Source organism: Arenibacterium halophilum, from assembly GCF_005938225.1.
GTDB lineage: Bacteria > Pseudomonadota > Alphaproteobacteria > Rhodobacterales > Rhodobacteraceae > Arenibacterium > Arenibacterium halophilum.
The window spans coordinates 57,672-111,858 of record NZ_VCPC01000008.1; the positions used below are offsets into that span (position 1 = coordinate 57,672).

Genomic DNA, 54,187 nt, shown 5'->3' on the forward strand with positions numbered 1-54,187 from the left:
AGCAAAAGGCGGCTTGGAGTGTTTGCGGTGCCGGGAGTGAAAGCCCTATGGCCCGAAGCCCAAGAATGAGGACGCTGATTTCCCACCGATATGACAACAAATCAGGCGTTTCCTGGCCGCCATAGCGAAATTTGTAAAAAATTCTTGACGCTGGTATTTCAGTATACCAGAATTCTGGAAATAGCTCAGACCTGCGAGACTCCAGTATGACACCCGATTCCAACACGGACAGCGCGGCCTCTCCCCTCGGTCAGACGGGTGCGCGCCTTGGCGACCGGCTCGGGTTGATGGGCGCTATCGTGGCGCTGGTCGCGATCGGATTCTCGCTGTTTCAACTCTGGTCGAACGGGCTGGCCCTGATGCCCAGCTTCAAACAGAACGCATGGCACGTCGCCTTTGCTCTGGTGCTTGGCTTTCTGGTCAGCCCCATCGGAAAAGGCTGGTGGCGCGTCATCGATCTGGCCTGCGCCGCGGCCTCGCTGGGGGCCATCATCTTCATCGTTCTGCGCTATGACGTGATGGCCGCGCGTTTCGGCATCTTCCTTGGGCCCGAGGTGATTGCGGCAAGCGTGATTGTCGTGATGGTACTGGAACTGGCACGGCGGCTGCTGGGCCTTACGCTGGCGCTGCTGTGCGGGGCCTTCATCCTTTACGGCTTTTATGGCTACATGCTGCCGGGTGCGTTCGGGCATCAGGGCTTCCCGGTTCAACGCATTGCCAGCTACCTCGTTATGACGACGGATGGCGTGTTCGGCACGGCCGTCGGCGTCTCGGCCACGTTGATCAGTGTCTTCGTGATCTTCGGCGCCTTCCTCACCGTCACCGGTTGCGGCCAATGGTTCATCGACATCGCGAACCTGATCGCCGGGCGCACTGTGGGCGGTTCGGCCAAGGTCGCCGTGCTGGCCAGTTCGCTGATGGGGTCGGTTTCGGGCAGTGCTGCCGGCAATGTCGCCACCACTGGCGCCTTTACCATTCCGCTGATGAAAAAGGCCGGCTTTACACCGGTTCAGGCCGGCGCGATCGAGGCTGTCGCCTCGACCGGGGGGACGATCCTGCCGCCGTTGATGGGGGCAGGGGCCTTCGTGATGGCCGAGTTGCTGGGCATCCAATATTCCAGTGTTGCGCTGGCGGCGATTATGCCTGCGATCCTCTACTATCTCGCCGTCTTCTGTCAGGTCGACATCATGGCGCGGCGCGATGGCCGCGTGGGCTTTGTCGCCGACCGCCGCGAGATGGCGCGCCAGATCGTGCTATCGGGCTGGCGGTCGATCCCGCTGCTGGTGCTGATCTGGATGATCCTGGTCGAACGCTATTCGCCCGCCTATGCCGCCTTCTGGTCGATCGGGGCCGCCGTGGTGCTGGGGCTGGTCATGTCGCGGGGGCGCGCGCGTCTGCTGCTAGTGCCCGAGGCGCTGCGCACGGCGGCGCAGGCCATGCTGCCCATCGCGATTGCCTGCGCGGCGGCGGGGATCATCGTAGGCGTGCTGATGCTCACCGGACTGGGCCTGCGCCTGTCGTCGCTGATGATCGACCTTGCGGGTGGCAACCTTGCGCTGCTGCTGGTGCTGACGATGATCTCGTCGATCATATTGGGCATGGGCGTTCCCGCGACGGCCGCATACATCATCCTTGCGGTTCTGGCCGTGCCCGCGCTGGTGAAGCTGGGCGTTGCGCCGCTGTCGGCGCATATGTTCGTCTTTTACTTCGGGACGATTTCCAACATCACGCCGCCGGTCGCCGTTGCTGCCTTCGTTGCTGCGGGTCTGTCGGGCGGCACCCCCGCGCGCGTCGCGGTCGAGGCGTTCCGCATCGGCTCGGCCGCTTTCCTGATCCCGTTCATGTTCGTCTACGGGCCCGAGCTGTTGCTTGTGGACGCCAATGCGCTCTCGGTGATTCGCGTGCTTGTCACGGCCTCGCTTGGGATCATCGCGCTGGTTGTTGCGATCCAGGGATGGCTGTTCGTGCGGCTGGGGCCCGGCCTGCGGGTGATCGCTGCGGCGATCTCGATCCTGCTGGTCGTGCAAAGCCTCTGGAGCGATGTGCTGGGGCTCGCCGCCATCGCCGTCTTCTTCACCATTTGCCGCCTCCGTCTCCTCCGGAGTCCGGCCGGGTCCACCGCGACATGATCGCGGAGCCCATCCCCCCCAACCAACTCTAACCAACAGGGACTAAAAGAATGAATATGCTGAAACGCCCGCTGCGGGCTCTTGGACTGGCGGGAACCGTCGCTGCAACCGTACTCATGGCGCAGGGCGCCGGCGCCCAGCAACGGATGAGCGTTGCAGGCGGAAGCACCGGCGGCGTCTTCTTTCCGCTGGCGACCGGTATGGCCGAAATGCTTAGCCAGACCATCGAAGGCTATGATTTCACCGGCGGCGCGACCGGCGGTTCGGGCGAGAATGTCCGCCTGCTGGGCACCAACTCGGCCCAGTTCGGGCTGATCATGGCCGATGCCGCCTATAACGGCCACTACGGCAAAGAGGCGTTCGAGGCCGAAGGCGGCTATGACAAGGTCGTCGGGATCATGATGACCTACAATCAGGCGATGCACCTGATCGTGCCTGCGGACAGTGCCATCGAAACCATGGCTGATCTTGAGGGCAAGCGCGTTTCGCCCGGCCCCGCAGGCAGCGGCACCGCGCTGATGGCCGGGACGATCCTTGATGCCTACGGTCTGGCCGGCAAGTTGACGTTGGATCCGCTGAGCCACAGCCAGCAGATGACCGCGCTTGGCGACGGGCAACTGGATGCGGCGTTTCTGCTGCTGCCCACCGGCGCGGCGGCGGTTACCTCGCACGCCGCGGCGCATCCGATCCGCTTCATCGCCATGGATGACGCCGAGGCCATCACCAAGCTGACCGAGGCCTATCCGTTCTATTTCCCGACCGAGATCGCGGCAGGTGCCTATGAAGGCCAGCCCGACGCCGTCGCCACCGTCGGCGTCGCCGTGACCCTGGCCGCCAGCGCGGATGTTCCCGAAGAGATCGCCTATGAAGCGACCAAGCTGTTCAACGAGCACCCCGACCAGCTGGCAACCTATCACGCCATTGCCAAATCGATCAGCGCCGACACCGCGCTGACCGGCATGCCGATCCCGCTGCATCCCGGTGCCCAGCGGTACTACGAGGAAGTCGGCAACCCCGGCCTGAAAAAGTAACTGCCCGCGGCCGGGCAGACCCGTCCGGCCGCATCCTGCTCTTCCTGAAGGTTTGACAATGAATACTCTGCGCATCGCGGTCGATATCGGCGGCACATTCACGGACGGAGTCGCGACCGACCCGGATACAAGCACGATCTGGGTGGCCAAGTCGCTGACAACGCCGCAGGATCCGGGCGAAGCCGTGTCGACGGTGGTGTCCAGCCTGCTGGCGCAAGCCAAGGCAGCCGCGCGTGACGGGGTGGTCGATGTGGCCGAGGTGGTGCATGGCACGACGCTGGTCACCAATGCGCTGATCGAACGCAAGGGCGCGACCACGGCGGGCATCTTCACCGCCGGTACCCGCGACATTTTGGATATCCGGCGCGAGCTGCGCTATGACCTGTACGATCTGCATTTTGAGCAGCCACAGCCCCTGGTGCCGGGCGACCGGCGCTTTGAAATCGGCGAACGCATGGCCGCGGACGGCAGCGTGGTATCTCCGCTGGATGCGGACGAGATTGACGCTCTGCTGGAGGCCATCGACGCAAGCGGGGCGCAAGCTGTCGCGATCGGCTTGCTGAACGCCTATGTCAACGACGATCACGAACGTGAGCTGGCCCGCGTGTTGGCCAAGCGGCGCCCCGGGCTGAAGATTTCGACCTCGGCCGCCGTGGCGCCCGAGCAGCGCGAATACGAACGCTTTACCACTGTCACCGCCAACGCCTATGTGCAGCCGCTTGTCGACACCTACCTGACCGAGCTGGATCAGCGTCTGCGCGATCAGCAGATCGACGGACCGCTGCGGATCATGCTGTCCAGCGGCGGGTTCACCACCAGCGCGCTGGCGGCGCAACAGCCCATCGCACTGCTGGAATCCGGACCCGCCGGCGGAGTGCTGAGCGCGCTGAACGCGGCGCTGTCACAGAACCTGACCGATATCGTGGCCTTCGACATGGGCGGCACCACGGCCAAGGCCTGCGTCGTCACGGGTGGCGAGCCGGGCATCGCCCGTAGCTTCGAAGCCGGGCGAGTGCACCGGTTCAAGCGCGGCAGCGGCCTGCCGTTGCTGATCACCTCGATCGACCTGATCGAGATCGGCGCCGGGGGTGGCAGCCTTGCCGGGATCAGCGATCTGGGCACCCTGGTCGTGGGCCCTGAAAGCGCCAGTTCCGTGCCCGGACCCGCCTGCTATGGGCTGGGCGGCACCGAGGCGGCGGTGACCGATGCCGATTTCTGGCTGGGCTACCTGGACGGCAGCAGCTTTCTTGGCGGCACGATGCCGCTGGACCGCGACTCTGCCGAACGCGCCATTGGTGCGCTGGCCGACCAGTTGGGCATGACGGTGCTGGAAGCAGCCTATGGCATTCACGACGTGGTCAATGAAAACATGGCCAGCGCCACCCGCATTCATATCGCGGAAAAAGGCCACGATCCGCGCGACTTCACGCTGGTGGCGACGGGCGGGGCCGGGCCGGTCCATGCCGTTGCCATCGCGCGCAAACTGGGGATGCCGCGCGTACTGTGTGCCCCGGCGGCCGGGGCGGGTTCCTGCCTTGGTTTCCTTGCCGCGCCTGCCCGGATCGACCGCGCGCTGGTGCAGACCGCGCCTCTGGCGCAGGTCGATTGGTCCCATATCCGGGCAGAGTTGAACGGCATCCGGGCCGAAGCCCATGACGCGCTGATCGCTGCGGGGGCCAGTGCGGACGAGCTGTTCTACGAAGTCGATGTCGAGATGCAATACGCCGGGCAGGGCAATGCCGTTCTGGTGCGCGTGCCGCTGGATGATATCGCGCCCGGCTTTGCCCCGGAACTGGGCCGCCTGTTCGAAGAGAACTATGCCCGCCTCTATGGCCGCACCGTACCGCACGGGCAGCCGCTGACGGTGGCCTGGCGGATGATCGGCCGCGCGCCGATCAAGACCCAGAGATTCATCCGCGAGGTGACCGGCACCGCCCCCGCCGAGCCAAAGACGCGGCGGCTGTATGATCCGGCGGTCGGCAGCTTTGCCGAGGCCGCCGTCTATCGCCGCGACAGCCTGACCGCCGGAACCGTCCTGACCGGGCCGCTGGTGATCGAAGAGGCGGAATCGACCTTTGTCGTGCCCGTCGCCGCCACTGTCCGAATTCTTGATGACCTCAGCATTCTTGCGGAGCTTTCCTGATGTTGACCCGAACCGAAATGAACGCCGCCACTGTCGAGATCCTCTGGACCCGTCTGGTCAGCCTTGTAGACGAGGCCGCAACCACGCTGGTGCGCACCTCCTTCTCGCATGTGGTGCGCGATGCACATGACTATGCGGTTGTGCTTCTGGACCGTCAGGCCCAGCTGGTTGCGCAATCGACGCAAAGCATCCCGTCCTTCATCTGTACGCTGCCCGCGACCGCACGGCATATCATCGACAGGTTTCCGGCAGACACGATGCAGCCTGGCGATGTCTATGTGACAAACGACCCGTGGATGGGCACGGGCCACCTGCCCGACATCAACATCATCCGCCCGATCTTTCACGGCGGCGACCTGATCGGCTTTTCCGCCAGCGTCGCGCATTCGCCGGATATCGGCGGGCGCATCCGGTCTCCGGGCATCCGCGAGCTGTACGAGGAAGGGCTGCGCCTGCCGCCGCTGCGCCTGATGCAGGCCGGCGAACGGGACGAGGCGATCTTTGCCATCCTCGAGGCCAACGTGCGGATTTCGGAACAGGTGCTGGGCGATCTATATGCACAGATCGCCGCGAACGAGATGCTGGGCCAACGGCTTGCCGAGTTGATCGACGACACCGGCCTGCGCTTCAACGATTTTGCGGCTGACATCCAGGACCGGACCGAACAGGCGATGGATGCCGCCATTCGCGCCGTGCCCGAGGGGCGCTATTCCTATACGGTCGAGGTGGACGGCTTTGGCGACCCGGTGGTGATCGCCTGCACGCTGACCATCGCGGACGGGCGGATCGAGGTGGATTACACCGGCAGTTCGCCCCAGATGGACCGGGCGATCAACGTGGTGCCAACCTACACCCGCGCCTATACCTGTTATGCGCTGAAATGCATCCTGTCGCCCAACGTGCCCAACAACGAAGGCAGCTTTCGCTCGATTCATGTGGGTGCGCCCGAAGGCAGCATTCTGAACCCGCGCTTTCCTGCCCCCGTCGGGGCACGCGCCATGACAGGCCACCTGTTGCCACCCGCGATCATGGGCGCACTGGCTGATGTGATCCCCGACCGGGTGCAGGCGGCTCCGGGCTCGCCGCTGTGGTCATGCCATTTGACCGGACGCGACAAGGGCAAGGACTATGCGTTCTTCTTCTTCCTGAACGGCGGGCAGGGGGCCACGTCGGCCAAGGATGGTTATCCTGCGGTCAGCTTTCCCAGCAATCTGGGCAACACGCCGATCGAAGTTCTGGAGGCAAACGCCCCCGTCCGCGTGACACAGCGCGCCCTGCGTCGCGGCAGCGGCGGGGACGGCGCGTTCCGGGGCGGCGACGGGCAGATCACCGAGATCGAGATACTCGCCGACAGCCCGGTCACCGTGTCCTTCATGGCGAACCGGCTGGAGATTCCTGCGCAGGGCCTGAACGGCGGCGGGGCAGGGCAGCCGGGCGCCGTGCTGCTGAATGGCGCCCCCTACGACCCGCGTGAGATCAGCCTGATCCAGCCCGGCGACACCCTGACCCTGATGACACCCGGCGGCGGCGGCTTTGGCGCCGTTGCATCCTGACAGACCGGAGACCGGACATGACCCTTATCAACACCATCGACCAGCGGTTTGCCTCTCTGGCCACCGACAACGCCCCCGGGCAGGAAACCCGGCAGGGGAATGATACCTCGCTGATGCGCGGTGAAAGGATGTCAGGCAGGCCCGTGGATTTCTCGCATGGGGATGTCGATGCCTTCCGCCCGCCCGAGGCCGCCGCCACGCTGTTCGCAGAGGCGCTCAACGCTGGTGGCAGCCAGGCGTATACCGAATACCGCGGGAGCCGGGCGATCCGCGACCGGCTGGCCCGGCGGTTGGCCGGTTTCACCGGGCGCAGTTTCGACGCCGACAGCCTGATCCTGACTCCGGGCACGCAGGGCGCGCTGTTCCTGGCGGTGGCCGCGCTTGTCGGCCCCGGCGACAGGATTGCGATCGCCGATCCGGATTACTTCGCCAATCGCAAGATCCCCGCGTTCCTTGGGGCCGAGGCGGTCCCCGTGCGGCTGTACTATGAAAGCACCGAGGAATCGGGGCTGGATCTGGAGGCGCTGGAAGATGCGTTCCGCGAGGGCGTGCGGGTCTTCCTGTTCTCCAATCCGAACAACCCGCTAGGCGTGATCTACTCGCCGCTTGAAATCGAGGCCATCGCCGCGCTGGCCGGGCGCTATGGCGTGACGGTGATTTGCGACCAGCTGTATTCGCGGCTGCTGTATTCCGGCGAAACCTATACCCACCTCTGTGCCCAGCCCCGGGCACCGGAAAACATGGTGACGATCATGGGCCCGTCCAAGACGGAATCGCTGAGCGGGTATCGCCTTGGCGTGGCCTTTGGCACGCCCGCGATCATCGAACGGATGGAACAGCTTCAGGCGATCGTTTCGTTGCGGGCGGGCGGCTATGCGCAGCGTGTGCTGGACTGCTGGATGGACGAACCCGACGGCTGGATGGCACAGCGGATTGCCGACCACCAAGCCATTCGCGACGATCTGGTCGGCGTACTGCGCGAAGTCGACGGTGTTTCGGTACGCCAGCCGCAGGCGGGCAGTTACCTGTTTCCCGATCTGCCGCCGCTGGATGTGTCGTTGCACGATTTCGTCCGACTGCTGCGTGAACAGGCCGGGGTGATCGTCACGCCGGGCAGCGAATTCACGCGCCGTCCCACGCTGGGGATAAGGTTCAACTTTTCGCAGGATCACGCCGCCGCCCTTGCCGCCATGCAGCGCGTTGCCGACATGATCGCACGCTACCGGAGCGGCGCATGACACAGGGCGCGCCGAAACCTCAGGGCGATTATGTGGCGGCCTCTCGCCATGGCGATCTGCTGGTCACCGCCGGTGTCACCCCGCGCCGCGACGGGGTGATGCAGCACGCGGGCCACTACGCGGCAGGCGACGCGCCCGACCGGTTCCGCGCGGGCGCCGAGCTTGCCGCGGCCAACCTGATCGCGCTGCTGGATAGTGCGGTGACGGAGGGCGAAGAGATCGCAGGATTGCTGTCGCTGACCGTCTACGTCGCCGCCGCGCCGGGGTTTACCGATCATGCCCGGGTGGCCGATTTCGCCTCGGCGATCCTGCGCGAACGCTATGGCGCGGGGGGACGCTGTGCCCGCGCGGCGGTGGGCGTGGCCAGCCTGCCCGGCGGCGCAAGTGTCGAGATGAGCGCACAGGCCGTGGTTGGAAAATCGACCAAAAGCACCGTATCAGGCTCGCTTGCCGCACATGGTATTCCAGTATACAAAAGTCCGGTTGTCTAATGGAGAGGAGTACCACATGAGCGATCTGACCTCCGGCGCCGGACCCGGCACCGTATCCGACTGGGCGTTCGACCAGCTGTTCCGCGGCATCCTGAGCGGTGACATTTCCGACCGGATGAGCCTGACCGAAGCGACGCTGAGCGACCATATCGGCGTCAGCCGTACACCCCTGCGCGATGCGTTGCAGCGCCTTGAACTGGCCGGGATCATCTCGCGTCAACGCAACCGCAGCATTCGCATCAACCCGCCCTCGCTCGAGGAAATGGAGCGCCTGTCGATGCTGCGCGAAGTGCTTGAAGGGCTGCTGGTACGGCAGGCTGCGCTGCGCTTCGGGCGCGGACTGGTCGATATCGCGGGGCTGGAAGAGATCGTCGAGCAGATGATCGCTGCCGACTCGATGAAGGGAGTCGCGCTGCAACTGCGGCTTGGGCAGGAATTCCACGCCGAGATTGCCCGCCTTGCCAACGATCCTATGGCAAAACGGATGCTGGATCAGGTGATGCTGAGTTTTGAACGCTATCGCCACCTTGTCGACGGTCTGGACCAGCGCGCCCCGGACATCGCCCACGAACACGAGGCTGTTGTCCGCGCCTTGCGCTTGGACACGCCCGAAGCCGCCGAAACCCTGATGCGCGAACACCTGGCAAACGCCCGCGCCATCTATGCCGACCGCCTCACTCAGGCGGAAATTCTAAATCCACCTCCCGACAAGTAAAGGACAGGGACACACATGAAAGATCTTCTGCTGATGAAAGGCGCCCGCCGCCTTGTAACCGTCTGCGGCAACCTCAAGGCTGGCGAGGAAGTGGTCATCGTGACCGATTTCGCCACCATGGACGTGGCCGAAGCCGTGGCCAAGGCCGCGCTGGAAATTTCCGACAACGTGAACGTGCTGGTCATGCCGGTGCGAACAATTGACGGGCAGGAACCACCCGCCCCGATCGCCGCCGCCATGAAAAAGGCCGACCTGATCTTTACCCCGGTGAAGCATTCGATCACGCATACCTTTGCCGTCCGTGACGCGCTTGGCGAAGGGGCCCGCGCGATCATGCTGACACAGTACAACACCACCATGCTGGAACGCGGCGGCGTATTCGGCGATTTCGCCGGGATCGAGCCGCTGTGCCGCAAGGTGGGCGAGCTGCTGGGGGCCGCCGACAAGGTGCGCCTGACCACGCCCAACGGCACCGACCTGACGCTCAGCGTCAAGGATCGCCCCTCGAACCCGCATTGCGGCATCGTGCGCCAGCCCGGCGATTTCACCACGGTTCCGAATATCGAAACCTCGTCCTCGCCGGTGCTGGGTTCGGCCGAAGGCGTGATCGTCGCGGATGCCAGCGTTCCCTACTACGGCATCGGCGTTCTGGAAGAGCCGATCCGCTTTACCGTCAAGAATGGCCGCGTGTCCAAGATCGAAGGTGGCCGTCAGGCCCGCGAGTTGGACAAGCTGCTGGCCAAACAGGGCGCGCCCGAAGTGTACAACATCGCCCAGATCTCGTTCGGGCTGAACCCCGATTGCCCGATGGAAGGCGTGATGCTGCATGACGAAGGCGTGTATGGCACCTCGCATATCGGGATCGGCACCAGCGTGCTGTTGGGCGGTGAGGTCAAGACATTGACCCATTTCGACGCGCTGATGTGGCAGCCGACGCTGGAACTGGACGGCAAGGTCGTGCTGCGCGACGGTGACTGGCTGCTTCCCGAAGCCAGCGTGATCGACGGCACCAGAGCCGCGGCCTGATGGCCCGGCGGGCGGCGGGATCACCTGCCGCTCGCTCACCTACCAGAGGTTTCAGATGACAGGTCAGATCGTCCCGCCCGGCACCCGTCGTTTCGGTGCCGACGGCGCCAGCCATTTCTTCGGCTATTACAACAAATCCCCCTGGGACCCGTCCGGCCGCTGGCTTCTGGCGCATCGCAGCCCGCTGCACGGCGGCGCGCTGACCGGGGAAGAGGTGGCCGAGATCGGCCTGTTCGACACCGAAGGCGATGGTGCATTCCAGCCGCTGGCGCAGACGCAAGCCTGGAATTGGCAGATGGGCGCGCAGCTGCAATGGCTGGGCAGTGCAGGTCGGCGCATCATCTTCAACACGCGCGATGACACGGGCCGCGATCCGGTGTTTGGCACGCCTTTTCACGCCCGGGTTCTGGACATCGACACCGGCGCGACGCGGGATCTGCCTCTGCCGGTCTATGTTGTCGCACCGGACGGCGCGGCAGGCTATTGCGTCAACTACGCGCGGCTTGCCCATACCCACCCCACGATCGGCTACTTCGATGGGGCATCGGTTTCCGCGCCCTCGGACTGCCCCGAGACTGACGGCATCTTCCGCATGGATAACGCCACCGGAGAGATTGCGTCCGTGGTCAGCTTTGCCGCGCTCGCCCGGCTGGACCCGCGCGACTCGATGCAGGGCGCGGTGCATTGGGCGTCGCATCTAGAGGTATCGCCAGATGGCGGGCGTCTGCTGTTCCTGCACCGCTGGACCCGCCGGGTCGAGGATGAAACTTGTTTCCTGCACCGCCTGCTGACCTGCAATCCCGACGGAACCGCCCTGCGGCTACTGGAATGCAGCGATCACCCGCTGCCGCAGCTGGACGACACATTCGACCCCGAGGCAGTCGGGCTGTTCGACTATGAAAAGTCTGAATACCAGATTTCGCACCCCCTCTGGATCGACAGCGAACGGCTGATCGTCTGGGGCCCGCATGACGGGGTGATCGGTTATCACATCTACAACGATCGCAGTGGCGAGGTGCGCCGGATCGGTGATGGTTCGCTCAACGAAAATGGGCATATGAGCTTTGACCCTTCTGGCAAATGGCTGCTGTCGGACACCTATCCCGATGCTGAAACCGGCTTGCGCGACCTGTTTCTATGGGATGACACTGACGGCAAACGCCTCTTGGCCCGGCTGCTGACCGATCCGGCGCTGGTCAAGACCGACCGCTGCGATCTGCACCCGCGATGGAACCAGGATGGCACTCAAGTGTGCGTCGATTCCGTGCACGAGGGGTGGCGCGCGATGTACGTGCTGATCGCGCCATAGCGGAACGGACCGACACGCCATTGAAATAGTTTGGGCTACCCCCCCCGAAATTCGGACACTTACATAAGCTGCGATTTGCAGATCCGCAGATCTTCGACGCGAAAGAGATCATAGAAGTCGAAACGGAAGCAGTACGCGCCTGAGTTCAAGGCCAAGGTCGCGTTGGCAGCCCTGAAGGGTGAAGAGACAGGAGCCGAACTGGCCAGATGGTTCGGGGTGCATCTAGGACCGGCAGGTGTTTGCATGCTAAAACCGAGAGGCGACGATGATCACCAATGGAAGTGAGCCCTGCTCGAAGGCGCCTCCGGTGTGTTCGAACGCGGGGGGCGCAAGAAACCCGAGATTGACGAGGAGCAGGTGAAGGAGTTCCATGCCAAGATCGGGGAGCTGGCGGTGGCCAACTCTTTTTTGGAACGAAAGCTGAAGCCATGGGGCGGGAAGTGAGGCGCGGCATGATCGAGCCTGACCACCCGGATCTGTCGATCGGCCAGCAGTGCAAGTTGCTGTCGATCGCGCTTTCGTCTTTCTACTACACGCCCAAGGGCGAGTCTGAGCAGAACCTCGCTCTGATGTGGCAGATCGATGAGCAGTTCCTGGAGACGCCGTTCTTCGGAGTTCGATAGATGACCTGGCACCTGCGCAACGACGGCCACCTGGTGAACGAGAAGCGCATCCGGCGGCTGATGCGCCTGATGGGGCTCATGCCGATTTACCAGAAGCCCAACACGAGCAGGCCGGCAAAGGGCCATAGGACCTATCCCTACCTGCTTAGAGGTCCGCGGGTGGAACGCCCGAACCAGGTCTGGTGTTCGGACATCACCTATCTGCCCATGCGCCGAAGGTTCCTCTATCTGGTGACGATCATGGACTGGCATACCCGCAAGGTTCTGTCCTGGCGCATCTCGAACACGCTGGAGGCCGACTTCTGTGTCGAGGCGCTGACCGAGGCCATCCACAAGTTCGGCCCGCCCGAGATAATGAATACGGATCAGGGGTCCCAGTTCACATCCTTCGCCTGGACGGATCGGCTGCGCCGATCAGCGGTGCGGATATCGATGGATAGGAAAGGCCGGTTCCTCCCCGCTCATGGTTTGCAAGCAAACCTCTGCCGGGCAGTGGACAACATCTTCATCGAGAGGCTGTGGCGCACCCTGAAATACGAGTGCGTCTATCTGCATGCCTGGGAGACCGGATCGGAGACGAAAGCGGCCATCCGGAAATGGATAAGCTTCTACAAACACCAGCGCCCGCATTCAGCCTTGGGCGGCCAGCCTCTGGCACTGGTCTATTGGCAGAGAAATGATATCAACCAACCCGATCAGCAGGTGCAACGAGTAGCTTAATTTACGCAAGATCCTGTTCAAGAGATGGGGAGTAGCTCACTGTCGGTTAAGAAGTCCGGTACTAGTGCCGCGTTCGCACATTGGCTGGAGAGCAATCTCGAGGACATCATCAGGAAATCCTATGCCGAATTTACAGATGTAAAATCGGAGGATGGCAATTGAGGACGAGCAGAAAGGAGGAAAGGTAAACAAAAGAAAACCCCCGAAACCGAAGCTTCGAGGGCTGCTGCGCAGAGCGCAATTCTTAGATTAGACACCTAGAATCTAGCAGTCAGCGAATCGCCACGCAAGAGAAAACGCCTTCGGGCGAACGGGATTTCTTTGTCTGCTGATAAACAATGGAACAAGTCGTCGATGCCCCATCAGGGGAGAGTGAGGTGCGTGCGCCTCAACACAAGAAAGGCGTGTCCAGCGCCAGGCAACCTTCGGGTTGGCGCAAGCCGACCCCGGGTCTTGGGGTGGCAGAGCAGCTTGCCCGGGACGGTGAACGGTTGGGGATATCCAAAACACGCGCCTTCGTGGCCGTAAAACGCGTGGGCGCGCATATTGGCCTCAAGCCTGGAGACATGATGCTGCTTGATACGCTTGGCGCATTCACCCAAACTCAGGACTGGGAGGAGGGAGCCCGGCCGATCGTCTGGGCCTCCAACGCTTATCTGATGGAGCAAACAGGTTTCTCGCTCTCAGCGCTGAAACGTCATACGCGGCGTTTGGCCGAGCTCGGTGTGATCAGCTTTCGTGACAGCCCCAATGGCAAACGCTGGGGGCGCAGGGACACAGAAGGGCGCATCATCGAGGCCTACGGTTTCGACTTGTCGCCACTTTCGGCGCGTGCAGAGGCATTTGAGGCGCTCTATGTCGATCTACACGCCGAGCGCACGCTCTGCCAGCGCCTGAAACGCCAAATCACGATTGCGCGCAGGGCAATCCGGGCACGCATCGAGGCGGCCTTCAACGGTGCCCTGCGCGGACCCTGGGTGCAATTCGCCGGACTGTTTGACGCGCTTCTGGGCAGGCTGCCGGGACGCAACGATGGCTCGGACCAGCTTGCACAGCTGCTCAGCGGGTTCGACGATTTGAGAGAAAAAGTCGATGCGGCGTACTTCGAGGCGACCAAGATGGACGGGGCTGTGGAAAAAGAGCGTGAAATCAAAGCTATGCCTGAAAAATTTGCAGACAAAATGACCCCCAGGGAGGTCACTATCGACCCCCACATACTATCTACAAATCAACTTAAATCAGTAATCCGTAAGTCCTCAAAAAATGGGGAACATGCCGCCGGCGCAGTGAATGCCCGGCCCGAAGACCAGATTGAGCCAGAGTTGGAGGCGTGGGTGGCGAAAGCGCATAAAGCACAAGCGGCCCTTGATCTGTCGACTGTGCTGCAAGCCTGTCCGGAATTTGCGTCTTGGGCCAGGAATGTGTCCGGGTTCTTGAAAGACTGGCGTGATCTACATCGGGCCGCCGGGCAACTCAGGCCGATGATCGGGGTGTCGGAACATGCCTGGAACGTGGCGCAGGACCGCTTGGGAAAACAGGTTGCGACAGCAGCGCTAGCGCTTGTTTTCGAGAAACATTGCGCAGGCGAAGTTTCCTCTCCCGGCGGCTTTTTGCGCGGTATGGTCGAGAAAGCCGGGGCAGGGGAGTTACACCTCGAACGCAGCTTCTATGGCCGGCTCAGCGGGCAGGGGGCCAAGATGGGCCTAACCTGAATGCAGCGCTCTCCAAGTGATCTTTGCAAGCCACTTGTTAAAGAAATGAGCTGTCTCGCAATGTGCTTTGCCGTGTCCGATAAAATTTCCGGAGGCTCCGTTTCAGGTCGTCTGGGTGACCTTCTTCAAAAGGTCCGGGCTGTCAGGGTTAAGGCCCAGAATCAGCGCGGCCTGACAGATTTCGGGGTAGAGCCCGATCAGCATGTCGGCGGCCAGAATGGCCCCGCAAGCGGGCGCATCGCTGCGCAGCGAAAGGCCCGAACGCAGGCGCAGAACCGGGCTGCCTGCCGCTGCGAACCGGGCTTGCGCCGTGTCCAGCCCCGCTTGCAGTTGCGGGTTTCCATCGTCCAGGATCAGCGTCAGCAGACGCGCGCCGCCCAGTTGCAGCGGGCCGTGTAGCACCTCTGTCGCGGAATAGGCCTCGGCGTGGATGGCGCAGCATTCCTTGATCTTAAGCGCGACCTCTTGCGCGGCGCCGAACATCTGCTGGCGCCCGATGACATAGATGTGCCGCGCATTGGCAATGCGGTGGGCCAGCGGCACATCGGTTTCGATATGGCCGAAGTCTCCGGCGCTGGTTTGCGCGGCAAAGCTGGCCTGCGCGCGGGCATAGTCGGGGTTCAGCGCCGCAATCAGCGAGACCCCGGCGCCGATGGCACCGGCGACCGATTTCGTTGCGGGCACGGCGAGTTCCGGCCCGGCCAGGATCGGAATGCGGTGGTGCGCGGCGGTTTCGATGTCAGAGCCATCCACGTTGGTGATTGCAACAACGCGCGCGCCGGTTTGCGCCGCGCCCTTTGTGGCCGCGACCAGATCGGCGCTGGCGCCGGATTGCGAGATCGCCAGCACCAGCGCGCCGGGCAGTGCCACGCCCGCGCCGATGGAAAACACCGAGGGCGGCAAGGTGGTGGCAGGCACGCCAAGCTGCGCCATCGCCGCATAGTTCACCACCGTGGCCGCCGCATCAGACGACCCGCGCGCGATCGAATAAATCGCGGTTGGTGCCCTTGACGGGCCAAGAACGTCTGCCTGCGACAGGGTGTTCGACAGGTGACGCAGGATCACGGCGGGGGCCTCGGCGGCCTCGGCGCGCATCAGCGATCCGGGGGCAGGGTGGTCGGGGGGCATGGCAGGCTCCGGTCTTGGAAAAGTCAGCTGTTGGACAGGGACAGGCAACCGGCAATCGCCGCCTGGTCCGAGGTGACAAGATGCACGGGCAGGCGGTTCATCACCGGGCGCATCCGGCCCTTGGCGGCAAAGGCGCGTTGAAAGGGGCCATCGGCGGGTTCGAGAAGCGGGCGCAGCGCGCGGGTCGGACCGCCCGACAGCCAGACGCCGCCGGTGGCCTGAAACAGCAGCGCGAGATCGCCCGCCAGTTGCCCCAGAAGCCGGGCAAAGGTTTCACAGGTGGCGCGGGCGGCAATATCGCTATCGGCCAGCCCCTGCGCGATGACCCGTTCTCCGTCGATCTGGTCGGCCCTGGCCCCGGTGATCAGCGCGTGAATTTCGCGCAGGCCCGAGCCCGAGAGCAGTCGTTCCACCGAACAGCGCGTGTATTTCGCCGTCATCGCCGCTTGCAGGCGCTGGTCCAGCTCGGTCAGCGGGGCGAAGGTGGTGTGCCCGGCCTCGCACACCACAACCGAGCCATTGGCCAGCCGCGCGGAACAGTTGAACCCGGTGCCCGCACCCAGAATGATGCGGGTGCCCTGTGGCGCGGGCGTGCCGGGTTTCACCGCCACGCTGTCCAGCGCCTCGGGCCGGGCCAGCGCGTGGCCCAGGGCCTCGAAATCGTTGACGATGCGCAAATCGGACAACCCCAGCGCGGCCACGATCTCGGCCCGGTCGATCACCCAGTCGCGGTTGGTCAGCACGATGCGCTCGCCCTCGGCCGGGGCGGCGATGGCGAGTGTGAGCCGGTCCACCTTGCGCCCGTCCAGATAGCCGCGCGCCAGCGCGATGAAATCCGCCGCCGACCCGTTGGGCAGCGAGCGCATGTCGTCGATCCGGTCAGAGCCGGGGGCGACAAGGCCAAAGCGGCAGTTGGTGCCGCCAAGGTCGCCCACCAGCAGGGTGCCGGTCACGTCAGGCCCCGCGCGCCACGACGGGCACGTAATCGTCCAGATCGGCGCAGGGGAAGGTGACCGTCGCCTGCGTTTCCGCCGAGAGGTACAGCGCCATCAGAATCTCGACCACGGCCAGACCGTCGTGGAAATTTTCATCCGGCATCTGGCCCTTGCGGAAGCGTTCGACCATGTGGCGGTTTTCGTCGGTATAACCATAGACCCCGGCCTCGTCCTCGAGCACCGGCATAAGGCCCTGTTCCGAGTTCTGCTTTTCCACCAGATCCTCGCCCTCGGCCCCCGAGACGCGGCGCGACATGAACACCTTCAGCCCCGACGACAGCGAGTCGAATTCCATCGAGTATTCCGGCCCCAGCATTTCCAGCTTGATGCGCAGACCGGCGCCGACATAGGCCCAGGAGGTCGTCGCCTCGATCACCATCTCGTTGCCGTCCTCGTCTTCCAGCAGCACCTGACCATAGGCGAAATCCTCGGTCGGGCGGTTGCGGAAATCGACCTCGGCGCCATAACGCTCGGCCAGTTCATCGGCATAGGTGGGGCGCGACCATTTCAGGGTCGAAGTCTTGCCGGTGGCCGATTTCACCTTCAGGCTTTCGCGCGGCTTGTCGGGGTCGGTCAGCAGGTGGCGGGCCACTTCGACCGAATGGCACATCATGTCCGACAGCGCGCCGCCGCCCTGTTTGTCACCCTGCCAGAACCATGCGGCGTGGGGGCCGCTGTGTTCTTCGGCGGCGCGGGCCAGATAGGGGCGGCCGGTGGCACGGGCGGCGCGGCGCCAGATGATTTCCTTGCCGCGGATGACCGGGGTGCAGAACACCTGGTTTTCCAGGTAGCCGTGCAGCAGCCCCGAATCCTCGACCAGCTCGACCATGCGGCGTGCCTCGCGCAGGGTGCGGGCCAGCGGCTTTTCGCAGGCCACCGCCCGGATGCTCGACCGCCCGGCCTTGACCTCGGCGTGGATGGTTTCCATCACGCCCAGCCGGGTGTGATTGGGCGACAGGATCCACAGCGCGTCGATCTGATCGCTTTGCACCAGTTCTTCCAGCGAGGCGAAGCCGGGGCAGGGGCCAAGGTCCAGCTCGTTCGACAGCGCGGTGATGCGGTCGCGGTTTTCGGCACTGCGCGAATAGACGCCCTGCACCGTGACATTGCGCACGCCGATCAGCGACCGCAGGTGAAATTCCGCGATGAAACCGGTGCCGATGATGCCGATGCGCAGCGAATCCTTGGGGGCAAATGTCATGGTTGGGTGCCTTCGTTCCTTGGGCGCGCCACTGTGGCCCGCTCTATCAATGTGGTGGGAAGCAGGGTTTCCTGCGGATCGTCGGTGCCGCCCAGCTGGGACAGCAGCATTTCCATCGCGTGGCGCCCGATGTCCTGCCGGGGCTGGCTGATGGTGGTCAGCGGCGGAAACACCGCGCGGCTGAGGTGAATGTCATCCATCCCGATCACCGATAGGTCATCGGGAATGCGCAAGCCCTGATGCTGCGCCTCGTGCAGCACGCCAAAGGCCATTTCATCGTTGGCGGCAAAGATCGCCGTGGGCGGCGTATCCAGCGCCAGCAGCGCGCGGGTGGCCTCGCGCCCCGAGTCGACGCCGAAATCGCCGGGTTGCAGATAGCCGGGCGGCAGGGTCAGCCCGTGCGCCGCCATCGCCGCGACGAACCCGGCCTTGCGCCGCGCGCTCATGCCTTCGCCTTCGGGGCCGGCGATATGGGCGATGCGGCGGTGCCCCTGCGCCACCAGATGATCCACCGCCTTCTGCGCGGCGGCGGCGTTGTCGATCACCACCTGGCTGAACCCGCCATCCTCGATCATTTCCAGCGCCACGACGACCGAGCCGTTCGGGCCTTTCCAGCCGTCGGGGATGCTGCCTGTCATCAGGATCATCCCGTCGGCATTGCCGTCGCGCAGCATCTCGAAATACTCGGCCTCGCGCGACGGGTTGTTTTCGGTATTGCCCATCAGGACGGTGTAATTCGCGTCGTGCGCGGCGGCCTCGGCGCCCTTGAACACCTCGAGGTAGAAGGGGTTTCCGATGTCGCGCACCGCCATGATGATCGACATGGATTTCTGCGTGCGCAGGGATCGCGCCTGCACGTTGGGGCGGTAATTCATCTCGGCCGCCTTGGCCTGCACCAGGGACCGTGTGGGTTCGGCCACCCGCCCCGGCGTGGAAATCGCGCGCGAGACGGTGGCGGTGGACAGGCCAAGCGCCTCGGCGATGTCCTTGATGCGAACAGCGCGGGCCATCAGCCACGCAACCCGCTGCTGCGGCCGTAGAACAGAAGCAGTACGATCAGCGCGCTGCCGAATATGATCTGGCGCCCGGATTCGTCGATGCTCAGCGTGGTCAGCAGGCCCTGAAGCACCACCAGAAGCAGCGCGCCGATCATGGTTCCGGTATAGCCGCCGCGCCCGCCCGACAGGGGCGTACCGCCCAGCACAACCGCGATGATCGAGGCGAGCATGTACTGCCCGCCGACATTGGCAAAGCTGGACCCGGAGTAGCCAAGGATGCACAGCCCCGCGATGGCGGAAAACACGCCCGACAGCACGTAAAGCAGCGTCCGCGTCACCCGCGTGGGCACCCCGGCCAGCCGCGCCGCGCCTTCGTTCGCCCCGATGGAAAAGATGCGCTGGCCGAACACGGTGCGGTTCAGCAGCCCGGCCATCGCCAGCCCGATAAGCAGCCACAGCCACAGGATGCCGGGCAGGCCCAGCCATTGCGGTTGCGACACGAAATCCGACAGCATAGGCGCAGCCCGCCCCGAGGGGATGCCATTGCGCGCCACCACCAGCAGGCCTTGCACCACGCCCAACATACCCAGCGTCATTACCAGCGGCGGAATGCGCAGCAGGGTCACGCCCAGCCCGTTCAGCAGCCCGATAAGGCTACCCACGGCGATACAGGCCAGGATTGCGGGGAACAGCCCGGCGTCGCTGCCGCTCATCACGTTGCCCGCGACGAGGGCCGCCAGCGAAATCACCCCGCCCACAGACAGGTCGATCCCTTCACGCCCGCCAAGGATCACAAGGTTCTGCCCGGCGGCCACGATGCCCAGCAGCGCCGCGACGATGGACAGCCGCAGGATTTGTTCGGGCGAGGCAAAGCCGGGCGACACCATCTCGCCCGCGATCATCAGCAGGACAACCAGCCCGGCGGCGATCAGGATCGGTTTCAGCGCGCCGCTCATGCCCGGGCCCTTCCGCTGAACAGGATGCCGACCATCAGCGCGGCCAGCACGGTCAGGCCCTGCACAAGGTTCTGCCATTCGGACGGCGTGCCAAGGAAAAACACGAGGCTGCCCACCAGCCCGATCACCAGCGCCCCCAGGACCGAGCCGAACAGCGTGCCGACCCCGCCCGACAGAGCCGCGCCGCCCAGCACCGCCGCCGCGACAGAATTCAGCGTGATCAGCCCGCCGACGTTCGGATCGCCACTTGCCGTATCGCCGGTGATGCATAGCCCCGCGAAGGCGGCAAAGACGCCGCACATGATATAGCCGCGCACCCGGATCGAGGTGACGGGCAGCCCGGTCTGGAAGGCGGCCAGCTGGTCGTCGCCCACGGTCAGCAGCCGTTGGATGAACCGCGACCGCGCCAGCAGGAAAATCAGCACCAGCAGTGCCGCCAGGACGAAATAGGCAAAGGGAATGCCCATGATCCGGCCACCGAAGGTGCGCCAGAACAGGCGTGGGGCAGGGGTGCCCGCCACGGGCATCACCCAAAGCGCAAGGCCCAGGAACAGGACCGAGGTTGCAAAGGTCGCCACGATCGCCTGCAATCGCAGGATCACCACCAGCACCCCGTTCAGCGCGCCACAGGCCGCGCCAACCCCCACCGCCAGAAGCATCGACAGCAGGATCGCGCCGGGCGTATCCCCCAGCGCCTGCATCAGCGACACGACGGTGACATTGACCAGCCCAAGAATCGCGCCCACCGACAGGTCGATATCGGCGGCAAAGATCACGATGGTCTGCCCCACCGCCAGGAACATCAGCGCAAGGTAGGTGCTGACCAGCCCTTTGATCGCATAGGCCGACAGGCTGTTGGGTTCGGCCAGCCCGTTCAGCGCGAACATGCAGATCAGGATGATCAGCACGGGCAGATAGGGGGGCATGGTGCGCAGCAGGGATCGGTGTGTCATGTCAGGCAGCCTCGAACGCGGCGCTGGTCAGCATCAGGCGGGTGCGGTCGTCGCCCGCCAGTTCACGCACGATGCGGCCGTTGTTGAACACGAGGATGCGGTCGGAATTGGCCAGAAGCTCGGCGTCTTCCGAGGTATAGAGCAGGATCGCCAGCCCCTTGTCGGCCAGCGACCGGATCAGCGCGAACAGCTCCAGCTTGGTCTTGAGGTCGATCCCCTTGGTCGGGTCGTCGAGCAGCAGAACCTGGGTTTCATCCATCAGCCAGCGCGAGATGATGACCTTTTGCTGATTGCCCCCCGACAAGGAACTGATCGGCAGCCCGGTGCCACCATGCCGCGTGGCCAGGATTTGCAGCACCCGGTCGACCTCGGCCGTCAGCGTGCCGCGCCGCAGGATGTGCTGGCGCGATTTGAACAGATGGATCGGGACCACGTTTTCAAAGATCGACCGCCCCGAGATCGCGCCATCGGTCTGCCGGTCGCCCGAGATATAGCCGAACCCGCCCCGGATCGCCCGCCGGGGCGAGGGCAGGGCGATGGGCGCACCGTCCAGCATGACCTCTCCGGTGGTCTGCTCCAGCCCGAAAAGCGCGCGCAGCAGGTCCGACTGGCCCTGCCCGTGCAGCCCGCCAAGGCCCAAAACCTCGCCCGCGTGAAGGCTCAGCGACACATCGCGCAACCGCCGCGAGGACACGCCCCGCAATTCCAGCCGCACCTTTCCCGGCGCAGGCGCCTCAGGCGGGTCGGCAAAGACACTCGCGCCGCTGTCGCCACCGACCATCTCGGCCACGATCCGGTCGCGCGTGGTCTCGGCCAGCGGTGCGGACGATACGGTTTCGCCGTCGCGAATCACCGTCACGCGGTCGCCGATTTCAAACACCTCTTCCATCCGGTGCGAAATGAACACGATCACCGCGCCTGCGGCCTTGCGCCGGTCCAGTTCCTTGAAAAACGCCTCGGTCTGGGCGCGGTCCAGCGCCGATGTGGGTTCGTCGAAGATGAAGATGTCGGCATTGCCCGCAAAGGTCTTGGCGATTTCCACCAGCTGCCTCTGATCGGGGCGCAGGTCGCCGACACGGGCAGCCATGCTGAACCCGTCGCTCGCCACGTCCCGAAACGGCGCAAAGACCTGCGCCGCCTGCGCCATCACCGCCTTGCGGTCGACCAGCCCTGCGCGGGTCGGCAGGTCACGCGCCAGGATATTCTCGGCCACGGTGCGGTTCTTCGACAGGCTGAGTTCCTGATAAAAGATCGAAACGCCCAGCTCGCGCGCCGCTTTCGGGTCGGGAATATCGACCGGGCGGCCATCCAGCGTGATGGTGCCGCCATCGGGTTTCACCGATCCGGCAAGGATCTTGCACAGCGTGCTCTTGCCCGATCCGTTGGCGCCCATGATGACATGCAGCTCGCCGGGGAACAGCTCGATCCGGCCGGATGTCAGCGCCTTGGTCGCGCCATAGGCCTTGTGCATATCGGTCATTGTCAGATGTGGCATCGGCTGTCACGCGGCAAGGGGGCTGGGATCATCGGACCGAAAAACGGTCCGATGCTAAGTCATACAATACTGTCGCGGGAGTTATTCGAACAGCGCCGTGGCGTCGCCGATCGACAGCTCCGAGGTGAACGAGGTATAGCCGGGCTGGCCCTCGAGCGCCTGCGACGCTTCGCTCAGGTTTTCATCCGAGATGAACGGAATCGGCAGATAGAGCGCATTACCATAGACACCGGCGGTCGCCGGCTCTTTCAGCTTTTTGCCTTGCAGCATGTTGACGGCCACGTTCAAAGCCGAGGCCATCACGCCCGGAGGGTTCACCGAAGCGCCCGACTTCAGCTTGTTTTCCGACCAGATGTCGATGAAGTCCTTGCGGATTTCGCCGGTGGCGTAAATGTCGTCGCGGCCCGCATCCTGCATCGCGCGCCAAGCCCCGGCGGCCATGCCGTCCTGCACCCATACGCCGTCGATGTCGGGATAGGTCGCCAGGATGTTCTGCATGGCCTGCTGGCCCTGCGCCTGATCCCAGTTGCCGTTGACTTCATTCACGATCTCGATGTCGGGGAATTCGCCGAACACTTCCTGATAGCCCGCAACGCGCATTTCGTTGGCCGGGTGCCCGGCCACGCCGTTGATCGCAACCACGGTGCCCTTGCCCTCCAGCGTTTCCGCCAGCCAGCGCGCCGACATTTCCGCCCAGCCTTTCTGGTCGATGCCGACATAGATCGCATCTGGGCTCGACACTTCGGCATCGGTCGCGATCACGAGAATCCCGGCGTCGGCCGCTTCGGCGAACACCGGGTCAAAGGCGGTGGGGCTGTTGGGGTTGATGATGATCGCGTCAACGCCCTGGCTGATGAAGTTGCGCACATGGGCGATCTGGCCCGGCACATCGACGTTCGCGCTCTGGACCTGCGTGGTCACGGTCACACCCTTGTCGGCCCATGCCTTGGCGGCTTCTTCGGCCTCGGCGATCATCTGGGTGCGCCATTCCGACCCGACCCAGCCGTTCGACAGCCCGATGGTGAATTCCTCGGCCGAGGCGGAAACCGCCGTCACGCCAAGCACGGCGGCGACACAGGTCGCCTTGAACTTGCCAGTCATTTCTCTCTCCCTGTTTCGATTCTCGAGGTTTGGTAATCGATTACCAAAGGTGCGTTCAACTGCCCTGACCTGTCAATGAAAATCTTGGGTTTCCATTTTGCTGAGGGGTCCGATCCGCGCGTTTGATCGTCCGCAAGGGACATCTGTGAGCGATAGTTGAACCGCGACTCGTATTCCTTATGAGGGTAGGGCGCTTTTCCCATCGCCTGCATCACCTTCCCAGTGCCCGAACTGGCGACGGTGTTCGCGCAGAGGATCTCGATGTTCAACTCGTTCAGGGCACGGCCAAACTGGGTCATCCCGTGGCCTGACTCCGCACCTTGGCTCGCAACACGGAACACCGTGTGTTTGTCACTGTAGAACGCCACAGGGCGTCCATGTTCATGCAGATAAGCTTCCAGTGCGCCGAAGTAGCTGAACGTGCTCTCAGACTTCACGAACACCAGATGCATGAGTGTGCTTGTGGCGTCGTCGATGAAGACGAGCAGGGTGCAGGCTGTCCCGCGATCCTCGAACCAGTGATGATCTGACCCATCGATCTGGATCAGCTCGCCGTAGCATTCCCGGCGCAAGCGTGGTTGGTGGAAGGTCCGTCTTTGCTTCCGGGACAGCCAGATACCAGCGTCCTGCATCCACTTGCGCAGCGTCTCGCGCGAGACCTTCAGTCCGTGATCTTCCTCAAGCTTCTCAGCCGCAAAGGTCGGCCCGAAGTCGATATAGTTCTCGCGCACCAGCGTCACCGCGAACTCCCGAACCGCCGGGTCGATACGATTGTTCGAAGCGCGGCCCCGCGCCTTGTGCCGGATCGCGGCCGGACCGTCGGTCTGGAACTTCTTCAGAAGCCTGTGAACCTGTCTCCGGCTCAATCCCAGAACATTCGCCGCAGTCGTCGCCGTCATTCGGCCTTGGCTCACCTGGCTCAAAACCTCGACCCGATTCAGCTCGCGCTCGCTCATCAGAATCCATCCCATGCCCGCAACCTCTGCCTGTTCTCATTGGGGCAGAGTGTGACACTTCTACTTTGCAGATGTGGGATACTTTAACTTTGCGGGTACACTCGAGACGCCCCATAAGCAAGGTTATGCTAAATAAGACCGAAGCCCCCGTGTCTTTGGGGCCAAATATCCCGGGGGAGTCCGCGCAGCGGGCGGGGGCAGAGCCCCTCTCATTCAGAGCGAGCTCTCCGCGCGTGCCCCATGATCAGAATCCGCTGATCCTGGGCAGCCATGTGGACAGGAACGGCACGAAGGTAATCAACAGCAACGCCACACCAGAGGCCAAGAAGAACGGCGGCATTTCCTTGACCAGCGTTGAAGGCTTCAGATTGACGGTCGAAGACACAACGAAGATTAGGCTGCCGACCGGAGGCGTTGTCAGGCCCAGCGTCAGGTTCACGATCACGATGATCGCGAAATGGTTCGGGTCGATCCCCAGCGCAAAGCTGATCGGCGCAAGGATCGGCACAAGGATCATCACCCCGGGCAGCGGATCCATGAACAGCCCGAACCCCAGCAGCAGCACGTTCACCGCCAGCAGGAAAACGATGGGCGACAGATCCCACGAAATGATTGTCTCGGCCAGAAACTGCGGCACGGATTCGATGATCAGCACCCAGGCAAAGGCCCGCGCCGCGCCCAGGATCAGCAGCACCGCGCCCGAGGTCAGCGCCGCGCGCAGCACGATCTGCGGCAGGTCGCGTAGCCGGAGCGAGCGATAGACGAACATGCCAACGATTAGCGCATAGAACACCGCAATCACCGAGGCCTCGGTCGGGGTGAAGATGCCGAACCGGATGCCGCCCACGATCAGCACGATCAGCAGCAGCGCGGGCAGCGCGTAAAAGGCGATCCGCCCAATCTCCACCAGTGGCGGCATCGGCGCGCCCGAGGCATAGTTGCGTTTGCGGCTGACATGGGCATTCGCCAGCAGCACAACGAAAGTGATAAGAATGCCCGGCAGCACCCCCGCCATGAACAGCGACCCGACCGAAACCTCCTGATCCTGCATCGCGTAGATGATCATGGTGATCGAGGGCGGAATGATCGGCCCGACCACCGCGCTGGCGATTGTCAGGGCACCGGAATAGGGGCGATCGTAGCCGCCCTTTTCCATCATCCGGATCATCATTGACCCGGGGCCCGCCGCATCGGCCAGAGCACTGCCGGAGATGCCCGCGAACATGGCCGAACTGACCACGTTGGCATGGCCCAGACCGCCGCGCATGTGCCCGACCAGCGATTGCGCCAGCCGCAGGATGGCCAGCGTCACCGCGCCACCGGTCATGATCTCCGACGCAAGAATGAAGAACGGCACCGCCAGCAGCGGAAAGCTGTCAAGCCCGGCGAACATCTCCTTCACAACCACAAGATGCGGATAGTTCGACGCAAGGCTGATTGCGGCAAAGACCGAAATCGCCATGGCAAAAGCCACCGGCAGCCCCAGCGCCAGCAGCAGGAACAGCATCGGAAACAGGATCTCAGCCATTGGCGCCTCCGGGCAGAACGCCATCGTCGGTGTCGTCGGTTTCAAGGCGCTTGTAGCTGCCCGACATCACGAAGGGATGGGCGATCAGCAGCAGATGCGCGATTAACAGCCCAAAGCCCACGGGCATGGCAGCATAGATGTAACTGAATGGCAGGCGCAGCGCCGGGGTCACCTGGTATTGCATCCGCTGGGCGTATTGCCAGCCGACCTGCACCATGAATACGAAGAACCCGAGCAGGGTCAGCACGATCAAAGCGCGCAGCAGCTTCTGAGCGGTGGAGGGGATCACATCCTGAAGGTTGGTAATAGCGACATGCCCGCCCGTCCGCAGGATCAGCCCAGCCCCGCTGAACGTCAGCCAGATCATCAGGTAGCGCGCGGCCTCGTCCGCCCAGGGCAGCGAATGCGAGGTCAGGTAGCGGAGCGAGATATTGTAGCCCACGATCACCGCCATGGCCGTCAACATCAGGATCAGAACCCAGCCGTTCATCCAGACAAAGGCGTGTTCAAGCCGTTTCACAAGGCGCCCCCAAAGCATGTGCCGGCGCCGTTACAGCGCCGGCACGATCGGATCACTTGAAGTTCACGATCGAGTCGACCAGGTCCTGGCCATAGGTGTCGTAGTAGCCCTCATAGGCTGCTGCGATCGATTCCTGGAAGGCGGCCTTTTCCTCGGCCGACAGCGCGTTCACTTCCATGCCGCGCTCTTTCAGGGTTTCCACGCCGGTGGTTTCCACGTTGTCCACATAGCCGCGCATTTCTGCCGCCGCCTCTGTGGCTGCCTTTTCAAACGCTGCTTTCTGCGCGTCGTCCAGACCGTCCCAGAACGGCTTTGATACCAGCAGCATGGCGGGCGAATAGACGTGGCCCGACAGGGTCAGGTACTTCTGCACTTCGTTCAGCTTGACCGAAACGATCACCGACAGCGGGTTTTCCTGACCGTCGATCACGCCTTGCTGCAGCGAGGAAACCACTTCGGGCCAGGCCATCGGCGTGGGCGCGGCGCCCATCGCGTTGAAGGCCGCCAGGTGCACCGGGTTTTCCATGGTGCGCAGCTTCAGCCCGGCCACGTCGGCAGGGGTGTGGATCGCGTTGCGGTTGTTGGTGATGTGGCGAAAGCCCTGTTCGCCCCAGGCCAGACCGTGCAGGCCGACGTTGTCGAACTTGGCCAGGATGTCCTGGCCGATCTCACCGTCCAGCACTGCGCGGGCATGGTCGAAACCGTTGAACAGGAACGGAATGTCGAACACGCCGGTTTCCGGCACAAAGTTCGCCAGCGTCCCCGACGACACGATGGTCGCTTCGATGGTGCCGATCTGCAGGCCCTCGATCACTTCACGCTCGCCACCCAGACCGGACGAGGGGAAGTGTTTGAAGTCGAACGCATCGCCGGTTTCGGCTTTCACGACTTCTTCGAATTTCTTCGCGGCGACGCCATAGTGGCTGTCGGGCGCAAGGGCGTAGCCGATTTTGACTTCGGTCTGCGCAACGGCCGGCAGGCCAAGCGCGACAAGCAGGCCGGCCGAGACCAGACTACGGGTAACAAACGTCATGGATTTTCTCCCTCCAGATGTGGCTTGTTGCTACACAAGCCGAAATTCAGACACAACCCTGTGCAGGGGTCTACGCGGGGCCGCTCAGGACGCCCCGCCCCGGCGGAACAGGCGCACCAGTTCGGGCACATAGGCGGTGCCATCCCCGGCGCTGACCGGCCCGGCCAGCGCGGCAGAGACCCCATCGGCGATGGTGGTCTGCGCTCCGGCTTCCTGCGACATGGCGCGGTAGTAATCGATGTCTTTCTGCGCGTTTGCCACGGCAAAGGGCAGCCCGTCGCGGTTGCCATCGGTGATATAAGGTGCCAGCCGGTCCAGCGCGACGCTGGCGCCGCCGCCCCCGGCCAGCACGTCCACGAACACCTTCGGGTCAACCCCGGCATCCGCCGCCTGCGCGCCCGCTTCGGCCAGCAGGGTCATGAACCCGACCGAGACATAGTTGTGCAGCAGCTTCAGCCGGTGCCCATGCCCCAGCGCGCCGACATGGTCGACCTTTTCGGTGAAGGACGCCAGCACCGGCCGCACCTTGTCCAGAACCGCAGCATCGCCTCCAGCCAGCAGGTTCAGCGTGCCTTCGTGCGCGTGTTTCGCGGTGCGCGTCATCGGCGCGTCGATATAGGCGCCGCCCGCCGCCTGCACCGCTTCGGCCATGCGCAGGGTTGAATCGGGCAGGGCCGTGGAACAATCCACCACCACGGCGCCGGGTTTCAGGGCGCCGACCAGCCCGTTCTCTCCGGTCACGATCGCCTCGACCTGGGGCGAGCCGGTGACGCAGAGGATGATCACGTCCGAGGCTGCCGCCACCTCGGCCGGGGTGGCGCAGGGTTGCGCGCCCAGGCCACGGATTTCGTCGGTGGGCTGGTTGCCGGGGTGATCCAGAAAGCTGAGGCCAAAGCCGCCCCGCGACAGGACGTTGCGCGCGATGCCATGGCCCATGAGGCCGACGCCGATGATACCGACATGCATGATGTGTTCTCCTTGCCCGGGCACGGATCAGTCCGCGTTGATCCAGATCGCTTTCGTGTTCAGGTATTCTTCCATGTGCTCGGTCCCGCCTTCGCGGCCATAGCCCGACATTTTGACGCCGCCGAAGGGCACGGCCGGGTCGATGGCGTGATACATGTTGACCCAGACCGATCCGGCCTTGAGCCGGTTCGCCAGCTTGTGCGCGGTGCCGAGGTGGGTCGAGAAGACGCCAGCGGCAAGGCCGTAGGGCGTGGCGTTGGCGCGGGCCACAACCTCGTCCAGCGAGTCGAACGGCAGCGCCGAGATCACGGGGCCAAAGATTTCCTCGCGCGCGATGGTCATCTCGTCCGTCACGCCGCCGAACACGGTGGGGTGGAAGAAGTGACCGCCTTCAAACGCCGCGCCTTCAACGCGCGCGCCGCCGGTCAGCACTTCGGCGCCTTCATTCGGCCCAACTGCCATGTACCCGGCGATGCGGTCCGCCTGCCGGGCCGAGATGATCGGGCCGATGTCGGTGTCTTCCTGAATGCCGTGGCCGATGCGCAGGTTCGCGGCGTAGTCGGCGACGCGGCGGATGAATTCATCGTGGATTTCACGCGCCACGAACAGGCGCGACCCGGCGATGCAGATCTGGCCCGAGTTGGCAAAGACCGCCATCGCCGCCACCGGCACGGCCTTTTCGATGTCGGCATCGCGGCAGACGATGACGGGCGACTTGCCGCCCAGCTCCAGCGAGACGTGTTTCAGGTTGCCCACGGCGGCGCGGGCAATCGACTGGCCCGTGGCGGTCGATCCGGTAAACACAATCTTGTCGACGCCGGGATGTTCAGCCAGCGCAGCCCCGGCCTCGGCGCCATAGCCGGTGACGACATTCAGCACCCCGTCGGGCAACCCGGCTTCCTGCATCAGCCGCGCGATCATCAGCACGGTCAGCGACGCCTCTTCCGAGGGTTTCAGGACCACGGTGCAGCCCGTCGCGATGGCCGGGCCAATCTTCCAGATCGAGCCCGCGATGGGCGCGTTCCACGGGATGATCGCGCCGACCACGCCGATGGGTTCGCGCACCGTCTGCGAATAAATCTCTCCGGGGAAGGAATTCGGGATCGTCGCGCCGTGAATGGCAACCGCCTGCCCGGCATAGAACCGCAGCATCCCCAGCACCCGGCGGCTGTTGGCCAGCGTGCGCTGGATCGGCATCCCCATGTCGAGCGTATCCGACAGGCACAGGCTTTCCCACTCGGCCTCGAATTTTTCCGCGATGCGCAGCAGCAGGTTCTGACGCTCATAGGGCGTCCATTTCGCCCAGGGACCTTCGAACGCCTTGCGCGCGGCGGCAACGGCGGCGTCGATGTCGGCGGATGTGCCGCGGGGCACCGTTGCCAGCAAGGAACCATCGGCGGGGTTGCGCGCCTCGAACACCTCGCCCGAGCGGGACTTGCACCATTTGCCGTCGATGAACATCTGGCGGAACTCGCCATCATACAATGCGGCCGCCGCTGCGTTCCAATCCGTCATGTCGCCTATCCCTTGCGTGATCTTAAGCTGCGTCCTGAAAGGCAATCCGGTACCGTACGACGCAGGGTCTCTCTACACCCGGGGCTTTCCTGAATACCAGACGAATGCGTCGCCCCAAAGCCGAACCACCTTAGAAGGATTTGCCCGAAGGCACGCTCTGGCCATCTGGCGTTGGTCGTGCGATGCCCGCATCATTCTCCCTTGACCCGAACCCGAGCCGCGTCAGAAGCTGTGCGTATCAGATGAAACCAGTTCCCATCACCCCGCCCCCCGCCGACGCCGCCGATCGCAAGGCCATCGCCCCGGTTGTCTGCTATCCGACTGACACCCAGCCCCGGCCCGATCTGGCATCGTACCGGGTGTTGCGCGATGGGTTGAAGCTGGTCGAGGCCGTCACCGTTCCGCCGCGCGACGCGCGCAGCTGGACGGTTCCGGCCGGGCATTTCTTTCGGATCGTATCGACCGAAGGATCGCAGGTTGGCGATTTGAACCTGTTCAACGCGCATGATCTGACCGAACGGCTTTACACCGGGAAAACCCGTGCCTTGAATGGCACCCATGTCGGGCTGGGCGATCAGCTGTATTCCAGCTTTCCCAGCCTGCGGCCGATGGCCACGATTACCCATGATACGCTGGACTGGTATGGGTTCGACGCCTTTGGCGGAGCGGTCCACGACGTGATCGGGACGCGCTGCGATCCCTATACCCACGCCCTGCTGTCGCATGGCGACCAATATCATAACTGTTGCCACTCGAACCTGACACGCGCGCTTAGCGACGCGACCGGGCTTTCGCTGGTTGAGGCGGAACCGCATGTTCACGACGTGCTGAACGTTTTCATGTGCACCGGTTTCAGCCGTGACACCGGCCAGTATTTCATGAAAGCCAGCCCGGTTCGCCCGGGCGACTATCTGGAATTCTTTGCGGAAATCGATCTGCTGGGTGTCCTGTCAACCTGCCCCGGCGGGAATTGCTCGGCCGAGCATTCCTCGGACGCAGCCGCCTGCTTTCCGCTGCTGGTCGAAGTGTACGAAGCCGAGGCACGCCCCGAAGGCTGGGTGCCTCCGGCAATAAACGGCTACAACCGCAGCCACGGGCGCTGATCCCTTGTCGGCCAAACGCGCGCATTTATGAAGGCTCATCCCTGCGAGCCGTCAATGCGGCGATATGGCGTGGCAGGTCGCTGCGGCCATGCAGGATGTCGACGATAATCACAGTGTCGGGCCGATCCAGAAACACCAGATAGTGGCCCCCTGCCCTTGCATACCGCAGGTCTTCGGCATCGGGGACCAAAGCGGCGCAGCTCCGGCTGTATGCCTGGCCGGTCACGATGGCCTGACAGCAACCCAGCAGTTCTTCCTCGTAGGCGTCGGCCTGTTTCGGCCCGAAGGTGTCAAAGGTCCACTTCGCAATCTCGATCAGGCTGGCCTCTGCGCGACGTGTCAGCCGAAAGGATCGCCTCATGAAGCCGCGCGGGCCCTCCGAAAGGCCCGCCGGATCGCGTCTTCGCCGGTGCCATCTGCCAAATCGCCCGCTTCGGCCTGCGTCAAACCTTCGACCAGGCCGCGCCGTATCCCCGCAAGCTGGGCTTCCTCCAGCTCAAGCAGCCTGAGCCCGGCGCGCATCGCTTCGCTTACATTCTGATACCGTCCGGAGGCAACCAAGGCCTGAACCAGCTGGTCCTGTGTCTCGGTCAGAACGACGTTGCGTGTTACCATGGCTCGGGTCTCCTTGTTGGCAATATATGCCAACAAGGAGACCCGATCAATACGTGGCCTTCGGTATAGCGGGCCCGCCACGGCCGTTTGCGTCCGGCCGCAGCAGGGAAAGGTTCAGATCGGGCGGTCGCCATTCACAGTGACCCGATGCATTTCGCGGCGGAACCCGTGATAGTCGTTGAGCGCATAGTGATAGGTACAGCGGTTATCCCAGAACGCGACAGAACCTTCGGCCCAGCGGAACCGGCAGGTGAATTCGGGCCGCGACGCGTGGCGCACGAGGAAATCGATCAAGGGCTGGCTTTCCTCGCGGGTCATGTTCTCGAACCGCGTGGTGAAGGCCTGATTGATAAACAGGCACTTGCGCCCGGTTTCGGGGTGGGTGCGCACCACGGGATGCACGGCGGACAGCACCTGCCGCTTGTCCTCGCGCAGCTTGGTGCTGCGGGTCTTGTTGCGGTCTTCGTCGCCATCCTTGCCACCCAAAAGATAGGCATTGCTGTGGATCGCGTTGAGCCCGTCCAGCATCGCCTTCATCCCGTCCGATAGGGCGTCATAAGCCATGGACAGGTTCGCAAACAGCGTGTCGCCGCCATAAGGCGGGATTTCGCGCGCATAAAGGATCGACCCCATCGGCGGCTCGGGCAGAAAGGTGACATCCGTATGCCAGGTATCACCGATATTGTGCTTGGCATCCTTGTCCTTGACCACCGCGAGGATTTCGTCGTGACCGGGAAGAGGCTCGTAGGTGGGGTGGATGTTCAGCCCACCAAAGCGCCGCCCGAAATCCTTGTGTTGGTCCGGAGTCAGCGATTGATCGCGAAAAAACACCACCGAATGTTCAAGAAAGGCGCGATGGATCTCGGCAAATGCCTCTTCCGAGAGATTTGCCAGGTCGACCCCCAGAAGTTCTGCCCCCAGCGACCCGGCCAGCGGCCGGACGTCTATATGCTGGTAGACCTGCTCTTGCGGCCTGGTCTGGGTCATTGCGGTCATTGTTCGTACTCCTTCTTTTTCATCTGAAAGGTGCCGGATCGCCCGGCGAGAACCGAGCGGATGCCGATGTGCAGCGCGGCCAGCAGCAGACCCGCGAGGTTGAGAAGATTGGAGGGCTCGACGAGGCAATAGGCGATGCCAAGGTAGAGGATCCGCTCGGGCACGGTTTTGGCGGGATGACCGCTGACCGCGACCCCGAAGGCGACCGCGCCGGCGATTGCAGTGGCGACTGTATACGCCAATGCCACCAGACCAAATTCGCTGCCGATGATCAGAAGCTCGGGGTTGTAGACAAAGATGAAAGGCATGACGAAGGCCATGCCCGCATATTTCACCGCCGCATTGCCGGTGGCCGCGACCTTTGCCTCGGCCAGGGCCGCGGCGCCGAAACTGGCGATCATCACCGGTGGCGTAATGAGCGAAAGCACCGCGAAATACAGCACGAACATATGTGCGGCGATGATCGGAACGCCAAGTTCAACAAGGATCGGCCCGCCGATAGCGACGGTAACAATGTAGGCCGCTACGGTCGGCATCCCCATGCCAAGGATCACGCAGGTCACCATGACCAGAAGCAGGGCGATGAACATATGCCCGCCGGTGATCGTCAGCAGCTGGCTCGACAGGCGCAGGCCCAGACCGGTTTCGTTGATCACGCCAACGACGATCCCAGCGGCGGCACAGGCCACGGAAGCGATGATGGTCGTTCGCGCGCCGGTATGCAGGCAGTGTACGATATCGGTCAGGCTTAGCCGCGTCTCGCGGCGCAGCATCGCGGCGAGGATGGCCACCCCCAGCCCGATCAGCGCGGCCATCATCGGTGAATAACCCACCACCAGGGCACCCACCAGCGCCGCCAGTGGCAGGATCATGTGTGACAGACGCAGGATTTCGCCCTTCTTGGGCATCATCTCGTCCGGGACGCCGGCCATGTTGTCGCGCCGGGCGGTCAGGTCGATGGCGACGAAAAGGGACACATAGAACAGCAGCGCAGGCAGGGCGGCTGCTATGATGATATCGGTGTAGGGAATGCCGGTGATATCGGCCATCACGAAGGCGACCGCCCCCATGATCGGCGGTGTCAGCTGCCCGCCGGAAGACGCCGCTGCCTCGATCCCGGCGGCATTGTGCGGCTTGATCCCGATCCGCTTCATCAGCGGGATGGTCACGGCGCCGGTCGCCATGACGTTTGCTAGCGCGCTGCCCGAGATGCTGCCGAAAGACGCGCTGGTGACCACGGCCACCTTCGCGGGCCCGCCCGGCGATCGACCGGTCAGCGCGAGACCGCAGCGTTGGATCAACATGCCCGTCTGCGAGCGTTCGATGAAGGCGCCGAAGATGATGAACAGGAAAACATAGGTGGCGATCACCCCGATGGGCGAGCCAAAGATGCCCTTTGTCGTCATGTAGAGGCTGAGGAACAGGTCGGTCGGGTCCACCGGGCGATGTCGGAAGATGGAAAAGCTGTTGCCGCCCCATAGCCCATAGGCCAGCACAACCAGCAGCAGGATCGCGATGGGCAGGCCGATGCAGCGCCGCGACAGTTCAACCACGATGAAGACAAGCGACACGCCCAGCCAGACATCCATCTGCGTGAAGGAATAGAACGCAAAACGTTCCTCGAAATCTGTCGGGTCCAGAATGGCGTTGAGCGAGGCGGCAATCAGCGCAAGCGCGATCACCGCGTCGATCGTCCAGGTCCAGTCGGGCAAAAGGAAATCCCTGCGCCGCCCCCGGAGGTCGAAGAAGATCAACCCGATTAAGCCAATCAGCATCAGGTGCAGCGGGCGCAGTACAAAGGTTTCGTAAGCCCCGACAAAGGGAATGTAGATGTGGTAAAGGCTCGCGCCGACGGCGATCAGGATGCCGACAAGCGCGACCCAGCGGCCCCAGCCTCCGGAACCGGGTCTGCGCAGCAGATCACGCGCGCAGATCCATTCGTTGCAGCCCCGTTCACTGCCTGGAGTGCTGAGCTCTGCCGCACCCGGTTGTCTGGAAGATGACATGACGATCCTCGATTGCGGCGGCCCGATACTGGGCTACCACCAATTGCAGAGTCGGAACGACGCGCGCGGCGGGTGCCGCGCGCGCATCGGTCAGGACTTGAGAAGCCCGATTTCGCGCCAGTATTGCTCGGCCCCCGGATGCAGGGGGATGCGAATACCGTTCAGCGCCATCTCGTCGGTCAGTTCCTTGTAGGACGGGTGCGCCTGAATCAGCCGGTCGCGGCTTTCCCATGTGGCCTTGGTCAGCGCATAGATGGTTTCATCCGCGACATCCTCGTGGGTGACCACCTGTGTCACCGACCCGGCGGTGACGACCTCCTTGTCCTGCCCGATGAAGGTGCCCGCGGGGACGACCATACGCTCGTAATTGAACTTCTCGCTCAGGCGCTCGACCAGATCGTCGTCCATTCCCAGCAGATGACCATCTGCGGTCGAGAGGATTTCGTTGATTGTCGAATGCGGGATCGACCCGATGACATTCGCCGCCGAGACCACGCCGTCTTTGAACAGGCTCGACATCTCGGGGTAGTCGGTGTTCACCTCTTCGATCTGGTCCGCGATGCCTACTTCGTTGACGATGTTGCGGAAGGCCGCAAGCCCTGTCATGCCCGCGCGCCCGGGCGCCACGGATTTGCCTGCAAGATCGGCGTAGCTTTTGATGTCGGGCTTGGCCACGATGCTGAAGTAGGCGGCATTGGTGGACATGATGGCGCGCAAGCCGGGGATGGCCCGGCCCTCGAAGGCCAGCGTGCCTTTTTGCGCGGCGGTGACATCCATGGCAAAGGAATAGGCGATGTCGATCTTGCCACGTCCGACGCCCTGCAGGTTGGCAAGGCTGCCGCCGGGGGTGACGGTGGTGGAAATATCAGGCCAGAGGCCCTTGGCGATTTCGGCCATGGTGGCCGCGCCCAAGTACCAGGCCCCGCCTTGTCCGCCGCCAACCAGGGTTAGATAGTCCGGCGCATCGGCAGCCCGTGCCAGTGTCCCGGCAAGCGATGTACCCGCTGCAAGACCCGCCACAGAGCCAAGTCCCCTGCGCACGAACGCGCGTCGGTTCAGTGTATTCGCCATGTCTTCTCCTCCCATTTAGAATGATGGCTTTTGCGTATGTCAGGCCGGGGTCAGAAGGCCTCGCGCTCCCGTCGCGGGGGCAGCTGACCGACCCATTCGCTGGCTTGAAAATCGTTGGCCAATTGCACCAGCCGCTCGCCCAGATCGTCCAGGGTGTCGGCGGGCAGCCGGTGCGACGGGCCGCCACAGTTGAAGGCGGCCAGTGTTTCCGACGACAGGCGCACCGGGGCGCCGACCGCGTTGACGTCATGCTCCCAGCTGCCAATCGCGCGGCAATAGCCTCGCTCGCGGTATTCGACCATGGCCTGGTTGAAGACGTCGCGCACCTCATCGATCTGGTCGGGATGCTGGCGCGCATAAAGGTCAAGGATTTCCCGGCGCTCATCCAGTCGCGCGGCGGCGAAATAGGCCCGGCCCATTGCCGTGGTCGCCATCGGCAGGCGCGAGCCGATATCCAGCGGCAAGGCGCTGACGGTCCGGTTGCGCGACCGTTCGATCAAAACCATCGACAGCCCGTCCCGCAGCCCAAGTGAAACCGTCCCGCCGGACAGGTTTGCGAGGTCGTGCATCAGGGGCGACGCCACGTGCCGGCGATCGACATTCGCCAGCACCGGATAACCGAGCGTCAGGATCCGCGGGTGCAATTGGTAGTGGCCGATGTCCTCGCGGAACGACAGGTATCCAAGTTTCATCAACGTATGCGTCAGCCGGGTGATCGTTGATTTCGGCAACCCGGTGCTCCGCGTCAGATCGCCCGCCGACATGGTCACCCTGTCAGGGCTGAAGGCCGCAAGGACCGACAGACCGCGCGCAAGGCTCGTCACGAAGTGACGGTCTTTCTCTTCCTGCGCGTCTTGTACTTGGGTGCCCTTGGGGGCGGGGTCGGTTACGTCCATCAAAGCCCTCCGGGCCGCTTGCTCTCTGCTTGATCGTTGCGAAACGCTGGCATAGCGTCAGCAGTAAGTCAAAAAAATAGTACACAGTACTGCACTGCAGTACGTATATTCTGCAATGCAGTCCTGAGCGCGGAGGAAGATCTTGATGCAACGCCCGGTTACCGTTGTCACTGGCACGACCCGAGGAATCGGCGCGGCCACCGCCCATATGCTGGCAGAGGCAGGTCATTGTGTTATCGGCACGGGCCGGAAGCGCCCCGAAAACACGCCCGGCCCGTTTTACGAGGTGGATTTCGCCGACGCAGATGCGACGGCAGAGGTGCTGGCGCGAATCGTTGCGGAACATGAGGTCGATCATCTGGTGAACAACGCGGGTGTGTCGCAGGCGCGCAGCCTTGAAGATACCACCGTCGCCGATATGGATCTGCACTATCAGGTCAATCTGCGGGCCGCGGTGCAATGCACCCAGGCGGTGGTGCCGGGAATGAAAGCCAAGGGGCGCGGCCGGATCGTCAACCTGTCCAGCCGGGTCGTGCTGGGCCGGGCAGATCGCACGCCCTACGCGGCGGCAAAGGCGGGGTTGCTAAGTCTGTCGCGGGGCTGGGCGCTGGAACTGGCCGCGTTCGGGATCACGGTCAACACCATCGCACCCGGCCCGGTGCGCACCGCACTGTTCGATCGGAACCATCCGCCAGGATCTGAGGCGTATAACGCGCTGTTGAAAACCGTGCCAAGCGGGCGGTTCGGCACCCCGGAAGAAATTGCCGCGCCGATCGCGTTCCTGCTGTCGGATGGTGCCGCCTATATCAACGGGCAGGTTCTGTATGTCTGCGGCGGCGCCAGCGTTGGCTCTGCGCCAGTCTGATCTGGTCTGCAAAATTCCGCATGTCATAGTTTCGCCGGGATCGGGCGCGATACTGGCCTTCTGTTTTTATAGAGGGCATTCATGCGACATCTGGCCATTTTCGCCACACTATGGATGGCTTTGTGCCCATCGCTTGCGACGGCAGAAGCGCCTATTTCGTCTGATCCAGACGCCCTGAGATCCTTGGTGTACGCGGGCGACATCTCCCGCGTGGACGCGGCGCTGGTGGCCGCCCAGCTTGCGGTGGAAGAGGGCGACCTGGACGCCGAAAAGAACCGTCAACTCTACACGATCTTTGCGGTGACCCATCCCGATGTAATCGCCTTTACCCAGGATTGGCTTGCGGCCAGGCCTGACTCGGCGCAGGCCAAGGTGGCCCGGTCGCTGGTTCTTTCGAACGCCGCCTGGATCGTGCGCGGGGAAAGGGCGCTCCGCCACACCCACCCCGAAGCGGTCGAAAAATTCGGGGGCTTGCGGGCACAGGCGGCGGACCTTGCGCAGGCCGCCTATAAGGCCAACCCGAAATTTCTGCCGGCATCGGATGCCGTCATAACGCTCGGCGCGCTTGCGTATGACAAGACCTATGCGATGGAGGTGTTTCACGCGGTCATGGAGACGACGCCGAACTGGGGCACGCTGACCCGCGCGTTCGGCTTTGCGAACAGGGGCTGGGGCGGTGATGCTCAGATCGTCGAGGCGATCTGCGACTATTACGCACCCAAGGTTGATCTGGGCGACCGCGACAGCGCGCGATATTGCCGGATCCAGTTTCTGGTCGAGGGGAAACCCTATAATGGCTGGTCGCAGATGGCGCTTGATCTGATGCCGCCTGCCGGGGAGGACAGTTGGATCGACGGGCTGCGGTTCACCGCCCGGCTGAACAACCATCCGATGGACCGGGCCGAAGCCGAGGCGCTGCGCGATATCGTTGTGGAACAGGGCTTCGACAGCCTGCGTTGGGCAACATATTACGACCAGTACATAGCCTACCGGTGGGCGTTCGACACCCAGACGGAACGGACCCTACAAAAGGTCAAGGTGGGAGCGCTGGCGGCGCTGGAGCACGATCCGTTCAACCCCGAACTGCTCGACATACTGGCCCGGCAGTCGCATGAGGTTACGAAGGTCGAGATAGAGGTCGATGGCAAGATCCAGACTGGCACCCGCCATACGCCGATCGCGGATTCGCCCAGCCCCGAGCAGGAATTCGACTATCTGCGGCGCAAGGTTGTCGTGGCGCCCTACGATCCCGAAAACTGGCAGAAGCTGGCTTTGTTGTTCAAGGTCGAGAGCCTTCGTGGACGTGACGAGCTTGCGGATTTGGCTCTGTGGGAAGGGTATCTTGTCAACGCGGTCTACTACAGCAACTACCAGCTCGAGTATCTGACGAACTATGCCCAGCGAAAGATCCAGCAGCTTGAGAGCTACGAGCAGCTGGAACCGGGAATGGCGGGTCTGAACGGGTGGTACAGGGCAATCCAGCAGCTGGATCGCACCACGGATATCGTGTGTCCGATCGTTCGGATCGGCATCCTGATCTACGCGGTGGCACAGTATACCGGGCAAAACCCCGGGCTTGATACGGGTACTGTACAGGTCATCGACGGGCTGACCGCAGAAGCGGAAGCGGACGATCTGTGCCCGGGCATGTTGTCTGCACAGCCACAGGACCTGGCGTTTGCCCCGGTCGAGATGGATATGATGGGGCAGGTCTTTCCGTTTATCTTGGCTGCGAAATAGCGGTCTGTTCTTCTATGTTCACGCATTTGGCCGGTCTGGAAGGCTCTCAGACCGGGTCTGACCGTGCACCCGGCCATCTGAAGAACCGCCCGCGACGGCGATCGACCGGTCAGGTCAGCGACCGGAGCAGGTCCAGCGCCATCCGGACCGAGGTTACGGCAAGGAACAGCCCAAAGAACAGCCGCAGCACACGTTGCGGAATGGCGTGGGCGATCTTCACGCCGACACGGGCGAAAACAGTGGTCAGCGGAATGATGACCGCCGCGGCCAGCAGGTTGACATAGCCCAGCGAGAAGGGCGGCAACCCTTCGGCGCCCAGCCCGGTCAGCACGTAGACAACCGTAGCCGGAAGGCCGATCACCAGCCCGATTGCGGCCGAGGTGCCAACGGCCTTGCGGATGTCGTAGCCCAGAAAATTCAGCAGCGGCACGCAGACGGTGCCGCCACCGATGCCCATCATCGACGATACCGTGCCCGCAAACACGCCGAAGCCCGCCCAGACGGGTTTGGAGAAGCTGCGCGGGGTGGTGCCGTCGGACTGGCGCGCAAAGATCATGTTCAGCGCCACGACGGCGGCGATCACCGCGAAAACCCCCATCATGATGCGCCCGTCGATCAGGCCACCGGCGGCCGACCCGATCAAAACACCAACAAGGATGGACGGGGCCCAGAGCTTCAGCAGCGAAAAGTCCACCGCGCCCTTGCGATAGTGTCCGCTGGCCGACGACAGCGAGGTGAAGATGATCGTCGCCAGCGATGTCCCGACCGAGACCTGCATGATCAGCCCGGGTTCCATGTCGGTGAAGGACAGCGCGAAGTAAAGCGCAGGCACGATGACGATGCCGCCACCAACGCCCAGAAGCCCGGCCAGGATTCCGCCCGCAACACCAGCGCTGACTGCAATGGCGATCAGAGTCAACAGCGTTCCCTGATCCATCTCAGCGCCCCACGGCGTAGGCTTGCATCAGGCGCGGCGTGGCACCGGCGCGCAGCAGGCCGTCTTCGTCGCGGATTGCGGCTGTCAGCCGCCCCACGGACCAAGGCGCCGACACGGTGACGGTGTGGCCGCGGCTGCGCAGATCGGCGATCACGTCCTCTCCGATGGCAGGTTCGATCATCATCGTGCCCGGATTGGCCTTGCGCGGATAGAACGACCCCTGGAAGTGCTGGGAATGGAACAGCGGGGCGTCGATGCCTTCCTGAATGTCCAGCCCGTGATGGACCAGCCGCAGGAACCAGATCAGTTGCCACTGATCCTGCTGATCGCCGCCGGGGGTGCCCATCACCAGCCACGGCTTGCCGTCTTTCTTGACCAGCGAGGGCGTCAGCGTGGTCCGTGGGCGGCGCCCCGGGGCCAGCGAGGACGGCAGGCCATCTTCGAGCCAGAACATCTGGGCGCGCGTGTTCAGCGGAAAGCCAAGGCCCGGAACGACCGGCGCACTTTGCAGCCAGCCGCCCGAAGGCGTGGCGCTGACCATGTTGCCCCAGCGGTCGATGATATCCAGGTGCACCGTATCGCCCTTGCGTTCGGTCAGATGTGCCATTGTCGGCTCGCCCACGCTGGCGCCGGTGCCGGCCTTGAACTCGCGCGCTGCTCGGGCAATCGCGGCATCGGCCCAGTGTTCATAGCCCGGGATACGGCCCGGGCGTTGATCGGTCGAGGCCTGCGCCATGTCGATCAGCGCCGCGCGGTCGCGGGCATAGTCGCGCGACAGCAATGTCTCCAGCGGGATCTCGGTGAAATCGGGATCGCCGTAATAGGCTTCGCGGTCGGCATAGGCCAGCTTTATCGCCTCGATCACAAGATGCACGAAATCCGCGCCTATCGGGTCCATGGCGGCGAGGTCGAAGTTTTCGAGGATCCGCAGCGCCTGCAACAGCACCGGCCCCTGCCCCCAGGGGCCCGTCTTGCAGATAGAATATCCGTGATAGTCGATCTCGACCGGCGCTTCGTAGTGCGCCTGCCACCCTTCGATGTCGGCGCGTGTCAGCAGGGCACGGTTGCGCGATCCGGTGACATCGGCAACCTCGGCCGTGGCCAGATAATCCTCGATCGCGTCCACCACGAAGCCGCGCCGCCACAACTCGCGCGCGGCATCGATGAGGCCCTCGCGGGTGTCGCCTTTTGCCTCATCAACGAGGCGCTGATAGGTCGTGGCCAGATCGGGGTTCTTGAACAATGCGCCGGGGGCGGGAACCTGCCCGCCCGGGGTCCAGACGGCGGCAGAGGTCGGCCATTCCTCGGCCAGGAAAGGGGCGATGCCCTCGATCACCTTGGACACCCCGGCCAGCATCGGGTGGCCGTCGCGGGCATAGGTGATGGCAGGGGCCATGACCTGCGCAAGATCCATCGTGCCATGGTCGCGCAACAGCTGCATCCAGCCGTCAAAGGCACCGGGGACCACGCCGGGCAGAAGACCAGAGCCGGGGATCAGCTCGAGCCCCAGTTTCTCGAACACCTCAATTGTCGCGGCGGCGGGGGCCGTACCCTGCGCGCAGAGCACCTGCGTCTGGTCCGCTCCGGCATCGTGGAAGATCACCGGCAAATCCCCCGCTGGCCCGTTCAGGTGCGGTTCAACCACCTGCAGCACCAACCCGGCCGCAACAGCCGCATCAAAGGCATTGCCGCCCTGTTCAAGGATACCGAACCCCACCGCCGAGGCGATCCAGTGCGTGCTGGTCACCATGCCAAAGCTGCCGCGGATTTCGGGACGGGTTGTAAAGCCACTCATGGCGGGTCCTTTCGGAATTGGGGGGCAGGATCAGGCCCGGCGGGCCTGACGCACCATGCGGATCAGAAGGAAGGCAGACACCGCCAGCATGCCAAGCGCAATAGGCGATTTCAGCAGGAAGAAGGGATCGCCACCCGAGGCGGTGAAGGCCCCGCGCACCAGCCCTTCGAGAGTCGGGGCCAGCAGAAAGCCGATGACGAAAGGCAGGATCGACACGTCCAGCCGCCGCAGGCCATAGCCGATCAGCGAAAAGATCGCGGCGGTCAGCAGCCCCAGATAGCCACCATCCTGCGTATAGGCCGCGGTCAGCGACACGGTCAGGATCACCGGAAGGATGATCGACTTGGGGATTTTGACCAGATGCCCCAGAAGACCCATCAACATGCCGCCGAGGGTCCAGTTCCAGACGTTCGCGATGACCATCATGGTGAACATGCCGAAGGCGGTGACGAGGCCCGCGTTCATGATGGTGTCGAAACCTTCGACTTCGCGGATCGGGGTAAACTGGAACACCTGCGGGCCAAAGGCAAAGTCACCAATGGTTTCCACCGCAAGTATGATAAAGACGGCCGCCGAATTGCCCGGGATCCCAAGGCTCATCACCGGGATGAGGTTGGCGCCCGACACAGCGGAATTCGCGGATTCGGTGGCCACGACGCCCTCGGGCGTGCCCTTGCCGAATTCCTCGGGATGTTTCGAGGCGCGCCGCGCGCTGTCGTAGCTGAGCGTGGCAGCGGTGGTCGTTCCGATTCCCGGCAGCGCGCCGATCACCGTGCCGATGGAGGCGCCGCGCAAGATGGCAGGCAGCATCCGCGCCCGTTCGCCCCAGGTCAGCCGCGGCCCCATCTCGGGGCGCTTGGCCGGGCCCTCGGCCTGACTCGAGCGGTCGTTGCGCATGTCCTCGATCGACACGAGCACCTCGGAAATCACCAGCACCCCCAGAACCGCCGAGGTCAGCGGCAGCCCGTTGCCCAGTTCGGGCAGGCCAAAGGTCAGGCGCGGGCCATTGCCCGACATGGACGACCCGATCAGCGACACGAACATGCCCAGCAACCCGCCCAACAGACCCTTGAGCGGCGCCTGCCCCACGACGGCAGCCATGAAGCACAGCGACAGGATGATAAGCGCTGATTTCTCGGGCAGGCCAAGGATGCGTTCAACCGCCAGCGCGATGGCGGGTGCCGCGATGAAAAGCACAAGGTCGGAAAAGTTGTCACCCAGAACGGAGGAGAAATGCGCGGTCTGGATCGCCTTGCGACCCAGACCCTTCTGCGCCATCGGGTAACCGTCGAGCGTTGTCAGAAAGGCATCCGGCGTGCCGGGTGTTCGGAACAGGATCGCGGGCACCGCGCCGCCCACGGTCGCGCCTTTCATGATGCCCAGCAGACAGCCGAGCACCGGATAAAGCGCCTCGTTCCCGTAGCCGAAGATCGACACGAGGATCGGCAGCGCGATCGCCATGGCAAAAGGCCCGGACATGCCCGGCACCGCCCCGATGATGATGCCGATCAGCACGCCAATCAGCACCATACCAACCGGCAACAGCCAAAGCCCACCCTCGGGCCCCTGAAAGACCGACGATATACCAAGGCCGATATATTGAAACAGCAGATCCATGCGGTTGCCTCAGAGGTCGGCGTTCGGGGGCAGCTGGATATCGTTCAGCAGGCCGTCGAAAAGAAGGACAAGCACCGCCACCACGGCCACGGCGACAAGCACATGCCGCAGGCTCAGACGGTGACAGGTGATGCGGATAAATCCGCAGGTCAGCAGCACACCGCCTGCGAAGAATCCCGACACATCAAAGGGAAAGGTGGCCGAGGCCGCGCGGTAGCCGCTGAACTCGGTCAGCCCGACGGCATTGGTCAACGCGACAAGGCCCGTCCCGGCCCAGTTCATCGCCATCAGGGATGCGCCGGTCAGCAGGATGATCTGGCCCAGAAAGCCAAGGTTCGACAGCCCGATGTGGCCCACGGGTTCGCCGCTCGATCCCGCGCGCGGGCGCAGTTGCGACAGCACCAGAAGCACCGCCAACGGCACCATCAGCCCCACAAGGAGAACCGGAAAGAAGGCATCGCCGGGCACGGTGCGCCCGGTAAGGTTTTTCTGCAGAAAGCCGCTGCCGATGTCCCGCGGGAACCAGACCGTCAGGCACAGCGCGACGAAGGCAAGCGTGCCCAGGCCAAGCCAGAGGTTCCAGCTTCCGCCTTGCCGTATGTCGGCCTGATCTTCCGCGGGACGGCTGCTCATTCCGCGAGGGCCTTCATCATCTCGACGTTGGCGTCATAGGTTGTCAGGATCTGCTCGCGCAGTGCCTCGCCCTGCGTAATGATTGGTGCCGGCGGATACTGCTTTTCGATGAACTGACGGGTTTCGCTTTCGGGGTTGTTCAGGATCTCTGCAACAACGCCTGCGATCTCGTCCCGGATGTCATCGGGCAGGCCCGCGGGGGCGGTGATGATGTATTGATAGCCAAGGTTCAGATCGACACCGGCATCCTTCAGCGTCGGCTTTTCGGGGGCCAGTGCCACCGGGGTGGTTTCGGCCGAGGCCAAAATGTTCAGAACGCCCGCTTCAACCAGCGGCTTCTGCACACCGCCGCCCCAGCCCACATTTGCATCCATCGACACCAGCGCGTTCAGCGCTCCCTTGCCGCCTTTGGTGCGCAGGTGGTTGACGTTGATACCCAGCGCACGCGCCACGATTTCGGCGCCCGCTTCGACCTGCGTACCCCAGTTGGCCCAGACAATCTGCTCGCCCGCGTCAGCGGCGGCTTTCAGATCCGCAAGCGATTGCCAGCCGCTTTCGGCACGGGCCAGAACGGCCATCTGGGACCCGGCTGTCGTGGTGATATAGGTGAAATCCTCGGGCGACAGGTTGTCGCTGTTCATCGGTGCGAAATCATAGGTCGTGGTGATCGCAAAGCCCAGGGTCTGGCCATCGGCCGCTTCGCCCTTCAGCTGGGCGGACATTACCGTGCCGTCTTCGCCGGCCTTGTTCTCGGGCAGGATTTTCCAGCCGCGCAAGGCTTCGATCTCTTTGGCAAGCGTGCGGCCCTGCACATCGGTGCCGCCGCCGGCGCCATAGCCGATCCACAGGCGGATCGGCCCGTCGGGGTTCCACTCGGCAAAGGCGGGCGCGGCCAAAAGCGTCAGGGCCGCGGTCATAATCAGGGTCTTCTTCATATCAGTATCTCCACTGTTGTCGTTTGTTGGCTATGGTCCGTCACAGGACCGACTTGCGTTCCACCAGTTGCATGGGCCTGTGCCCGCGCGGCAGTTCGAACCGCTGCACGATCTGAAGCCGGTCGTCGCGGTCAAATTCATAGGCATCCCACAGCATCCCGACATGCGGCGCGGCAAGGTCGAGCGCATCGCAGGCAGTGCGCGACAAAAGCTCGGCGCAGGCGGCATGGCGCACGCGCGCGATGCGGATACCGTAGCGTTCCCAGAGGATCCGGTGATACGACGCCCCGTGCAGCGTTTCCCTGCGGTCGTGGGGCATGTCCTCGGTGTGTTCGCACCGGGTGTAAAAGCTGCTGAAGGCCGGGGATTCGCCCGTCACCCAGACAAGCCGGTCGATCCGTATCACCTCGTCGGCATCGAAATCGGCCAGAAGTGGCCCGAAGGAAGATGTCTGCACTCGGCTGACGCGCAGCACGCGGGTAAAGGGCATCATCTCTTCGCCGGTCACCGGGTCGGTAAAGCGATAGATGTGGACTTCGGGCACCTGGTTGCTGGCCTCGGCAATGAAACTGCCCAGTTTACGCCGCCGCACCACCAGCCCTTCTTCGACCATCTGTGCCAGCGCCTTCTGTACGGTCGACAGACCCACAGGCAATGCGGCGCAGATTTCGGTCTCCTTTGGCAGGTGCCCGCCGGGCGCATAGGCCCCGGACTGGATGCAGGCGGTGAAGGCCTCGGTCAGGCGCTGATACTTCACCGGCCGATCCTCGGCCGCTTTCCAACGGGCCAGCAAAGGCTCAAGTGACAATTTGTTGGGCGTCGCGTTCATATAACAACGCTAGTATCTCGGCTTTTGGCTTGTCAACTACGTAGTTAACGATCTAATATTAGAAATATATCAACATTAACGGCAGCGGGACCGAAAGATGAAAAATTGGGCAGTCGCCACCGGGCATCCTTTGGGAACGCAGGCCGCTGAACGAATCCTGCGGGCGGGGGGCAATGCAGTCGACGCTGGCGTGGCCGCCGGGCTGACCCTCGGCGTGGTGCAGCCCGATCTTGTGTCTGTTGCCGGAGTTGCCCCGATCATTATGTATGATGCCGCGACCGGCGCCGTGACCACACAGGATGGCATCGGTGGCTGGCCCGCCGCGGCGGATGTCGACCGGATGCACCGCGATCACGGCGACCACGTGCCCGAGGGACTCCTGCGCACGGTGATTCCCGCCGCTCCTGCCAGCTGGATCAAGGCACTGTCCGATCATGGCACGATGACCTTCGCCGACATCGCGCAGGAAGCCCGGTCTGCCGCCCGAGACGGGTTCGAGGTCTATCCCCTGTTGGCCGATTTCATCGCCGCGCGCCGCGACAAATATGGCCGCTTTCCGTCAACCGCCGCGATTTTCCTGCCCGGTGGCGAACCGCCCCGCGCGGGCGACATCTTCGTGCAGCACGACCTAGCCTGGACGCTCGACCAGATGGTTGCCGCCGAAACCGCCTGCTCCGGTGACCGCCGCGCCGGGCTGGCCGCCGCCCGCGCGGCCTTTTACGAAGGGCCGGTGGCCCAGAAGATCACGGAATTCCATGCCGCAAATGGCGGATTGCTAACTGCTGTCGATCTGGCGGGCTATGCGGTGCGCAGCGAACCCTCGCTGCCGATTTCCTTCCGTGGGGCGCAGGTGCATTGCTGCGGCGCCTGGTGTCAGGGGATCTCGATGGCCGAAACCCTTGCGATGATCGAAGTCGCCGGGCCAGAGGCCGCTTACCGCGATGGCCGGCTCGATCTGCACTTCCTTCTTGAGGTGCTGAAGCGCGTCTTCGCCGACCGCGAGGCCTATGTGACCGATCCGGACTATATGAACATCCCGCCCGAGGCACTTCTGGACCCTGCATTTCTTGCCGACCGGCTGGCCAGCATTGGCCCCACCTCCGACCCCCTGCCCGCTCCCGGACCTGCCCTGAAACCCGATGACGACAGAGACGCGCCCTTCCGTGTCGGCTGTGCCGACACTACCCATGTCAGCGTGATCGACAGTGCGGGGAACATCTTTTCCGCCACGCCAAGCGATCCCAGTTACGACACCGTCGTGATCCCCGGCACCGGGCTGTCAGTGTCGTCGCGCGGGTCGCAGTCGCGCAGTATCCCCGGCCATCTGAACGCGCTGGCCCCGGGCAAGCGACCCCGGCTGACGCCCAATCCGGTTCTGGCGTTGAAAGACGGCAAGCCCTGGATGGCGCTTGGCACCCCTGGCGGCGATGTGCAGGTGCAGGCGATGATTCAAGTGCTGCTGCACCTTCTGGATGGCGGACTAAGCGCCGAAAAGGCCGTGCGCGCGCCCCGCGTCGCCACCTATGCTTTCCCCGGCAGCTTCGCGCCGCACAACGTACACCCCAACCGGGTGCTGTATGAAGCCGACCTCGACCCCACGCAGGTTGCCGATCTGAAGGCACGCGGGCACGACCTCGAGGCCTGGCCGGAAACAACCTGGATGGCTGGCGGCATCTGCCTGGCGATGCGCGACGACACCGGCACCACCGCCGTCGCCGATGCACGCCGCGCGGGTACTGCCGCCACCGGACCGACCTGAACACATCGTTGGACGCCGATACAATGAATGACCTGATTGCCCTCTCTGACCCCTCCGTTCCGCTGGAAGACGCCTTTGCGATCTGTGACGCGAAGATCGAAAATGACCTCTTCACGGCAATGCGGTTCCATCCCGACACGATGGAGGTTGAACGGCTCTATTCGACCAACACCGCCGCCTATCCGGTGAGTGGGCGCAAGCCCAAGCGGTCCACGCCCTGGGGCGACAAGGTGCTGATCGCGCAAGAGCACAACTGCGGCCATGGCCCGGCCGACATCGCCTGGGCCTTTGACGATCACCAGAAGATCCTTGATCTCGGCCTTCTGGCGGTGCTGAACCTGCCGGTTGTCGCCGACGGCCGGACGCTTGGCACCATCAACTACCTGCGCGGCGGCCCGCCCTTTACCGAGGACGAGGTCACCACCGGTCAGGCCCTTGCCGCCGCGCTGGCCAGACGCGGAACGCTCTGATCGTATCACACCGATGCAAGGCACAGGCTCCTGACCAGTCCTGGCTCGGTTGATCGCCGCTCTGCATTGCCTGGTCATAGGGGCGCATCCCGATTTCTTTGAGGCATAAATATCCCGGGGGACTCCGGCACAGCCGGAGGGGGGCAGAGCCCACTCCGACATCTGCGAACGGGCGTACCCGTTTACTGAGGCTCGATCCCGGCGTTGCGGAAGATGTCGCCGTAGTTTTTGTACGTTTTGGTCATCTCATCGCGCGCGGCAGTGGCATCCAGATACATGATAGGAATGTTCGCCGTTCCGGTGACCTTGGCAAAGGTCCCGTCGCCCCCGGCCCTGGCCAGTGCATCCGACAGGCGCTGCACGATGTCCTGCGGCGTGCCCTTGGGCAGCATCAGCCCGGCGCGGCCGTCCATCGCCAGGTCATAGCCGAATTCGTTGATCGATTTCACCTCGGGCCAGGACGGCTGGCGGAAGGTGGTCAGCACGGCCAGCGTCTTGATGTCATCGGGAAACTTCGCGTGAATCCCGCCCGACATGGCCAGGACGGCCTGTTTGCCAAGGATCGCGTTGATCATCTCTCCGCTGGTTATTGCCAAGTTGATCGCGTTTTCCTTCTCGGATAGCGCGGCACCATGACCATACCGACCTCATTTCCGCGGCTGAAGGTCTTCCGTTTTCCTCGCGGAATCATCGCCTATCCGGTGGCGGTATATCATCGGTTTGCTGTCAGCACGGCGGATGTCGAGCATCTCTTGGCGGAGCGTGGCATTATCGTCAGTCTTGAAGCGGTTCGTCTCTGGGTGAACCGTTTCGGGTCTCAGTTCGCGATTTGTATCCGACGCGAACGTCCCGGGCCGCACGACAAATGGCATGTGGATGAAATGGTCGTCCCGATCAACGGCGTGAAACATTGGCTGTGGCGTGCAATAGCTGGCAATGGAGATGTGCTCGATATTCTGATTCAGCTTCGCCGCAATGCCAAAGCCGCAAAGCGTTTCTTCAGCCGACTGGTTGCTGCCTATGGCGTACCGCGCGTCGTGATCACGGACAAGTTGTGCAGCTATACCAAACCGATCAAGGCCGTCACGCCGGGCGCCGACCATCGGGCGCGCAAAGGGCTCAACAACCGGATCGAAAGGTCACACCGGCCGACGCGAAAGCGGGAAAAAATGATGGGTCGGTTCAAGTCACCGCGCCAAGCGCAACGATTTCTCGTCGCCCACGATCAAATCAGTACGATCTTTCGTCCCCGCCGCTATCGCCTTTCCACTCTCTCCTACCGCCATACCAGAGCCGACGGGAAGGTTATGTTGCCGAATTAATGGCCTGATTGCGCAGTCTGATGCTTATCTCAATCCACGTCGGATAACTTGGCAATGCCGTCCGAACGGATCGAGGCGCGGTGCGGGGTCCCCATGGCGGCGCGAACCTTCCACGCATTGGCCTATGAGATCATCGGAGCGGTGGAGGGCGAGAAGCCGCCCTTGAATCACCTTCCGCGCTCCATCGTCAGTGCTGCTCGCCCTTCAAGGCTTCGGCGGCCCGCTTGGCCCGGCGTGGGAAAGTGGAGTAAACCATCAGCAGCAGGAAAAAGCTCGAGACGACAAGGAAGGTCAGACTGATCGGGCGCTCAATGAACACCCCCGGATCACCCGACGACAGGATCATTGCGCGCCTGAGGTATTGCTCCATCAGCGGACCAAGGATGAAACCGAGGATCAGCAGCACCGGCTCGTAGTTAAAGTACCTCATGAGATAGCCAACCAGACCGAACAGGCACATCGTGTACAGGTCGAACGCGCTATTGTTGATGCTGTAGACGCCAATGCACACGAATATCACGATCGCAGGTCGCAGGTAGCGCCCGGGAATGCTCAGGAACTTTACCCAGATGCCGATCAACGGCAGGTTCAGTACGACCAGCATGATGTTGCCTACCCAAAAGCTGGCGATCAGCCCCCAGAAGATCTGCGGTTGTTCGCTGATAAGACGCGGGCCAGGCTGGATACCATGTATGATCAGCACGCCCAGCATCAGGGCCATTAACGGCATCGCCGGGAATGCCCAGTGTCAGCGTTGGCACGAAGGCGGTCTGCAGCGGCGTTGTTTGCAGATTCAGGCGCGGCAATGCCCTCAATCGCGCCCTTGCCGAAACGTTCGGGGTTCCGCGCGGCCCTTTTTTTCGGTGGCGTAGGCCATGAAGGACGCAAGGTTGGACCCCGCGCCCGGCAGCGCGCCGATGAACGACCCGATGCCGGCCCACGCATGAATGGCTTCAGCGACCTCGCCAGATCCTGACGTGTCGGTATCAGCTCTCGCATGAAAATTTTGTGGACAACGCGGTCATTGCCGCTTTTGCGCAGACTGCCGATCACTTCCGAGATGCCGAACAGGCCCATCGACAGGGCGACTAGACTCCAGACTCATTGATGGTCAAAGCCAGAACATGACGGTGGCAGCGAGAGCGACGGCGGAGAGGAAGACCTTTGGGCATCTATCGTAACGTGTCGCTACTCGCCGCCAGTCCTTCAACCTGCCGAATATGATCTCTATGCGGTTGCGTCGTCTGTAGCGTCGCTTGTCGTATTTGACGGGCTTACCGCGGGACTTCCGGCCCGGGATGCAGGGCCTGATCCCCTTGTCTTTCAGGGCGTCGCGGAACCAATCCGCATCATAGCCTCGGTCGGCGAGCAGCCAGTCCGCCCGAGACAGGCTGCTCAGCAGCGCGGCCGCACCGGTGTAATCGCCGACTTGGCCGGCCGTCATGAAAAACTTGAGTGGGCGGCCTCTGGCATCCGTGACGGCATGCAACTTGGTGTTCATACCGCCCTAAGTCCTGCCAATCAGGCGTCCACGCCCCCCGTTTTCGACCGCAGGCTCGACGCCGTGCGATGGGCTTTCAGATACGTCGCATCAATCATGAGCGTCTTCTGATCCGTTGCCCCCGAGGCCAATCCCTCGAAGACCCTGGCAAACACGCCTATCTCGCTCCAGCGCTTTCACCGGTTGTAGAGCGTCTTGCGCGGGCCATACTCCCGGGGCGCATCGCACAACCGCAACCCATTGCGGTTGATAAAGATTTGCCGCTCAGCACGCGCCGGTCATCGACCCTCGGCTTGCCATGGCTCTTGGGGAAGAACGGCTTCAACGGCTCCATCTGTTCGTCCGTCAGCCAGAAAAGATTGCTCATGATGCCCCCACATGTTTGGGAGCGTGAATCACGCCGACAGGACGGCATCAAGAAACTTAATGGGTCCTGACCCTAGGCTAAAATCCGAACAAGGCGGCCGGTGTGTCGCGAACCGTGCGGATCATCGTATCTTCATCCAACCAGCCCAGCACCGTATCGGTCAGGGCTGCATCATCTGGATACTCGGCTATGGACTTGGCCAGATTGTGCGGCCAATTGGTGCCCCAGATCAAGCGGTCTGATGCATGACCCGCAATCATGCGGGTCATCGCGGCAATGTCCGCGTACTCTGGCCCGACAGTCAGAGAGCTTTCATAGCAGCCGGCCAGCTTGTACCAGCATCGGCCCCCGTCGATCAGGCGGCGCAGGGCGTCGGCCTGCGGGCTGTCGGGGGTGACGCCTTTGAAAAACTTGCCGTGGTGGTCAAGGATCCAGTTGCTTTTCAGCGCGGCAAGTCTTGGTTCATGGTCCAGAATATCCGACCCATCGAACTGGACGGCCAGAACCCAGCCCTGTGCGGCGGCCTTGGCGTCGACCTCTTCCAGTTGCTCTAGCCCGATGGCGCCGCCGGGCAGGTCCATGATCCGGGCACCGACAACACCGGCGGCGGACAGGCGATCCAATTCGGTCTGCGTTGTTTCGCGGTCGATCACGGCCACGCCCCGTGCCCGGTCGGCAAGTTGGGCCAGACAGGCCAGAAGGCAGGAATTATCCCCCTGCTGTGCATTGCCCTGCGTGACGACGACGCGCGAAATGCCGATCCAATCCGCCATCTGCAAATACATGTCCGGCGTCGGCAGAGGATCGGGCGGGTTGCCGGGGCCGCCGGGCAGTGCGGGAAAACCGGGCAGATACATGTGGCACTGCGTGTCAATCGCCCCGTCGGGCAGACGGATCGCGGGGGGTGTACCGGTCAGCTTGCGGTCCATGCTCAGACCTCCTTGGAGACGAAGTCGCGTAGGGCGTCGCGGTTGATCTCGATCCCCAGGCCGGGACCATTGGGGATTGTGACCACTCCGCCTTCGTGTTCGATGGACTGTGTCACCACGGCCTGACGGAAAGGGTTGTCGGTGCGGTCGAATTCCAGGATCGGCTCGACCGGGTTGACGCGTACGGGCGAAGGCACCATCACCGCCATGAACTGAAGCGAGGCGGCGATCTGCACCGCGGTGCCCCAGACATGCGGCACCACACGGATGTTGTGCAGTGCGGCGAGGTCTGCGATCCGCTTCATTTCCGTGAACCCGCCGCAGCCACACAGGTCCGGCTGAAGGATGTCGACGGCGCGCGTTTCCACCGGTTCGCGCATGCCCCATCTACTGTGCCAAGTTTCGCCACCGGCCACGGGGATCGGCTGTTTGGCGCGGATTTCGCGGTAGGCCGCCAGATGTTCAGGTGTCACGGGCTCTTCGAACCAGTCGATGTCAAATTCGACGGCGGCCCGGCCAAGGCGGATCGCCTCGACCGTGTCGTAACCGTGATTGCCGTCGATCATAAGCCGCATGTCGGGGCCTATGGCCTCGCGCACGGCGCGGATGACGGCCATATCCTCGTCATGGCCGAAGCCGATCTTGATCTTCATGGCGTGAAAGCCCGCGTCCGCGTGGCGCGCGGCCTCATCCGCGTTATCGGTCACGCGGTCCACACCATCGCGCTTGAAAGCCCCGGTGGCATAGGCCCTCACGCTGTCGCGGAACCGTCCGCCCAACAGCGTGGACACCGGTACGCCAAAGTGCTTGCCCTTGATGTCCCACACCGCCACGTCGATCCCCGAAAGGGCGGTGACCGTCAGACCGCGCTGCCCCTGATCGCGCAAAGCGTTGTACAGCACCGCCCAAATCTTTTCGGTTTCCAACGGGTCCATGCCGACCAGCCAGCTCGCGTAGGTTTCGACGACCGCGCGGTTCGCGCGCGCTGGCCCAAGGCATTCGCCCCAGCCCACGGTGCCATCGTCGCAGATGACCTCGACCAGCAGATGTTGCCGACGATCAAACCGCATCGAGGCGCTTTCGAATGCGGTCTCAAGGCGATGTTCCAGAAGGTGCGTGCGAACGGCGTCGATTTTCATTTTTTGTATGGGGCAATCAGGTCCGCCATCATGCCCATCTCCTCGTCATTCAAGTCCGTCAGCGGACAGCGCACCGGCCCGGCGTCGAACCCCTGCAGGCGCACGCCGGCCTTGATCGCGGAGACAGCATAGCCTTTGGACCGGTTACGGATCTCCATGAAGGGATAGAAGAACCCGTTCAGGATCTCTTCGCAACGGGTCCGATTGCCCGCCCGCAGCGCGTCGTAGAATTCGATCGCCAGACCGGGGACAAAGTTGAACACGGCCGAAGAATAGGTGGTGAAGCCCGCGCCAAGGTAGGCTTCGGCAAAAAGTTCAGCCGTGGGCATGCCGCCCAGATACATCAACCGGTCACCCATCTTGGCAGTGACCTGCCGGACCAGCCCGATGTCGCCCGACCCGTCCTTGAACCCAATCAGGTTGGGGCAGTCGTCGCACAGCCGCGCCAGCGTGTCGGGTTGCAGGATGGAATTGTCGCGGTTGTAGACCATGACCCCGATTCCGATGGACTTGCAGACCTTTTTGACATGGGCGTAAAGCCCGTCCTGGGGCGCGTCGATCAGGTAGTGCGGGATCAGCAGGATGCCGTCGGCCCCGGCCTTTTCCGCCGCCTGGGCGATATCGACC

General features: G+C 63.4%; 47 protein-coding genes and 3 pseudogenes. 17 read left to right on the plus strand and 33 right to left on the minus strand.

Going from position 1 to position 54,187, the window contains the following annotated elements:
- Positions 1–206: 206 nt before the first annotated feature.
- The 11 genes and pseudogenes from FGK64_RS21520 (at position 207) to repC (ending at position 14,690) form a co-directional block, all read left to right on the plus strand.
- The gene (locus tag FGK64_RS21520; protein WP_138865923.1) at positions 207–2,129 is read left to right on the plus strand and encodes a TRAP transporter permease; all 1,923 of its coding nucleotides are present in this window, start codon (positions 207–209) and stop codon (positions 2,127–2,129) included.
- Positions 2,130–2,179: 50 nt separating this feature from the next.
- The gene (locus FGK64_RS21525; RefSeq protein ID WP_138865924.1) at positions 2,180–3,160 is read left to right on the plus strand and encodes a TAXI family TRAP transporter solute-binding subunit; all 981 of its coding nucleotides are present in this window, start codon (positions 2,180–2,182) and stop codon (positions 3,158–3,160) included.
- A 58-nt stretch (positions 3,161–3,218) separates the two neighbouring features.
- The gene (locus FGK64_RS21530) at positions 3,219–5,303 is read left to right on the plus strand and encodes a hydantoinase/oxoprolinase family protein (RefSeq protein WP_138865925.1); all 2,085 of its coding nucleotides are present in this window, start codon (positions 3,219–3,221) and stop codon (positions 5,301–5,303) included.
- Complete coding sequence (locus FGK64_RS21535) at positions 5,303–6,856, plus strand: hydantoinase B/oxoprolinase family protein (RefSeq protein ID WP_138865926.1); 1,554 nt, start codon at positions 5,303–5,305, stop codon at positions 6,854–6,856. The genes FGK64_RS21530 and FGK64_RS21535 overlap by 1 nt, the downstream gene beginning before the upstream one ends.
- 17 nt (positions 6,857–6,873) lie before the next feature.
- Positions 6,874–8,094, plus strand: coding sequence for a pyridoxal phosphate-dependent aminotransferase (locus FGK64_RS21540; protein ID WP_138865927.1), 1,221 nt, complete (start codon positions 6,874–6,876; stop codon positions 8,092–8,094).
- Positions 8,091–8,585 (plus strand): RidA family protein, encoded by a 495-nt coding sequence (locus tag FGK64_RS21545; protein WP_138865928.1) that lies wholly within the window; start codon positions 8,091–8,093, stop codon positions 8,583–8,585. Before FGK64_RS21540 ends, FGK64_RS21545 begins: the two co-directional genes overlap by 4 nt.
- A gap of 16 nt (positions 8,586–8,601) precedes the next feature.
- Positions 8,602–9,300 (plus strand): GntR family transcriptional regulator, encoded by a 699-nt coding sequence (locus FGK64_RS21550; RefSeq protein WP_171054189.1) that lies wholly within the window; start codon positions 8,602–8,604, stop codon positions 9,298–9,300.
- Between the two features lie 15 nt (positions 9,301–9,315).
- The gene (locus tag FGK64_RS21555; RefSeq protein WP_138865930.1) at positions 9,316–10,326 is read left to right on the plus strand and encodes an aminopeptidase; all 1,011 of its coding nucleotides are present in this window, start codon (positions 9,316–9,318) and stop codon (positions 10,324–10,326) included.
- Between the two features lie 55 nt (positions 10,327–10,381).
- Positions 10,382–11,635 (plus strand): hypothetical protein, encoded by a 1,254-nt coding sequence (locus FGK64_RS21560; RefSeq protein ID WP_138865931.1) that lies wholly within the window; start codon positions 10,382–10,384, stop codon positions 11,633–11,635.
- Positions 11,636–11,797: 162 nt separating this feature from the next.
- Positions 11,798–12,978: pseudogene (locus FGK64_RS21565) on the plus strand (IS3 family transposase).
- A gap of 338 nt (positions 12,979–13,316) precedes the next feature.
- A complete protein-coding gene (gene repC / locus FGK64_RS21570) occupies positions 13,317–14,690 on the plus strand; it encodes a plasmid replication protein RepC (protein WP_138865932.1) in 1,374 nt (457 codons plus the stop codon).
- Positions 14,691–14,792: 102 nt separating this feature from the next.
- On the opposite strand, the gene FGK64_RS21575 is transcribed toward repC, so the two are convergent.
- The 14 genes and pseudogenes from FGK64_RS21575 to FGK64_RS21640 all read right to left on the minus strand — a co-directional run bounded on the left by FGK64_RS21575 (position 14,793) and on the right by FGK64_RS21640 (position 30,035).
- Positions 14,793–15,818, minus strand: a complete 1,026-nt coding sequence (locus tag FGK64_RS21575) for an SIS domain-containing protein (RefSeq protein ID WP_138865933.1) — start codon at positions 15,816–15,818, stop codon at positions 14,793–14,795.
- 23 nt (positions 15,819–15,841) lie between these two features.
- Entirely contained in the window at positions 15,842–16,771 is a 930-nt protein-coding gene (locus tag FGK64_RS21580) for a glucokinase (RefSeq protein WP_171054190.1), read from the minus strand.
- Between the two features lies 1 nt (position 16,772).
- Positions 16,773–18,014 carry a Gfo/Idh/MocA family protein gene (locus tag FGK64_RS21585; protein WP_138865935.1) on the minus strand — a complete coding sequence of 414 codons (1,242 nt, stop codon included), beginning with the start codon at positions 18,012–18,014 and terminating at the stop codon, positions 16,773–16,775.
- Positions 18,011–19,024: a LacI family DNA-binding transcriptional regulator gene (locus tag FGK64_RS21590; RefSeq protein ID WP_138865936.1), complete on the minus strand. Its 1,014-nt coding sequence runs from the start codon at positions 19,022–19,024 to the stop codon at positions 18,011–18,013. Before FGK64_RS21590 ends, FGK64_RS21585 begins: the two co-directional genes overlap by 4 nt.
- Positions 19,024–19,968 carry an ABC transporter permease gene (locus FGK64_RS21595; RefSeq protein WP_138865937.1) on the minus strand — a complete coding sequence of 315 codons (945 nt, stop codon included), beginning with the start codon at positions 19,966–19,968 and terminating at the stop codon, positions 19,024–19,026. The genes FGK64_RS21590 and FGK64_RS21595 overlap by 1 nt, the downstream gene beginning before the upstream one ends.
- Positions 19,965–20,921: an ABC transporter permease gene (locus tag FGK64_RS21600; protein WP_138865938.1), complete on the minus strand. Its 957-nt coding sequence runs from the start codon at positions 20,919–20,921 to the stop codon at positions 19,965–19,967. The genes FGK64_RS21595 and FGK64_RS21600 overlap by 4 nt, the downstream gene beginning before the upstream one ends.
- 1 nt (position 20,922) lies before the next feature.
- Positions 20,923–22,416, minus strand: a complete 1,494-nt coding sequence (locus tag FGK64_RS21605; protein WP_138865939.1) for a sugar ABC transporter ATP-binding protein — start codon at positions 22,414–22,416, stop codon at positions 20,923–20,925.
- 81 nt (positions 22,417–22,497) lie between these two features.
- On the minus strand, positions 22,498–23,517 hold the full coding sequence (locus tag FGK64_RS21610) for an ABC transporter substrate-binding protein (protein WP_138865940.1): 1,020 nt from the start codon (positions 23,515–23,517) through the stop codon (positions 22,498–22,500).
- Between the two features lie 224 nt (positions 23,518–23,741).
- Positions 23,742–24,488, minus strand: a pseudogene (locus FGK64_RS21615) (ISNCY family transposase); the annotation flags it as partial.
- A 229-nt stretch (positions 24,489–24,717) separates the two neighbouring features.
- The gene (locus FGK64_RS21620) at positions 24,718–26,001 is read right to left on the minus strand and encodes a TRAP transporter large permease (RefSeq protein WP_138865941.1); all 1,284 of its coding nucleotides are present in this window, start codon (positions 25,999–26,001) and stop codon (positions 24,718–24,720) included.
- The gene (locus FGK64_RS21625) at positions 25,994–26,521 is read right to left on the minus strand and encodes a TRAP transporter small permease (RefSeq protein ID WP_138865967.1); all 528 of its coding nucleotides are present in this window, start codon (positions 26,519–26,521) and stop codon (positions 25,994–25,996) included. The genes FGK64_RS21620 and FGK64_RS21625 overlap by 8 nt, the downstream gene beginning before the upstream one ends.
- 52 nt (positions 26,522–26,573) lie before the next feature.
- Positions 26,574–27,554 carry a TRAP transporter substrate-binding protein gene (locus FGK64_RS21630; RefSeq protein ID WP_138865942.1) on the minus strand — a complete coding sequence of 327 codons (981 nt, stop codon included), beginning with the start codon at positions 27,552–27,554 and terminating at the stop codon, positions 26,574–26,576.
- An 84-nt stretch (positions 27,555–27,638) separates the two neighbouring features.
- Positions 27,639–28,520: an NAD(P)-dependent oxidoreductase gene (locus FGK64_RS21635; RefSeq protein ID WP_138865943.1), complete on the minus strand. Its 882-nt coding sequence runs from the start codon at positions 28,518–28,520 to the stop codon at positions 27,639–27,641.
- Positions 28,521–28,547: 27 nt separating this feature from the next.
- A complete protein-coding gene (locus FGK64_RS21640) occupies positions 28,548–30,035 on the minus strand; it encodes an aldehyde dehydrogenase family protein (RefSeq protein WP_138865944.1) in 1,488 nt (495 codons plus the stop codon).
- 242 nt (positions 30,036–30,277) lie between these two features.
- On the opposite strand from FGK64_RS21640, the gene FGK64_RS21645 reads away from it, so the two are divergent.
- Positions 30,278–31,138 (plus strand): urea carboxylase-associated family protein, encoded by an 861-nt coding sequence (locus FGK64_RS21645; protein ID WP_138865945.1) that lies wholly within the window; start codon positions 30,278–30,280, stop codon positions 31,136–31,138.
- Positions 31,139–31,163: 25 nt separating this feature from the next.
- On the opposite strand, the gene FGK64_RS21650 is transcribed toward FGK64_RS21645, so the two are convergent.
- The 6 genes from FGK64_RS21650 to FGK64_RS21675 form a co-directional block, all read right to left on the minus strand.
- Positions 31,164–31,499, minus strand: a complete 336-nt coding sequence (locus tag FGK64_RS21650) for a type II toxin-antitoxin system RelE/ParE family toxin (RefSeq protein WP_138865946.1) — start codon at positions 31,497–31,499, stop codon at positions 31,164–31,166.
- Positions 31,496–31,753, minus strand: coding sequence for a type II toxin-antitoxin system ParD family antitoxin (locus tag FGK64_RS21655; RefSeq protein WP_138865947.1), 258 nt, complete (start codon positions 31,751–31,753; stop codon positions 31,496–31,498). Before FGK64_RS21655 ends, FGK64_RS21650 begins: the two co-directional genes overlap by 4 nt.
- A gap of 114 nt (positions 31,754–31,867) precedes the next feature.
- Positions 31,868–32,749, minus strand: coding sequence for a TauD/TfdA dioxygenase family protein (locus FGK64_RS21660; protein ID WP_210236615.1), 882 nt, complete (start codon positions 32,747–32,749; stop codon positions 31,868–31,870).
- Entirely contained in the window at positions 32,746–34,755 is a 2,010-nt protein-coding gene (locus FGK64_RS21665; RefSeq protein ID WP_138865948.1) for a TRAP transporter permease, read from the minus strand. The genes FGK64_RS21660 and FGK64_RS21665 overlap by 4 nt, the downstream gene beginning before the upstream one ends.
- Before the next feature lie 90 nt (positions 34,756–34,845).
- Entirely contained in the window at positions 34,846–35,826 is a 981-nt protein-coding gene (locus FGK64_RS21670; RefSeq protein ID WP_171054191.1) for a TAXI family TRAP transporter solute-binding subunit, read from the minus strand.
- A 50-nt stretch (positions 35,827–35,876) separates the two neighbouring features.
- Positions 35,877–36,722 (minus strand): IclR family transcriptional regulator, encoded by an 846-nt coding sequence (locus FGK64_RS21675; protein WP_138865950.1) that lies wholly within the window; start codon positions 36,720–36,722, stop codon positions 35,877–35,879.
- 145 nt (positions 36,723–36,867) lie between these two features.
- Between FGK64_RS21675 and FGK64_RS21680 the strand changes: the two genes are divergently transcribed.
- The gene (locus FGK64_RS21680; protein ID WP_138865951.1) at positions 36,868–37,587 is read left to right on the plus strand and encodes an SDR family oxidoreductase; all 720 of its coding nucleotides are present in this window, start codon (positions 36,868–36,870) and stop codon (positions 37,585–37,587) included.
- Between the two features lie 81 nt (positions 37,588–37,668).
- A complete protein-coding gene (locus tag FGK64_RS21685) occupies positions 37,669–39,327 on the plus strand; it encodes a hypothetical protein (RefSeq protein WP_138865952.1) in 1,659 nt (552 codons plus the stop codon).
- 109 nt (positions 39,328–39,436) lie between these two features.
- Here the strand turns inward: FGK64_RS21685 and FGK64_RS21690 are convergent, their stop codons facing one another.
- From FGK64_RS21690 to FGK64_RS21715, 6 genes are read right to left on the minus strand one after another with little or no spacing between them, the layout of a single operon-like run.
- Positions 39,437–40,264, minus strand: a complete 828-nt coding sequence (locus tag FGK64_RS21690) for a sulfite exporter TauE/SafE family protein (protein ID WP_138865953.1) — start codon at positions 40,262–40,264, stop codon at positions 39,437–39,439.
- A gap of 1 nt (position 40,265) precedes the next feature.
- Positions 40,266–42,059 (minus strand): gamma-glutamyltransferase family protein, encoded by a 1,794-nt coding sequence (locus FGK64_RS21695; protein WP_138865954.1) that lies wholly within the window; start codon positions 42,057–42,059, stop codon positions 40,266–40,268.
- Between the two features lie 30 nt (positions 42,060–42,089).
- A complete protein-coding gene (locus FGK64_RS21700) occupies positions 42,090–43,676 on the minus strand; it encodes a tripartite tricarboxylate transporter permease (protein ID WP_138865955.1) in 1,587 nt (528 codons plus the stop codon).
- Between the two features lie 9 nt (positions 43,677–43,685).
- A complete protein-coding gene (locus tag FGK64_RS21705) occupies positions 43,686–44,309 on the minus strand; it encodes a hypothetical protein (RefSeq protein ID WP_138865956.1) in 624 nt (207 codons plus the stop codon).
- Positions 44,306–45,244: a tripartite tricarboxylate transporter substrate-binding protein gene (locus FGK64_RS21710; RefSeq protein ID WP_138865957.1), complete on the minus strand. Its 939-nt coding sequence runs from the start codon at positions 45,242–45,244 to the stop codon at positions 44,306–44,308. The genes FGK64_RS21705 and FGK64_RS21710 overlap by 4 nt, the downstream gene beginning before the upstream one ends.
- Before the next feature lie 40 nt (positions 45,245–45,284).
- The gene (locus FGK64_RS21715) at positions 45,285–46,001 is read right to left on the minus strand and encodes a GntR family transcriptional regulator (RefSeq protein ID WP_246057899.1); all 717 of its coding nucleotides are present in this window, start codon (positions 45,999–46,001) and stop codon (positions 45,285–45,287) included.
- Between the two features lie 169 nt (positions 46,002–46,170).
- On the opposite strand from FGK64_RS21715, the gene FGK64_RS21720 reads away from it, so the two are divergent.
- Together FGK64_RS21720 and FGK64_RS21725 are read left to right on the plus strand one after the other, a co-directional pair.
- Positions 46,171–47,832: a gamma-glutamyltransferase family protein gene (locus FGK64_RS21720; RefSeq protein WP_138865959.1), complete on the plus strand. Its 1,662-nt coding sequence runs from the start codon at positions 46,171–46,173 to the stop codon at positions 47,830–47,832.
- Positions 47,833–47,855: 23 nt separating this feature from the next.
- Complete coding sequence (locus FGK64_RS21725) at positions 47,856–48,302, plus strand: GAF domain-containing protein (protein WP_138865960.1); 447 nt, start codon at positions 47,856–47,858, stop codon at positions 48,300–48,302.
- Positions 48,303–48,484: 182 nt separating this feature from the next.
- Here FGK64_RS21725 and FGK64_RS21730 read toward each other — a convergent pair whose 3' ends face one another.
- Positions 48,485–48,898: a tripartite tricarboxylate transporter substrate-binding protein gene (locus tag FGK64_RS21730; RefSeq protein WP_171054192.1), complete on the minus strand. Its 414-nt coding sequence runs from the start codon at positions 48,896–48,898 to the stop codon at positions 48,485–48,487.
- Positions 48,899–48,934: 36 nt separating this feature from the next.
- On the opposite strand from FGK64_RS21730, the gene FGK64_RS21735 reads away from it, so the two are divergent.
- On the plus strand, positions 48,935–49,624 hold the full coding sequence (locus tag FGK64_RS21735) for an IS6 family transposase (protein WP_138865962.1): 690 nt from the start codon (positions 48,935–48,937) through the stop codon (positions 49,622–49,624).
- 187 nt (positions 49,625–49,811) lie between these two features.
- Here the strand turns inward: FGK64_RS21735 and FGK64_RS22790 are convergent, their stop codons facing one another.
- From FGK64_RS22790 to FGK64_RS21760, 6 genes and pseudogenes are all read right to left on the minus strand, one after another.
- Positions 49,812–50,354 carry a tripartite tricarboxylate transporter permease gene (locus FGK64_RS22790; protein ID WP_281280433.1) on the minus strand — a complete coding sequence of 181 codons (543 nt, stop codon included), beginning with the start codon at positions 50,352–50,354 and terminating at the stop codon, positions 49,812–49,814.
- Positions 50,345–50,707 carry a tripartite tricarboxylate transporter permease gene (locus FGK64_RS22855; protein ID WP_425456653.1) on the minus strand — a complete coding sequence of 121 codons (363 nt, stop codon included), beginning with the start codon at positions 50,705–50,707 and terminating at the stop codon, positions 50,345–50,347. Before FGK64_RS22855 ends, FGK64_RS22790 begins: the two co-directional genes overlap by 10 nt.
- 28 nt (positions 50,708–50,735) lie before the next feature.
- Positions 50,736–51,492 (minus strand): annotated as a pseudogene (locus FGK64_RS21745) (IS5 family transposase).
- 77 nt (positions 51,493–51,569) lie between these two features.
- Complete coding sequence (locus tag FGK64_RS21750; RefSeq protein ID WP_138865963.1) at positions 51,570–52,421, minus strand: amidohydrolase family protein; 852 nt, start codon at positions 52,419–52,421, stop codon at positions 51,570–51,572.
- 2 nt (positions 52,422–52,423) lie between these two features.
- Positions 52,424–53,491, minus strand: coding sequence for a mandelate racemase/muconate lactonizing enzyme family protein (locus tag FGK64_RS21755; RefSeq protein ID WP_281280434.1), 1,068 nt, complete (start codon positions 53,489–53,491; stop codon positions 52,424–52,426).
- Positions 53,492–53,556: 65 nt separating this feature from the next.
- A partial coding sequence (locus tag FGK64_RS21760; protein WP_138865965.1) for a 5-dehydro-4-deoxyglucarate dehydratase occupies positions 53,557–54,187 on the minus strand: 631 nt, incomplete at its 5' end.

What these genes read in the sequence shown, in the direction of transcription:
- FGK64_RS22790 (WP_281280433.1), bottom strand. Translation starts at nt 50,354, where the DNA reads ATGCCGTTAATGGCCCTGATGCTGGGCGTGCTGATCATACATGGTATC.
- FGK64_RS21595 (WP_138865937.1), bottom strand. Translation starts at nt 19,968, where the DNA reads ATGAGCGGCGCGCTGAAACCGATCCTGATCGCCGCCGGGCTGGTTGTC.
- FGK64_RS21655 (WP_138865947.1), bottom strand. Translation starts at nt 31,753, where the DNA reads ATGGTAACACGCAACGTCGTTCTGACCGAGACACAGGACCAGCTGGTT.
- FGK64_RS21530 (WP_138865925.1), top strand. Translation starts at nt 3,219, where the DNA reads ATGAATACTCTGCGCATCGCGGTCGATATCGGCGGCACATTCACGGAC.
- FGK64_RS21525 (WP_138865924.1), top strand. Translation starts at nt 2,180, where the DNA reads ATGAATATGCTGAAACGCCCGCTGCGGGCTCTTGGACTGGCGGGAACC.
- FGK64_RS21735 (WP_138865962.1), top strand. Translation starts at nt 48,935, where the DNA reads ATGACCATACCGACCTCATTTCCGCGGCTGAAGGTCTTCCGTTTTCCT.
- FGK64_RS21690 (WP_138865953.1), bottom strand. Translation starts at nt 40,264, where the DNA reads ATGGATCAGGGAACGCTGTTGACTCTGATCGCCATTGCAGTCAGCGCT.
- FGK64_RS21550 (WP_171054189.1), top strand. Translation starts at nt 8,602, where the DNA reads ATGAGCGATCTGACCTCCGGCGCCGGACCCGGCACCGTATCCGACTGG.
- FGK64_RS21680 (WP_138865951.1), top strand. Translation starts at nt 36,868, where the DNA reads ATGCAACGCCCGGTTACCGTTGTCACTGGCACGACCCGAGGAATCGGC.
- FGK64_RS21720 (WP_138865959.1), top strand. Translation starts at nt 46,171, where the DNA reads ATGAAAAATTGGGCAGTCGCCACCGGGCATCCTTTGGGAACGCAGGCC.
- FGK64_RS21750 (WP_138865963.1), bottom strand. Translation starts at nt 52,421, where the DNA reads ATGGACCGCAAGCTGACCGGTACACCCCCCGCGATCCGTCTGCCCGAC.
- FGK64_RS21590 (WP_138865936.1), bottom strand. Translation starts at nt 19,024, where the DNA reads ATGGCCCGCGCTGTTCGCATCAAGGACATCGCCGAGGCGCTTGGCCTG.
- FGK64_RS21675 (WP_138865950.1), bottom strand. Translation starts at nt 36,722, where the DNA reads ATGGACGTAACCGACCCCGCCCCCAAGGGCACCCAAGTACAAGACGCG.
- FGK64_RS21645 (WP_138865945.1), top strand. Translation starts at nt 30,278, where the DNA reads ATGAAACCAGTTCCCATCACCCCGCCCCCCGCCGACGCCGCCGATCGC.
- FGK64_RS21665 (WP_138865948.1), bottom strand. Translation starts at nt 34,755, where the DNA reads ATGTCATCTTCCAGACAACCGGGTGCGGCAGAGCTCAGCACTCCAGGC.
- FGK64_RS21560 (WP_138865931.1), top strand. Translation starts at nt 10,382, where the DNA reads ATGACAGGTCAGATCGTCCCGCCCGGCACCCGTCGTTTCGGTGCCGAC.
- FGK64_RS21700 (WP_138865955.1), bottom strand. Translation starts at nt 43,676, where the DNA reads ATGGATCTGCTGTTTCAATATATCGGCCTTGGTATATCGTCGGTCTTT.
- FGK64_RS21545 (WP_138865928.1), top strand. Translation starts at nt 8,091, where the DNA reads ATGACACAGGGCGCGCCGAAACCTCAGGGCGATTATGTGGCGGCCTCT.
- FGK64_RS21710 (WP_138865957.1), bottom strand. Translation starts at nt 45,244, where the DNA reads ATGAAGAAGACCCTGATTATGACCGCGGCCCTGACGCTTTTGGCCGCG.
- FGK64_RS21705 (WP_138865956.1), bottom strand. Translation starts at nt 44,309, where the DNA reads ATGAGCAGCCGTCCCGCGGAAGATCAGGCCGACATACGGCAAGGCGGA.
- FGK64_RS21610 (WP_138865940.1), bottom strand. Translation starts at nt 23,517, where the DNA reads ATGACTGGCAAGTTCAAGGCGACCTGTGTCGCCGCCGTGCTTGGCGTG.
- FGK64_RS21535 (WP_138865926.1), top strand. Translation starts at nt 5,303, where the DNA reads ATGTTGACCCGAACCGAAATGAACGCCGCCACTGTCGAGATCCTCTGG.
- FGK64_RS21575 (WP_138865933.1), bottom strand. Translation starts at nt 15,818, where the DNA reads ATGCCCCCCGACCACCCTGCCCCCGGATCGCTGATGCGCGCCGAGGCC.
- FGK64_RS21600 (WP_138865938.1), bottom strand. Translation starts at nt 20,921, where the DNA reads ATGACACACCGATCCCTGCTGCGCACCATGCCCCCCTATCTGCCCGTG.
- FGK64_RS21660 (WP_210236615.1), bottom strand. Translation starts at nt 32,749, where the DNA reads ATGACCGCAATGACCCAGACCAGGCCGCAAGAGCAGGTCTACCAGCAT.
- FGK64_RS21685 (WP_138865952.1), top strand. Translation starts at nt 37,669, where the DNA reads ATGCGACATCTGGCCATTTTCGCCACACTATGGATGGCTTTGTGCCCA.
- repC (WP_138865932.1), top strand. Translation starts at nt 13,317, where the DNA reads ATGGAACAAGTCGTCGATGCCCCATCAGGGGAGAGTGAGGTGCGTGCG.
- FGK64_RS21605 (WP_138865939.1), bottom strand. Translation starts at nt 22,416, where the DNA reads ATGCCACATCTGACAATGACCGATATGCACAAGGCCTATGGCGCGACC.
- FGK64_RS21520 (WP_138865923.1), top strand. Translation starts at nt 207, where the DNA reads ATGACACCCGATTCCAACACGGACAGCGCGGCCTCTCCCCTCGGTCAG.
- FGK64_RS21555 (WP_138865930.1), top strand. Translation starts at nt 9,316, where the DNA reads ATGAAAGATCTTCTGCTGATGAAAGGCGCCCGCCGCCTTGTAACCGTC.
- FGK64_RS21540 (WP_138865927.1), top strand. Translation starts at nt 6,874, where the DNA reads ATGACCCTTATCAACACCATCGACCAGCGGTTTGCCTCTCTGGCCACC.
- FGK64_RS21695 (WP_138865954.1), bottom strand. Translation starts at nt 42,059, where the DNA reads ATGAGTGGCTTTACAACCCGTCCCGAAATCCGCGGCAGCTTTGGCATG.
- FGK64_RS21635 (WP_138865943.1), bottom strand. Translation starts at nt 28,520, where the DNA reads ATGCATGTCGGTATCATCGGCGTCGGCCTCATGGGCCATGGCATCGCG.
- FGK64_RS21640 (WP_138865944.1), bottom strand. Translation starts at nt 30,035, where the DNA reads ATGACGGATTGGAACGCAGCGGCGGCCGCATTGTATGATGGCGAGTTC.
- FGK64_RS21670 (WP_171054191.1), bottom strand. Translation starts at nt 35,826, where the DNA reads ATGGCGAATACACTGAACCGACGCGCGTTCGTGCGCAGGGGACTTGGC.
- FGK64_RS21650 (WP_138865946.1), bottom strand. Translation starts at nt 31,499, where the DNA reads ATGAGGCGATCCTTTCGGCTGACACGTCGCGCAGAGGCCAGCCTGATC.
- FGK64_RS21620 (WP_138865941.1), bottom strand. Translation starts at nt 26,001, where the DNA reads ATGGCTGAGATCCTGTTTCCGATGCTGTTCCTGCTGCTGGCGCTGGGG.
- FGK64_RS21585 (WP_138865935.1), bottom strand. Translation starts at nt 18,014, where the DNA reads ATGACATTTGCCCCCAAGGATTCGCTGCGCATCGGCATCATCGGCACC.
- FGK64_RS21725 (WP_138865960.1), top strand. Translation starts at nt 47,856, where the DNA reads ATGAATGACCTGATTGCCCTCTCTGACCCCTCCGTTCCGCTGGAAGAC.
- FGK64_RS21755 (WP_281280434.1), bottom strand. Translation starts at nt 53,491, where the DNA reads ATGCGGTTTGATCGTCGGCAACATCTGCTGGTCGAGGTCATCTGCGAC.
- FGK64_RS21630 (WP_138865942.1), bottom strand. Translation starts at nt 27,554, where the DNA reads ATGACGTTTGTTACCCGTAGTCTGGTCTCGGCCGGCCTGCTTGTCGCG.